The sequence below is a fragment of the Leifsonia sp. YAF41 genome (assembly GCF_052113185.1).
Lineage (GTDB): Bacteria > Actinomycetota > Actinomycetes > Actinomycetales > Microbacteriaceae > Cryobacterium.
This window is the reverse complement of the sequence record NZ_JBFRCS010000011.1, coordinates 57672-114616: the sequence shown is the minus strand read 5'-3', so window position 1 is coordinate 114616 and position 56945 is coordinate 57672. Positions and strand designations below refer to the sequence as shown.

General features: G+C 64.9%; 55 protein-coding genes and 1 tRNA gene (2 of these 56 cut by a window edge). 47 read left to right on the top strand and 9 right to left on the bottom strand.

All coding sequences use genetic code 11. From position 1 onward, the window contains the following. A protein-coding gene (locus tag AB4Y63_RS14160) for an aldo/keto reductase (protein WP_441791704.1) crosses the window boundary here: on the top strand, positions 1–415 show its end. 572 nt of this gene lie to the left of the window's left edge; only the last 415 of its 987 coding nucleotides appear in the window; its start codon lies beyond the left edge, outside the window; the stop codon is at positions 413–415. A 151-nt stretch (positions 416–566) separates the two neighbouring features. On the opposite strand, the gene rpsT is transcribed toward AB4Y63_RS14160, so the two are convergent. The 3 genes from rpsT to AB4Y63_RS14145 form a co-directional block, all read right to left on the bottom strand. Continuing rightward, positions 567–830, bottom strand: coding sequence for a 30S ribosomal protein S20 (gene rpsT / locus AB4Y63_RS14155; RefSeq protein WP_345062029.1), 264 nt, complete (start codon positions 828–830; stop codon positions 567–569). A gap of 226 nt (positions 831–1056) precedes the next feature. Next, the gene (locus AB4Y63_RS14150) at positions 1057–1683 is read right to left on the bottom strand and encodes a response regulator (RefSeq protein ID WP_441791703.1); all 627 of its coding nucleotides are present in this window, start codon (positions 1681–1683) and stop codon (positions 1057–1059) included. Continuing rightward, entirely contained in the window at positions 1680–2927 is a 1248-nt protein-coding gene (locus AB4Y63_RS14145; protein WP_441791702.1) for a sensor histidine kinase, read from the bottom strand. The genes AB4Y63_RS14150 and AB4Y63_RS14145 overlap by 4 nt, the downstream gene beginning before the upstream one ends. Positions 2928–3063: 136 nt before the next feature. Here AB4Y63_RS14145 and AB4Y63_RS14140 point away from each other — a divergent pair, with 136 nt between their 5' ends. The 7 genes from AB4Y63_RS14140 to AB4Y63_RS14110 all read left to right on the top strand — a co-directional run bounded on the left by AB4Y63_RS14140 (position 3064) and on the right by AB4Y63_RS14110 (position 10415). Further along, positions 3064–3762: a hypothetical protein gene (locus AB4Y63_RS14140; protein WP_441791701.1), complete on the top strand. Its 699-nt coding sequence runs from the start codon at positions 3064–3066 to the stop codon at positions 3760–3762. 115 nt (positions 3763–3877) lie between these two features. After that, the gene (locus tag AB4Y63_RS14135) at positions 3878–4411 is read left to right on the top strand and encodes a DUF2087 domain-containing protein (protein WP_441791700.1); all 534 of its coding nucleotides are present in this window, start codon (positions 3878–3880) and stop codon (positions 4409–4411) included. A gap of 248 nt (positions 4412–4659) precedes the next feature. Next, positions 4660–5451 (top strand): putative protein N(5)-glutamine methyltransferase, encoded by a 792-nt coding sequence (locus tag AB4Y63_RS14130; protein WP_441791699.1) that lies wholly within the window; start codon positions 4660–4662, stop codon positions 5449–5451. Between the two features lie 207 nt (positions 5452–5658). After that, entirely contained in the window at positions 5659–7509 is a 1851-nt protein-coding gene (gene lepA, locus AB4Y63_RS14125; RefSeq protein ID WP_441791698.1) for a translation elongation factor 4, read from the top strand. Positions 7510–7513: 4 nt separating this feature from the next. Continuing rightward, positions 7514–8161: a DUF1990 family protein gene (locus tag AB4Y63_RS14120; protein ID WP_441791697.1), complete on the top strand. Its 648-nt coding sequence runs from the start codon at positions 7514–7516 to the stop codon at positions 8159–8161. Positions 8162–8166: 5 nt separating this feature from the next. After that, a complete protein-coding gene (gene hemW / locus AB4Y63_RS14115; RefSeq protein ID WP_441791696.1) occupies positions 8167–9399 on the top strand; it encodes a radical SAM family heme chaperone HemW in 1233 nt (410 codons plus the stop codon). Positions 9400–9608: 209 nt separating this feature from the next. Further along, positions 9609–10415: a histidine phosphatase family protein gene (locus AB4Y63_RS14110; protein ID WP_441791695.1), complete on the top strand. Its 807-nt coding sequence runs from the start codon at positions 9609–9611 to the stop codon at positions 10413–10415. Positions 10416–10514: 99 nt separating this feature from the next. On the opposite strand, the gene AB4Y63_RS14105 is transcribed toward AB4Y63_RS14110, so the two are convergent. Then, complete coding sequence (locus AB4Y63_RS14105; RefSeq protein WP_441791694.1) at positions 10515–10889, bottom strand: DUF4870 domain-containing protein; 375 nt, start codon at positions 10887–10889, stop codon at positions 10515–10517. A gap of 50 nt (positions 10890–10939) precedes the next feature. After that, positions 10940–11377, bottom strand: a complete 438-nt coding sequence (locus AB4Y63_RS14100; RefSeq protein ID WP_441791693.1) for a DUF4870 domain-containing protein — start codon at positions 11375–11377, stop codon at positions 10940–10942. A 153-nt stretch (positions 11378–11530) separates the two neighbouring features. Here AB4Y63_RS14100 and hrcA point away from each other — a divergent pair, with 153 nt between their 5' ends. The 21 genes from hrcA to leuA all read left to right on the top strand — a co-directional run bounded on the left by hrcA (position 11531) and on the right by leuA (position 34659). Then, the gene (hrcA, locus tag AB4Y63_RS14095) at positions 11531–12553 is read left to right on the top strand and encodes a heat-inducible transcriptional repressor HrcA (protein WP_441791692.1); all 1023 of its coding nucleotides are present in this window, start codon (positions 11531–11533) and stop codon (positions 12551–12553) included. 79 nt (positions 12554–12632) lie between these two features. After that, positions 12633–13736 carry a molecular chaperone DnaJ gene (gene dnaJ / locus AB4Y63_RS14090; RefSeq protein ID WP_441791691.1) on the top strand — a complete coding sequence of 368 codons (1104 nt, stop codon included), beginning with the start codon at positions 12633–12635 and terminating at the stop codon, positions 13734–13736. A gap of 9 nt (positions 13737–13745) precedes the next feature. Further along, entirely contained in the window at positions 13746–14522 is a 777-nt protein-coding gene (locus AB4Y63_RS14085; RefSeq protein WP_441791690.1) for a 16S rRNA (uracil(1498)-N(3))-methyltransferase, read from the top strand. 19 nt (positions 14523–14541) lie between these two features. Then, positions 14542–14901, top strand: coding sequence for an HIT domain-containing protein (locus AB4Y63_RS14080; RefSeq protein WP_441791689.1), 360 nt, complete (start codon positions 14542–14544; stop codon positions 14899–14901). A 106-nt stretch (positions 14902–15007) separates the two neighbouring features. Continuing rightward, the gene (locus tag AB4Y63_RS14075; protein ID WP_441791732.1) at positions 15008–16024 is read left to right on the top strand and encodes a PhoH family protein; all 1017 of its coding nucleotides are present in this window, start codon (positions 15008–15010) and stop codon (positions 16022–16024) included. Beyond that, on the top strand, positions 16021–16485 hold the full coding sequence (gene ybeY, locus AB4Y63_RS14070) for an rRNA maturation RNase YbeY (protein ID WP_441791688.1): 465 nt from the start codon (positions 16021–16023) through the stop codon (positions 16483–16485). Before AB4Y63_RS14075 ends, ybeY begins: the two co-directional genes overlap by 4 nt. Further along, positions 16485–17813: a hemolysin family protein gene (locus AB4Y63_RS14065; RefSeq protein WP_441791687.1), complete on the top strand. Its 1329-nt coding sequence runs from the start codon at positions 16485–16487 to the stop codon at positions 17811–17813. Before ybeY ends, AB4Y63_RS14065 begins: the two co-directional genes overlap by 1 nt. Beyond that, positions 17797–18699, top strand: a complete 903-nt coding sequence (gene era / locus AB4Y63_RS14060; RefSeq protein ID WP_441791686.1) for a GTPase Era — start codon at positions 17797–17799, stop codon at positions 18697–18699. Before AB4Y63_RS14065 ends, era begins: the two co-directional genes overlap by 17 nt. Positions 18700–18905: 206 nt before the next feature. After that, complete coding sequence (locus tag AB4Y63_RS14055; protein ID WP_441791685.1) at positions 18906–19631, top strand: GntR family transcriptional regulator; 726 nt, start codon at positions 18906–18908, stop codon at positions 19629–19631. A gap of 71 nt (positions 19632–19702) precedes the next feature. Further along, entirely contained in the window at positions 19703–20443 is a 741-nt protein-coding gene (locus tag AB4Y63_RS14050) for a BtpA/SgcQ family protein (protein ID WP_441791684.1), read from the top strand. Then, positions 20440–21000 carry an ureidoglycolate lyase gene (locus tag AB4Y63_RS14045; protein ID WP_441791683.1) on the top strand — a complete coding sequence of 187 codons (561 nt, stop codon included), beginning with the start codon at positions 20440–20442 and terminating at the stop codon, positions 20998–21000. Before AB4Y63_RS14050 ends, AB4Y63_RS14045 begins: the two co-directional genes overlap by 4 nt. Then, the gene (locus AB4Y63_RS14040) at positions 20997–21974 is read left to right on the top strand and encodes a carbohydrate kinase family protein (protein WP_441791682.1); all 978 of its coding nucleotides are present in this window, start codon (positions 20997–20999) and stop codon (positions 21972–21974) included. The genes AB4Y63_RS14045 and AB4Y63_RS14040 overlap by 4 nt, the downstream gene beginning before the upstream one ends. A 40-nt stretch (positions 21975–22014) precedes the next feature. After that, positions 22015–22923: an ABC transporter substrate-binding protein gene (locus AB4Y63_RS14035; RefSeq protein WP_441791681.1), complete on the top strand. Its 909-nt coding sequence runs from the start codon at positions 22015–22017 to the stop codon at positions 22921–22923. Positions 22924–23129: 206 nt separating this feature from the next. After that, positions 23130–23798, top strand: a complete 669-nt coding sequence (locus AB4Y63_RS14030; RefSeq protein WP_441791680.1) for a lysoplasmalogenase — start codon at positions 23130–23132, stop codon at positions 23796–23798. 101 nt (positions 23799–23899) lie between these two features. Beyond that, positions 23900–25804 (top strand): sensor histidine kinase, encoded by a 1905-nt coding sequence (locus AB4Y63_RS14025; RefSeq protein WP_441791679.1) that lies wholly within the window; start codon positions 23900–23902, stop codon positions 25802–25804. Beyond that, the gene (locus tag AB4Y63_RS14020; RefSeq protein WP_441791678.1) at positions 25801–26484 is read left to right on the top strand and encodes a response regulator; all 684 of its coding nucleotides are present in this window, start codon (positions 25801–25803) and stop codon (positions 26482–26484) included. The genes AB4Y63_RS14025 and AB4Y63_RS14020 overlap by 4 nt, the downstream gene beginning before the upstream one ends. A 105-nt stretch (positions 26485–26589) precedes the next feature. Further along, positions 26590–27351 carry an ABC transporter ATP-binding protein gene (locus tag AB4Y63_RS14015; protein ID WP_441791677.1) on the top strand — a complete coding sequence of 254 codons (762 nt, stop codon included), beginning with the start codon at positions 26590–26592 and terminating at the stop codon, positions 27349–27351. Beyond that, positions 27348–28745 carry an FtsX-like permease family protein gene (locus AB4Y63_RS14010; protein ID WP_441791676.1) on the top strand — a complete coding sequence of 466 codons (1398 nt, stop codon included), beginning with the start codon at positions 27348–27350 and terminating at the stop codon, positions 28743–28745. The genes AB4Y63_RS14015 and AB4Y63_RS14010 overlap by 4 nt, the downstream gene beginning before the upstream one ends. A gap of 177 nt (positions 28746–28922) precedes the next feature. Continuing rightward, positions 28923–30179 (top strand): alpha/beta hydrolase, encoded by a 1257-nt coding sequence (locus AB4Y63_RS14005; protein WP_441791675.1) that lies wholly within the window; start codon positions 28923–28925, stop codon positions 30177–30179. Positions 30180–30192: 13 nt separating this feature from the next. Beyond that, positions 30193–32724: a phosphatidylglycerol lysyltransferase domain-containing protein gene (locus AB4Y63_RS14000; RefSeq protein WP_441791674.1), complete on the top strand. Its 2532-nt coding sequence runs from the start codon at positions 30193–30195 to the stop codon at positions 32722–32724. A 168-nt stretch (positions 32725–32892) separates the two neighbouring features. Further along, a complete protein-coding gene (gene leuA, locus AB4Y63_RS13995; RefSeq protein ID WP_441791673.1) occupies positions 32893–34659 on the top strand; it encodes a 2-isopropylmalate synthase in 1767 nt (588 codons plus the stop codon). 94 nt (positions 34660–34753) lie between these two features. On the opposite strand, the gene AB4Y63_RS13990 is transcribed toward leuA, so the two are convergent. Together AB4Y63_RS13990 and AB4Y63_RS13985 are read right to left on the bottom strand one after the other, a co-directional pair. Continuing rightward, positions 34754–35341: a hypothetical protein gene (locus tag AB4Y63_RS13990; protein WP_441791672.1), complete on the bottom strand. Its 588-nt coding sequence runs from the start codon at positions 35339–35341 to the stop codon at positions 34754–34756. Between the two features lie 180 nt (positions 35342–35521). Beyond that, positions 35522–36181 (bottom strand): trimeric intracellular cation channel family protein, encoded by a 660-nt coding sequence (locus AB4Y63_RS13985; protein WP_441791671.1) that lies wholly within the window; start codon positions 36179–36181, stop codon positions 35522–35524. Positions 36182–36259: 78 nt separating this feature from the next. On the opposite strand from AB4Y63_RS13985, the gene recO reads away from it, so the two are divergent. The 4 genes from recO (at position 36260) to AB4Y63_RS13965 (ending at position 38778) form a co-directional block, all read left to right on the top strand. Continuing rightward, positions 36260–36982 (top strand): DNA repair protein RecO, encoded by a 723-nt coding sequence (recO, locus tag AB4Y63_RS13980; protein WP_441791670.1) that lies wholly within the window; start codon positions 36260–36262, stop codon positions 36980–36982. Then, positions 36979–37809 carry an isoprenyl transferase gene (locus tag AB4Y63_RS13975; protein ID WP_441791669.1) on the top strand — a complete coding sequence of 277 codons (831 nt, stop codon included), beginning with the start codon at positions 36979–36981 and terminating at the stop codon, positions 37807–37809. Before recO ends, AB4Y63_RS13975 begins: the two co-directional genes overlap by 4 nt. A gap of 154 nt (positions 37810–37963) precedes the next feature. Continuing rightward, positions 37964–38647: a DsbA family oxidoreductase gene (locus AB4Y63_RS13970; protein ID WP_441791668.1), complete on the top strand. Its 684-nt coding sequence runs from the start codon at positions 37964–37966 to the stop codon at positions 38645–38647. A gap of 5 nt (positions 38648–38652) precedes the next feature. After that, positions 38653–38778, top strand: coding sequence for a hypothetical protein (locus AB4Y63_RS13965; RefSeq protein WP_441791667.1), 126 nt, complete (start codon positions 38653–38655; stop codon positions 38776–38778). A gap of 98 nt (positions 38779–38876) precedes the next feature. Here the strand turns inward: AB4Y63_RS13965 and AB4Y63_RS13960 are convergent, their stop codons facing one another. Continuing rightward, positions 38877–39395: an aminoacyl-tRNA deacylase gene (locus tag AB4Y63_RS13960; RefSeq protein ID WP_441791666.1), complete on the bottom strand. Its 519-nt coding sequence runs from the start codon at positions 39393–39395 to the stop codon at positions 38877–38879. 34 nt (positions 39396–39429) lie between these two features. Here AB4Y63_RS13960 and dusB point away from each other — a divergent pair, with 34 nt between their 5' ends. The 12 genes from dusB to AB4Y63_RS13900 all read left to right on the top strand — a co-directional run bounded on the left by dusB (position 39430) and on the right by AB4Y63_RS13900 (position 54097). Next, positions 39430–40605: a tRNA dihydrouridine synthase DusB gene (gene dusB / locus AB4Y63_RS13955; RefSeq protein WP_441791665.1), complete on the top strand. Its 1176-nt coding sequence runs from the start codon at positions 39430–39432 to the stop codon at positions 40603–40605. Continuing rightward, positions 40598–41848 (top strand): deoxyguanosinetriphosphate triphosphohydrolase, encoded by a 1251-nt coding sequence (locus AB4Y63_RS13950; protein ID WP_441791664.1) that lies wholly within the window; start codon positions 40598–40600, stop codon positions 41846–41848. Before dusB ends, AB4Y63_RS13950 begins: the two co-directional genes overlap by 8 nt. Before the next feature lie 56 nt (positions 41849–41904). Continuing rightward, the gene (dnaG, locus tag AB4Y63_RS13945; RefSeq protein WP_441791663.1) at positions 41905–43776 is read left to right on the top strand and encodes a DNA primase; all 1872 of its coding nucleotides are present in this window, start codon (positions 41905–41907) and stop codon (positions 43774–43776) included. A gap of 156 nt (positions 43777–43932) precedes the next feature. Further along, complete coding sequence (locus AB4Y63_RS13940; protein WP_441791662.1) at positions 43933–45576, top strand: ABC transporter substrate-binding protein; 1644 nt, start codon at positions 43933–43935, stop codon at positions 45574–45576. Positions 45577–45672: 96 nt separating this feature from the next. Continuing rightward, positions 45673–46764, top strand: a complete 1092-nt coding sequence (locus AB4Y63_RS13935; protein WP_441791661.1) for an ABC transporter permease — start codon at positions 45673–45675, stop codon at positions 46762–46764. Between the two features lie 2 nt (positions 46765–46766). Further along, positions 46767–47861, top strand: a complete 1095-nt coding sequence (locus AB4Y63_RS13930; RefSeq protein ID WP_441791660.1) for an ABC transporter permease — start codon at positions 46767–46769, stop codon at positions 47859–47861. Further along, on the top strand, positions 47858–49546 hold the full coding sequence (locus AB4Y63_RS13925) for a dipeptide ABC transporter ATP-binding protein (protein WP_441791659.1): 1689 nt from the start codon (positions 47858–47860) through the stop codon (positions 49544–49546). The genes AB4Y63_RS13930 and AB4Y63_RS13925 overlap by 4 nt, the downstream gene beginning before the upstream one ends. 4 nt (positions 49547–49550) lie before the next feature. Further along, on the top strand, positions 49551–50417 hold the full coding sequence (locus tag AB4Y63_RS13920) for an ATP-binding cassette domain-containing protein (RefSeq protein WP_441791658.1): 867 nt from the start codon (positions 49551–49553) through the stop codon (positions 50415–50417). Beyond that, positions 50401–50775: a TfoX/Sxy family protein gene (locus tag AB4Y63_RS13915; RefSeq protein ID WP_441791657.1), complete on the top strand. Its 375-nt coding sequence runs from the start codon at positions 50401–50403 to the stop codon at positions 50773–50775. Before AB4Y63_RS13920 ends, AB4Y63_RS13915 begins: the two co-directional genes overlap by 17 nt. Next, entirely contained in the window at positions 50772–51776 is a 1005-nt protein-coding gene (locus AB4Y63_RS13910) for a D-isomer specific 2-hydroxyacid dehydrogenase family protein (RefSeq protein ID WP_441791656.1), read from the top strand. Before AB4Y63_RS13915 ends, AB4Y63_RS13910 begins: the two co-directional genes overlap by 4 nt. Before the next feature lie 77 nt (positions 51777–51853). Then, positions 51854–51926: transfer RNA gene (locus tag AB4Y63_RS13905), tRNA-Asn, on the top strand. 1145 nt (positions 51927–53071) lie between these two features. After that, on the top strand, positions 53072–54097 hold the full coding sequence (locus tag AB4Y63_RS13900) for an acyltransferase family protein (RefSeq protein ID WP_441791655.1): 1026 nt from the start codon (positions 53072–53074) through the stop codon (positions 54095–54097). 102 nt (positions 54098–54199) lie between these two features. Here AB4Y63_RS13900 and AB4Y63_RS13895 read toward each other — a convergent pair whose 3' ends face one another. Beyond that, positions 54200–54475, bottom strand: a complete 276-nt coding sequence (locus AB4Y63_RS13895) for a hypothetical protein (protein ID WP_441791654.1) — start codon at positions 54473–54475, stop codon at positions 54200–54202. Positions 54476–54738: 263 nt separating this feature from the next. Between AB4Y63_RS13895 and AB4Y63_RS13890 the strand changes: the two genes are divergently transcribed. Further along, positions 54739–56550 (top strand): HSP90 family protein, encoded by a 1812-nt coding sequence (locus AB4Y63_RS13890; RefSeq protein ID WP_441791653.1) that lies wholly within the window; start codon positions 54739–54741, stop codon positions 56548–56550. After that, positions 56540–56945, top strand: partial view of a YbjN domain-containing protein gene (locus AB4Y63_RS13885; protein WP_441791652.1) — the beginning only. The gene runs 1193 nt beyond the window's last position; 406 of the gene's 1599 nt are visible here — the first part of the coding sequence; the start codon lies at positions 56540–56542; the stop codon falls past the right edge of the window. Before AB4Y63_RS13890 ends, AB4Y63_RS13885 begins: the two co-directional genes overlap by 11 nt.

Genomic DNA, 56945 nt, shown 5'->3' with positions numbered 1-56945 from the left:
GTTGGCGCAGCTGGGCATCGGTTTCGTGCCGTTCAGCCCGCTGGGCAAGGGGTTCCTCACCGGCACCGTCGACACGTCCACGACCTTCAGCGACGCCGACATCCGCCAAAAGGTCCCGCGCTTCGAGGCGGAAAACCTCGCCGCGAACCAAGCCCTCGTCGACCAGGTCAAAGACCTCGCTAGCCGCACGGACACGACTCCGGGGCAGATCGCGCTGGCCTGGTTACTTGCACAGCAGCCATGGATCGTGCCAATCCCCGGCACCCGCCGCACGGCCCGCATTCAGGAGAACGCCGCCGCGACGACGGTCGCCCTCTCCGCCGACCAATTGGCTGATCTGAACTCCCTCGCCCGCAGGATCGGTGTACGCGGCGACCGCTACAACGCCACCCATATGGCTTACGTCAACCAGTAAGCCTGCGCTGGCTACGATCAACGGGCCGAGTCTGGCGGTTCGAGTCATACCCTCGAGCAGCGAACATCCGCCGGGCAACGCGAAAGGCCCCCACCTCGAGAGGTGGGGGCCTTGTCGTCAGACACGCACGAGGCGCATCCGAGAAGAACGACTAAACGAGTGCGTTGACCGACTTCGAGATTGCGGACTTCTTGTTCGCAGCCTGGTTCTTGTGAATGACACCCTTGCTGACAGCCTTGTCGAGCTTCTTCGAAGCCAGAACGAGGGATGCAGCAGCCTTGTCCTTGTCGCCAGCGATGACGGCGAGGCGCGTGGCGCGGATGGCGCGCTTGAACTCGCTCTTGACCGCCTTGTTGCGCTCCTGAGCCTTCTTGTTGGTGCCAATACGCTTGATCTGCGACTTGATATTTGCCACTTTTATTTGCTTTCGTTAGTTGCTAATTGGATGTGCCGCGCGGCGGTAGAGGGGCGCTTTGCGGCTAGTCGTGTGGGGTGGGACCCAACACGCAAGTCAACAAGCAACGTTATCAGCTTAATCGTCGGGGCGACAATCGACTCAGACATTGCCTGCAGGTGATCGCCTCCGATGTTGCGCTCGCCCCGATTTTGAGAGCCGACTCGAGCACGTCGCCGGTCGTTGATCAGGCTTTTCGGATCGTCCCGAGGTCGCGGGCCTTGGCCACCGCGGCGGTACGCGACGTCACGCCGAGCTTCGTGAAAATGTGCACGAGGTGCGATTTCACGGTTGCCTCGCTGAGAAAGAGGTCCTGACCGATCTCCCGGTTCGAGCGCCCGGCGGCCACCAACCCCAGCACCTCGGCCTCGCGCAGGCTGAGCTGCGTTTCCGGGGCGTGGGTGCGGGTATCGAGTCGGCTGGCCACCGCCGGGGCGAGCGCGCTCTCCCCGGCAGCCGCGGCACGAACCGCGGCGATGAGCTCGGCCGGCGGGGCATCCTTCAACAGGTAGCCACTGGCTCCGGCCTCGATCGCGCCGAGGATATCGGCATCCGTGTCGTAGTTGGTCAGCACAAGCACGCGCGGCGCGCCGGGCCGGGAACGCACCTGACGGGTCGCCTCCGCGCCGTGCAGCACGCCGCCGAACTGCAAGTCCATCAGCACGAGGTCGACATTGCCGGATGCCGCGGCGGCGACGGCCTCCTCGGCTGTCTGGGCTTCGGCGATGACTTCCATGTCTGGTTCGGCCGAGAACAGCGCACGCAGTCCGGCGCGCACGACGGGATGGTCATCGGCCAGCAGCAGTCGAATCATCGGGCCACCTCCTCCAGCGGAAAGGTCACGGCGAGCGCCGTGCCGCCGCCCGGCGCCGATTCCAACACGAATGTACCGCCGAGCTGCTCGACACGCTGACGGATGGCGACAAGCCCGAAGGACTTGTGCTGTTCCCCCGATGCGGCCGGCGTCGGCGTGAAGCCGCGTCCGTTGTCGACGATGTCAAGGGCGACCTCGTCGGTCATGTAGCTGAGGGTGACTTCGGCCCGGGTGGCTCCCGCGTGCTGGGCGACGTTGGCGAGGGAGCCCTGGGCGATGCGCAGGAGCGTCGCCTCCAAGCGCATCGGGAGCGCGACCGGCTCGCCGGTGATGTGGAGGCTCACGACCGTGTGCACATCGGATTGCGCGGCTTCGGCGGTTGCCGTCTCGGCCAGGCGTTGCAGCGCCCCAGGGAGCGTCTGCTCGACGAGCGCCGGCGGGGTGAGCTCGCTGATGAAGCGACGCGTCTCCTGCAGGTTGGCCGCTGCCGTCTCCCTGGCGAGCCGCAGGTGGTCGCGCGCCGTCGCATCCGTCACGGTGCGTTCGGCGGCATGCAACAGCATCTGGATGCTCGACAGCCCCTGCGCGATCGTGTCATGAATCTCGCGGGCCAGACGCTCACGCTCGGCGAGCGTGCCTGCGGCACGTTCGGTGGCGGCGAGCTCTGCGCGCGTGGCGATGAGATCGGCGATGAGGGCTTGCCGTTCGGACGCCTCACGGAGCAACGCCTGGTAGGCCATCCCGATGGCGATGGCGACTCCGGCGCCGATGAGCGGGCCGAGTACGGTGCCGATGCTCAAACCCAGATGGTAGGTGAGCGCCCAGATGGCCAGGAGCACGCTGATCATCACTGCAGGGATGCCCCAGCGCAGCGGAAGAACATGAAGCTCGAGGAAGAACAGGGGGAAGACGAGGTAGGCGGCGTCGGAGGCGAACAGAGTCAATACCAGCCAGAGCGCCATCAGGGTGATCAGCCAGACCGGGATGACCCATGGTGCATGGTGCGTGCGCGCGAGGTTGCCGCCGCCGATGTAGACGCCGAGAAAGAGAGCGGCAAGCGTGACGACGACACCGGGCAACGGCCAGACGCCGAACAGCGCGCGAACGATGACAAGCGCGGTGAGGGCGCCGATCATCACGTGCAAGCCGATCCGAAGCACGGTGAAGACGGGGGTCAGCGCCGAGTGGGGGAGGCGGTCGCCGATGTTGGCGTCGGGCAGTGTGGTGGCGTCGCGGGTTGACATTGCTTTCAGCCTAGCCAGCGCGCTTGGAATCGGGCATCCATCGAAGTGGGGAGGATTTCGCCGGCATCAATGTTGGCGGATGCGGCGCAGCAGTTCGAGTCGGTCACTAGGATCACTGCAACACCAAGGGGGAAACATGGCATCGTTCACTGCGCGCCAACGGACGGCCGCAGCCGTCGCACTGGCTTGCTTCAGTCTGACCGTGATGGCGGGCTGCAGTAGCACCGTCGGAACCGCAACGCCCAGCCCGACGGCGACGGCGACGGCGCCGTTGGCCGTCACCATTCCGATGCCCGACATCGGACCATCGCCGACCGCCCCGCCGTTGTCTCCGGAGGAGAAGGAACGGCAGAGGGTGGCGTCACAGGATGCGCTCTGGGGCACCGTGTTGGCGACCTATCCCACCGCCCAGCGCCCCGAGGTGTCGTTCACCGAATACCTGACCGACGACAACCGGCTCGAGGTGCGCTCGTCCTGCTTCGCGGCAGCCGGGCTGAAGGTGGAGACGGGGTCGAATGCCGATGGCGTCGTCTTGTCGGTGAGTCCGCAACCCACAAACGAGGCAGAGGCCGTGAGCGCCTTCGTCTGCGACGCGGAGCATCCGAACGAACCGTTCCCTCTGCCGAACGACGCAGTGTTGAGCTGGGTCTACGACTATCTCACGCAGTTTCTCGCTCCCTGCTACGCGGCAAACGGGGTCGAGTACCCTGCACCGCCCACGAAGGAGGATTTCGTCGCACAATGGCCGAACCAGAACTGGTTCCCGTCGATACGGGAACAGATCGGAATGGCCCAGGAAGAAGCCATCTACAAGGCGTGCCCCACGGCGAACTAGTGGACTGATCTCATCTTCGGTACGTGGAGATCCTTTCGCTGCGTAAGCACCTATGGAAGGCTGGCCCGATGAGTGGCTCACCGCATCACATCGAGCTCGTGGGGGACAGCGCAGCATGACTCTCGCCTGGAGAAACGTCGTGGCCATGCTGGTCAACCCCGACCTGCGCCGCGCGTATGCCGAGGTCGTGCTGGCCGAGCCAGTGGCCAAGCCGTTGACGGATGTCCAGCGCGGTAAAGCCCTCGGCAAACTGGAGCAGGCCGGTTTCGTTACGCGCGTCGAGGACGGAGCGCTGCGGGTCGCGACAGAGCCCCTGATTGCGCTTCTCGCGGAGGCCCCCGACCGGCCGGCGCGGGAAGGGCCCCAACGGTTTCTGACCGCTGACGGTCAGATCGATCGCTATCCGGCGAATGGGGAGGAACGCCGTCTGTTTCTTGCCTGGATTGCGAGCCAGGCCTTCGAAGCGGGAGAGGTCTTGACCGAGCGCGCCGTGAACGAGCGACTCAGCGTCTTCGGCCCCGACGTCGCCGGGCTGCGTCGCGCTCTCATAGATCAGGGTGTGCTCGAACGCACGCGCAGCGGAAGTTCGTATGCGCTCGCCGCCCAGGCCGGTGCCTCCGCTGAATCCGCCGCATCCGCTGAGTCCTGACCACCACGCTGAATCCCAATCGTCACGTTGTGCGATTGCGCGATGCTCAGGCAGAATTCAGGTTCGGACCTGGTGAGAGCCCAGCCATTCGGCTAGCGTTGCTCTGCTGAGTTCTCGCACACACACCACTTTGAAGGAGGTGAGACCCATCAACGCACGTCAGGTATCGGGCCTCTCCTCCCGCCACCGTGTGACTCACACGGCGTAGGTGACGAGAGCGCCCATCGGTCAGTCCGAAAGGCTCACTCATGTCAGCAACTCCCACAACACTTTCTGAATCAGTCATCGTCACTCGGCTTCGGGCGGCCGGGTGCGTCTTCGCCGAAGACGAGGCGCGCTTGCTTCTCGCGGCGCCGGTATCTCCTACCGAGCTCGCCGAGATGGTCGACCAACGCATTTCGGGGCTGCCGCTCGAGCACATCCTCGGCTGGACCTCCTTCTTCGGGCTCCGCATCGAGGTGGACCCCGGCGTCTTCGTTCCACGCCGACGCAGCGAATTTCTGGTGCACGAGGCGGCGGCGCTCGCCGGGCCAGGAGCGACCGTGCTCGACCTGTGCTGCGGATCGGGTGCCTTAGGGGTTGCCCTCGCCTCGGTTGTCTCCGGCATCGAGTTGCACGCCGCCGACATCGAACCCGCTGCGGTGCTCTGCGCTCGCCGCAACGTCGAGGCACTCGGAGGCCACGTTTACCAGGGCGACCTCTACGCGCCGCTCCCCGCGGCGCTCCGCGGACGCGTCGACATCCTGCTGGCCAACACTCCCTATGTGCCCACGGATGCGATCGGCCTGATGCCACCGGAAGCCCGCTTCCATGAGCCTCACGTCACACTTGACGGGGGAGTCGACGGCCTCGACGTGCAACGTCGGGTGGTGGCATCCGCTTCAGATTGGCTGTCACCAGGCGGACACCTGTTCGTCGAGACCGGCGAAGGCCAGGCGGCGACAACGGCCGAGATCTTTGAGGCCCACGGCCTGAGTGCGCGAATCGCCGCTTCCGACGAGCTCTACGCGACAGTCGTGATCGGCACGCTTCGCACCTAGTCGCCACTGAGCCAGCTGATCGCTTCCCGGCCCCGTCGCGATCCGAGATACTGCCGCGCGTGCGCCCAAATCGTCGCCGAAGGCCAGCCCAAGTGACGATTTGAGCGCACAAGCGGGGGTTTGGCCGCCATCGGGACGCACACGTGACACGACCGAAAGGCAGAAGCGGCGCCCAATGCCGTCCGGTCATGGGAGAATTGCCAGATCATGTCACCGAGAGCTCTCAAGGCGCTTGAACCGGCCGCAACTGCCCCCGCGTTCATCCGTAACTTCTGCATCATTGCCCACATCGACCACGGCAAGTCGACCCTTGCCGACCGGATGCTGCAGATCACCGGCGTCGTCGACGACCGGGCGATGCGCGCCCAGTACCTCGACCGCATGGACATCGAGCGCGAACGTGGCATCACCATCAAGAGCCAGGCCGTGCGCATGCCGTGGGAACTCGACGGTCAGACCTACGCGCTGAACATGATCGACACCCCCGGCCACGTTGACTTCACCTACGAGGTCTCCCGCAGCCTGGCCGCCTGCGAAGGCGCGATCCTTCTCGTCGATGCGGCCCAGGGCATTGAAGCCCAGACCCTCGCGAACCTCTACTTGGCACTTGAGAATGATCTGACGATCATCCCGGTGCTGAACAAGATCGACCTGCCCGCTGCCGACCCCGAGAAGTATGCGAAGGAGCTGGCCAGCCTCATCGGCGGCAGCCCCGACGACGTGCTGCGCGTCTCCGGCAAGACCGGTGTGGGCGTCAGCGAGCTGCTCGACCGCGCCACCCGGCTCATCCCGGCGCCGAAGGGCGACGCGGATGCCCCGGCCCGCGCCATGATCTTCGACTCGGTCTATGACAGCTACCGCGGCGTCGTCACCTATGTGCGCATGATCGACGGTGAGCTGAAGCCGCGCGAGAAAATCCAGATGATGTCGACTCGTGCCATCCACGAGATCCTCGAGATCGGTGTGAGCTCGCCCGAGCCCACCCCGAGCAAGGGACTCGGCGTCGGCGAGGTCGGCTACCTGATCACCGGCGTGAAAGACGTGCGCCTCTCCAAGGTCGGCGACACCGTCACGACGGCGGCGAAGCCCGCCACCGTGGCACTGCCCGGCTACACCGAGCCGCAGCCGATGGTCTTCTCCGGTCTCTACCCGATCGATGGCACCGACTTCCCGGTGTTGCGCGAGGCGCTCGACAAGCTCAAGCTCTCGGATGCCTCACTCGTCTACGAGCCCGAGACCTCCGTCGCCCTCGGCTTCGGTTTCCGTTGCGGCTTCCTCGGCCTGCTGCACCTCGAAATCATCACCGAGCGTCTTGAGCGCGAGTTCAACCTCGACTTGATCGCCACGGCGCCGAGCGTGCCCTACGAGGTCACCACCGACGACAAGCGCACGGTCACCGTCACCAACCCGAGCGAATTCCCGAGCGGCAAGATCTCCAAGGTCGAGGAGCCGATCGTCAAGGCAGCGATTCTCGCGCCGAAGGACTACGTCGGCGTCATCATGGAACTCTGCCAGAGTCGCCGCGGCATTCTGCTCGGCATGGAGTTCCTCGGTGAAGACCGCGTCGAGATCCGCTACACGATGCCGCTCGGTGAGATCGTCTTCGACTTCTTCGACAATCTGAAGAGCCGCACCGCCGGTTACGCCTCGCTCGACTATGAGCCCATCGGTGAAGCGGAAGCCGACCTGGTCAAGGTCGACATCCTGTTGCAGGGTGAGCAGGTCGACGCGTTCAGCGCCATCGTGCACCGCGACAAGGCGTATGCCTATGGCGTGCTGATGACCACGCGTCTGCGCGAGCTCATCCCGCGTCAGCAGTTCGAGGTGCCCATCCAGGCTGCGATCGGCGCCCGCATCATCGCGCGGGAGAGCATCCGCGCCATCCGCAAGGACGTTCTGGCCAAGTGCTACGGCGGTGACATCAGCCGCAAGCGCAAGCTCCTCGAGAAGCAGAAGGAGGGCAAGAAGCGTATGAAGATGGTCGGTCGGGTCGAGGTTCCGCAGGAAGCATTTGTCGCTGCGCTCACGGGGGACACGGAGAAGAAGAAGGAAAAATAGTCGGATGCGTCGCGCCACCTTCACCGATGCCTCAGTGACCTACGGGGCCATCGGGGGCACACTTGCCCCCGACCTGATGATCTACCCGCCGAAGGGGCACCGCCCGGCCGAACACACCGTGCGCCTCGGCAGCGGCGAAGAACGTTTTCGCGTCGCGACTGACTTGCTGATGTCGTGGGGCGTTCAGCGCGGAAGCGGCATGGACGTCACCGAGGTCGAGGCCGGAACCGGCATGCAGTACGCCGGGATCATCTTCGACGACGACGGCACTCCGTCGGCCGATCAGTCCCACCCGGTCAACGAAGCGACATTCGCCGAAGACGGCACGCCGTTCATCGCCAACGGAATGACCGCGAAACTCAAGATTCAAGTGGGTCCGATCAGTGTGCTCGCCCCGGTTCGGGTCGTCTATGTGATCGACGAGCCCAACCGCATCGGCTTTGCCTACGGCACCATGGTCGGGCATCCGGAGAGCGGCGAGGAATCGTTTGTCGTCGACAAACGCGACGACGACTCCGTCTGGCTCACCATTCGTTCGTTCTCTCGTCCGAGCACCTGGAAGTACCGGCTTGCCGGCCCGTACCTGCGCTTTCAGCAGGCGAAGATCACCAAGAAATACCTGCACGCCCTCCACCCGTCGGCCGGAGCGTAACGACGATGCCCAGCGCACTCCCCCTCGGTGATCCCGCCCCGCTCGACGGCATGCTGCCCGAATCAGTGACCGTCGGCGCCGACGCGCGTGACTTCGGCGTCTACCTGCACGTGCCCTTCTGCCGGGTACGCTGCGGCTACTGCGACTTCAACACCTACACCGCCACCGAACTGCGCGGCGTCAAGCAGAGCGACTATGCCAGCCAGGCGATCATCGAGATCGAAGCCGGCGGTCGCATCCTCGCCGGAACCGGACTCCCGGCCCGGTCCGCGAAAACGGTGTTCTTCGGTGGCGGAACGCCTACCCTGCTTCCGGCCGAGAACTTGGTCAGGATGCTCGAGGCCGTGCGAGCGACCTTCGGCATCGAGCCGGGGGCCGAGGTCACCACTGAGGCGAATCCCGACTCGGTCGACGCCGCGTACCTGCAGACCCTGGCCGACGCGGGCTTCACCCGGGTCTCGTTCGGCATGCAGTCTGCGGTGCCGCACGTCTTGGCGACGCTCGAGCGCACTCACGACCCCGCCCGCGTTCCGCTGGTCGTCGGGTGGGCCCGCGACGCCGGCCTCGACGTGAGTCTCGACCTGATCTACGGAACCCCGGGGGAGAGCGTCGAAGACTGGCGCACCAGCCTCGAGTACGCGATCGGGCAGAAGCCCGACCACATCAGCGCCTATTCGCTGATCGTCGAAGAAGGAACGAAACTCGCCCGGCAGATCAAACGTGGCGAGGTTGCGCACGTTGATGAAGACCACCAGGCGGACCTCTACGAACTGGCCGACGAACTACTCGCCGCCGCCGGCTACGGCTGGTACGAGGTCAGCAACTGGTCGACCGACGAAGCCCACCGATCACGCCACAACCTCGCCTACTGGACCGGCCAGGACTGGTGGGGCGTCGGCCCCGGCGCGCACAGCCACGTCGGAGGCGTGCGCTGGTGGAACGTGAAGCACCCGGCAGCGTATGCCGACCGTGTGCTCGCCGGTCACTCGCCGGCCGCCGGCCGGGAAACCCTCGATGCCGAGACGCGCGAGGTCGAACGAGTGTTGCTGCGTTCGCGCATCCGTGAGGGCATTCCGGTCAACTCGCTCACCGCACAGGGCCGCCACGCGGTGGCCGGCCTCATCGCCGACGAGCTCATCGACCCGAAGGCCGCCTTCGCCGGCAGCGTCGAGTTGACCCTGCGTGGCCGTCTGCTCGCGGATGCCGTCGTGCGCCGACTCCTCGCCGACGCCGAATAGGAGCGTTTCGTTCGGCCCCTGCTCGAGTGGGGACGCCAAGCAACCACCTTCGTCTGTGTGACGAAGGTGGTTTTTTGCGCATCGAAGTCAGCAGGCGATGCGAAACGTTTCGATGCCATTACGAAGCCCGAATTAAATACCACACGATGCTCGGGTTTCAGATATGCTCCTGGGAATCTACTACCCGATTCCTTGAAAGGACCCAGACAATGAAGTCTCGTCGTACACTCCGCGTCGCGATCGCCGGCATCGCCGCCGCCGCCATGCTCTTCTCGTTCTCCGCGTTCTCGGCCCCGATCGCCGAATCTGCCAAGGCCACCATCACCAGGGCGGGAAACGAAAACAACGGCAAGAACGCCGAAGTCGACATCTACCTCACCCGTCACGGCAAGACCTGGCTGAACGAGACCGGCCGCATGCAGGGCTGGTCTGACTCGCCACTCACCGAGAGCGGTGTGCTCGACGCCGAGCACCTGGGCCGCGGCCTCGCCAAGGCCGACGTGAAGTTCAAGTCGGCGTACTCGGCCGACATGCTGCGTCACTTCCAGACGATCTCGCTCGCTCTCGGTGAGCTCGGCTACAAAGATGAGGCCGTGCGTGACGAGCGCCTGCGTGAGGTCTCCTTCGGGAAGTTCGAGGGTGCCACCCAGGCTGAAGTACTCACTGCAGTCAAGCCCTACCTCACCGGCGGCGACCCCAAGGCGTTCCTCGCGGCGATCGTCAAGGCCAACGGAACCAGCGCATTGCCTGCCGAGACGTACCAGCAGGTCGGCGCACGTGCCACCGCTGCGCTGAACGACATCGCGGCCGCTCAGGCCAAGAAGGGCGGCGGCAATGTGCTTGTCGTCTCGAGTGGCATCACGATCATGGCGGTCCTCGACACGCTGGGCGCCGACACCAGCTCACTCACCGCCGGCATCGAAAATGCTGCGGTCAGCAAGCTTGTCTACAAGAACGGCACCTGGACCGTGGTTTCGATGAACGACAAGAGCTACGTCGAAGCCGGAGCCGAATAACCCCCTCACCGAGACAAAAAGAATGCGCCTTCATCGAATCGATGAAGGCGCATTCTGTGTTTCCCCTCAACTCGACGGGAGGAGGCGGAGAGGGTCGGGCTAGCTCACGAACTTGATCGCGAGCGGGTAGACATACGCTTCGCCCCGGTTGGCGGCCAGCGCGGCGATGATCCCGAAGATGATGCTGAGCGCCCACGCGGCGAACAGAATCACGAAACCGATGAGGAAGAAGATGGTCAGCCCACCGACCACGTAGGCGATCAACAACGTGATCTGAAAGTTCAACGCCGTTGCGCAGTGCCCGCGAATGAAAGGTCCGCGATCCTTCAGAATCAGGTACCCGATCAGTGCCGGCAGGAATCCGAAGAGGATGCCTCCGATCTGGATGAGGGTCGCCCAGAGCCGCTCGTCGGCCGGGTTCATCGGAACCTGCGCCTGATAGGGGTTGTTCGGGGGAGGAGGCATATCGGTCATGAATAACTCTTTCCTCTGCGCCGCGAACGGCGGATGTCTCGGTTGATTGCTTACTTGATCAGACGCGCATTGAACGGGTAGAGGTACGGGTGGCCGTCTTTTGCCTGCATGAAGCCAAGGATCGAGAAGATCACGCTGACAATCCAGACTACCCAGACCAGCAGGCCGAACACCGACCCCAGGCCGAACGTGACGACGGCAAGAAAAGCGGTGACGACCCAAATGGCGACATAACCGATCAGAAGCGTGATCTGAAAGTTCAGTGCTTCCTTGGCTTGAACGGCCGTGAACGGACCGCGGTCTTTGAAGACGAGCCAGATGATCAGGGCAGGAAGAAAGCTGAAGATGCCGCCCAGATGAGCGAACGAGGCCCACTGGCGGTCTTCCGCTTGAGAGAGTGGCCGGGCCGGAGCGGGGGAGTAGGACGGGTCAGGTGGGCGCTGGCCGAAGTTTGGGTCGTCGGGGAGCGGAGCCTGTGGATCACTCATCATCGTGCCTTTCAGCGAGGAGGGAAGTGCCCTGTGTGTTCACGCTACTGCTGTGATTCCTGCGGGGCAATGGGCGACGTTCAGCGTGGCGCGATATGATTGGCACTCAGTCATTGCGAGTGCTAACGATGGGCAGAGGAGGCGATCTCACACATGGTTTCTGATCGCAGTCTCGAAGTTCTCCGCGTGATCGTTCAGGACTACGTGGCATCGAGGGAGCCAGTCGGCTCCAAATCGATCGTCGAACGGCACTCCTTCGGGGTGTCAGCGGCCACGATCCGCAACGATATGGCTCTGCTTGAAGAAGAAGAGCTGATCGCCGCCCCGCACACCTCGTCCGGCCGTATCCCGACAGACAAGGGCTACCGGGTCTTCGTCGATCATCTCGCCGACCTGCGCCCGCTGTCGCCGGCGCAGCGCCAAGCCATCGAGACTTTTCTCGGCCAGTCAGCCGATCTCGACGAGGTTCTCGCTCGCAGCGTCCGGCTCCTCTCGCAGTTGACCCAGCAGGTCGCCCTCGTGCAGTACCCGTCGCTGTCCCGTGCCACCGTGCGCCACGTCGAGTTGGTGCCGCTCAGCGACACCAAACTGCTCTCCGTGCTGATCACCGACTCCGGTCGGGTCGAGCAGCGCGTGATCGAGCTGCCCTATCTCGTCGGGGACGAGACCTTGAGTGAAGTGCGGTCCCGGCTAAACGCAGCGGTGAGCGGACGCAGCATGATCGAGGCGGCGGCATCCCTCAAGACGATGGTGTGGCCCGGCCCGCACGAGTTGCAGCCGGTCATCGACCTGATCGCGACGACTCTTATCGATCAGATCGGCGCCAACCGTCACGACAAGCTCGTGATGGCCGGGGCGGCGAACCTGGTGCGCACCGAAGAAGACTTCACCGGCAGCGTCTCGCCGGTGCTCGACGCCATCGAAGAACAGGTCGTGCTGCTGCGACTGTTCGGCGAAATGGCAACCGACCTGCACGGTGTGGCCGTGAGCATTGGCCGCGAGAACGCGCAATTCGGTCTCGGTGAGACATCGGTTCTGACCAGTGGATACACCGCGTCCGGCGGCGACTTGGCTCGCCTCGGCGTGCTCGGCCCGACTCGCATGGACTACTCGAACAATATGGCGGCGGTTCGCGCTGTCGCCCGCTACCTCTCTCGCCTGCTCGGCGAGAACTGACCGGGCTGCCCCCTCGGCGCGCCGATCACCCTGACCGAAAACATCCGAAACATCCCCAGAACAACAAGGAGAGCCACCTTTGGCTGACCACTACGAAGTACTCGGTGTCGCACGCGACGCCAGCGTCGACGAGATCAAGAAGGCGTACCGCAAGAAGGCGCGTCAGCTGCACCCCGACGTCAACCCCGGCGCGGATGCCTCTGAGCAGTTCAAGCTCGTCACCCACGCCTACGACGTGCTGAGCAACCCCCAGCAGCGCCAGAAGTATGACATGGGCGATCAGGGCGGCGGATTCGACGGAGGCAACTTCGGAAACTTCGGCGACATCTTCGAGACCTTCTTCGGTGGCGGCGGCCAGAGCAGTCGCGGCCCGCGTTCACGCCGCGAGCGTGGTCAAGACGCACTGCTGCGCGTCGAGCTTGATCTTGAAGAGGTCATCTTCGGCACCCACCGCGAGATCGAGGTCGACACGGCCATCGTCTGTGAGACCTGCTCCGGCACCTGCTGCCAGCCCGGCACCTCGCCCGTCACGTGCGACATCTGCCACGGCACCGGCAACATCCAGCGCGCCGTGCGCTCGCTGCTCGGCAACGTGATGACGTCGAGCCCCTGCGGCAGCTGCCGCGGCTACGGCACCATCATCGCCACCCCGTGCGTGACCTGCCAGGGTCAGGGCCGCGTTCGCGCGCGCCGCACCGTGGCCGTTGACATCCCGGCCGGCGTCGAGACCGGCCTGCGCCTGCAGATGCCCGGCAGCGGAGAGGCCGGCCCGGCCGGCGGACCGAACGGCGATCTCTACCTTGAGATGAAGGTGCGTCACCACGACGTGTTCAGCCGCGACGGCGACGATCTGCTCTGCACCATCGAGGTGCCGATGACCGACGCCATCCTGGGTCGCACGACGACGATCAAGGCCCTCGACGGCGACATCGACGTCGTGCTGAAGCCGGGCGTGCAGAGCGCCGAAGTCATCACGATCAAGGATCGCGGTGTCACGCGGCTGCGTGGCAGCGGCCGTGGCGACCTCAAGATCGGCGTGCACGTGGTCACCCCGACCAAGCTCGACCACAAAGAGCGTGAGCTCATCGAACAGTTCGCCGCTCGACACAAGGCACCGGCCCCGTCGCTCAGCCACTTCCAGCAGGGCCTGTTCGCCAAGCTCCGCGATCGGTTCATCGGCTAGGAGAGCACCATGGCTCATTTCTTTCTCGACGCGACGCTGACTCCCGAGCTCTGCCCGCCCGGCGCGACAGTGCGCATCGGTGGCAGCGAGGCGAAGCATGCCGTCACCGTCAGCCGTATCCGCCCGGGCGAGGAACTGTTCCTCGGCAACGGCGCTGGACTCATGCTGCACGGTGTCGTCGTCGACGCGTCGCCGACCGAGCTGAGCCTGCAGGTCACGACGAGCACGGTGACCCCGGCGCCGCTGCCGCGCATCGTGCTCGTGCAGGCGCTGGCCAAGGGCGACAGAGATGAAATGGCCGTGCAAGCGGCAACGGAGTTGGGCGTGGACGGGGTCATCCCGTGGACTGCCGCCCGCTCGATCTCCCGTTGGGAAGGCGCAAAGATCGCCAAGGGCCGCGAACGCTGGGCGAGCATCGTGCGCGAGGCGAGCAAGCAGTCAATCAGGCCGTGGCTTCCCACTGTCGCCGATCTGGTGAGCACCAAGCAGCTGGCGAAACTCGCCGGCAGCACCCGTATGTTGCTGCTCGAACCGAGTGCGACCCGTCGTCTGACCGAGTTCGAGTCGGACGCTGTGTGGCCGGGGACTGCGCCGGGTGAATCGGTTGACACCGAGCTCGACATCGTTCTCGTGGTCGGCCCGGAGGGCGGTATCGCACCGAGTGAGCTGGAGGCGCTTGAAACCGCCGGCGCCCAGCGCGTGAAGTTGGGCGACACGGTGCTTCGCACCTCGACGGCCGGGCCATCGGCCCTCGCCATCCTGAATGCGAAGCTTGGGCGCTGGTAGCGCCGCTTAAGATAGCTGTATGACTTCTTCGGGTTCCGCACCGTCAATCTTCAGCCGTATCGTCGCGCGTGAAATTCCGGCGACGATTGTTGCGGAGACCGACCTCATCATTGCGTTCGAGGACATTGCCCCGCAGGCGCCGGTGCACATCGTCGTGACGACGAAGACCGAGGAGTACCGCAACGTCGTCGAGTTGGCCGCCGGCGACCCCGCCCTGTTGGCCGAGCTGGTGCGTGTGGCTCAGCTCATTGCCGACGAACGCACGGGAGGCGAGTTTCGCCTGGTTTTCAATACCGGAGCGTCCGTTGGTCAAACCGTTTTCCACGTTCACGCCCACGTTCTGGGCGGGCAGCTGAAAGAGGGAACTCTTGGTGCCTGACGACACAAGCGGCGACTCCACCCGCAACCGGGCGAACACCGGCAACGATTCCGGTCCCGACCTGAGCAACACCGTTCAGGTGCATGTGCACGTTGACGGCATCGCGATGGTGCGACTGCTCGGCCCGCAGGATCGTTTTCTCAGCACCATCGAGAAGCAGTACCCGCGGGTCACTGTGCACGTGCGCGGCAATGAGATCACCCTCACCGGATCAGCGGCCGATACCGAAGCGGTGCGTCGGCTGATCGAAGAGCTGCAGCTGATGATTCGCAACGGCCAGTACTTCGGCGAAGCCGACGTAACGACCTCGGCACGGATGCTCGGCATCGACAGCACGCAGAGCCCGTCAGAGCTGCTCGGGCAGGCCATTTTGACTTCGCGTGGTAAGAGCATCCGCCCGAAAACGCTCGGCCAGAAGGAATACGTCGACGCGATCGATGAGAACACCATTGTGTTCGGCATCGGTCCCGCCGGTACCGGAAAAACCTACCTCGCCATGGCGAAGGCCGTGCAGGCGTTGCAGCGCAAGGAGGTTGAGCGGATCATTCTGACCCGCCCGGCCGTCGAGGCGGGGGAGCGGCTCGGGTTCTTGCCCGGCACGCTCACCGACAAGATCGATCCCTACCTGCGCCCGCTCTACGACGCCCTCAACGAGATGATGGACCCGGAGTTGGTTCCGAAGCTCCTGGCTTCGGGCGTGATCGAGGTCGCTCCGCTCGCCTACATGCGCGGTCGCACCCTCAACTCGTCGTTCGTGGTGCTTGACGAAGCGCAGAACTCCACGCCGGAGCAGATGAAGATGTTTCTCACCAGGCTCGGTTTCGGCTCGCGGATGGTCGTGACCGGAGATATAACGCAGGTGGACCTGCCCGCCGGAGCGAGCGGTCTGCGACTCGTCACCCGCGTGCTCGACAACATCGAAGACATCCATTTTTCACGACTGACCAGTGCCGACGTCGTGCGTCACTCACTCGTCGGTCGCATCGTCGACGCGTACACCGAGTACGACGCCCAGAAACAAGCCCAACGTTACGAAAGCGAACAAGCCCGAGAGTTCGCGAATCGTGCAGAGCGCCGAAACGGCGGCCACAAAGGTCGCCCCCTGAAACGGAGATCAAGTTGAGCATTGAGATCAACAATGAGTCAGAAATTCCTGTCGACGAAGAGGCGATCCTGCGCCTTGCCGCGTTCGCTCTCGACGCCATGCACGTGAACGCCGACGCCGAACTGGCCATCGTGCTGGTCGACGAGGGCGCGATGGAACAGCTTCACGTGCAGTGGATGGACGAGCCGGGCCCGACCGATGTGCTCAGCTTCCCGATGGATGAGCTGCGCCCCGGCACGGCCGAGCAGGAAACCCCGGCCGGACTGCTCGGCGACATTGTGCTCTGCCCGCAGGTGGCTCAGGGGCAGGCGGAGACGGCCGGCCACTCGACGCTGGACGAACTGCTGCTGTTGACCACGCATGGCGTGCTGCACCTGCTCGGCTTCGACCACGCAGAACCCGATGAAGAAAAAGAGATGTTCGGCATTCAGCGCGAGATCCTGATGGGCTTCGCGATGCAGGAACGACGCCGCGACTGATGTTTCTGGGCTGGTTTCTCGCTGCAGCAATCATGTTGGTCGCCTTCGGCGGCCTCATGGCCGCTGTCGACTCCGCGGTGACTTCGCTGTCCCGCGCCGACATTGCGGAACTCGCCGACTCATCCCGCTCGAGCCGCTCCCTGCAGGCGATCGCCAACGACACCGGTGCTCATCTCAACGCCATCAACTTCGTGCGAATCATCGCCGAAACGACGGCCGCCGTGCTCGTGACCCTCGTCTTCGCGACGTATATCGCCGAACTCTGGATCGCGTTGCTGCTCTCGGCACTGATCATGACGGCCGTGTCGTTCGTGCTCGTCGGGGCCAGTCCGCGCAGCGTCGGTCGGGCGCATCCGCGTCAGCTTCTCGGCCTCACCGCGCCGCTCGTGCACTTTCTACGCTTCGTGCTCGGCCCCATTGCCAACGCCCTGGTGGCGCTCGGCAACCGGGTCACGCCGGGTCGGGCAGGCCTCAACACGTTCACCTCAGAAGACCAACTGCTCAGCATGGTCGATGAGGCGACCGCGCAGGATGTGCTCGAAGAAGACGATCGCGAGTTGATCCACTCGATTTTCGAGTTCAACGACACCGTGGTGCGCGAGGTCATGGTTCCCCGCACCGATATGGTCACCATCGATGCCAGCGCCACGATCGGCGCGGCGATGGGGTTGTTCCTCAGCAAGGGAAACTCGCGCGTGCCCGTTTTGGCCGGCGAGGTCGACGATGTGGTGGGAATCCTGTACCTGCGCGACGTTGCCAAGCTGGTCTACGAGCGCCCGATCAACGCCGACTCGCTGACCGTCGGTGAGCTGGCGCGTCCGGCCCAATTCGTTCCGGAATCCAAGAAGGCCGACGCGCTCTTGCGTCAGATGCAAGCAGAATCGAACCATCTGGCCATGGTCGTCGACGAATACGGCGGCATCGCCGGGTTGGTCACGCTGGAAGACCTGATCGAAGAACTCGTCGGCGATATTTCCGACGAGTATGACAAGGACGTCGTCGAGGTCGAAGACCTCGGTGACGGACGGTTCCGGGTGAACGCGCGGCTTCCGGTCGACGAACTCGGTGAACTTTTCGATCTTGACCTGGACGACGACGACGTCGACTCGGTCGGTGGCTTGCTCGCTAAAACGCTCGGGCGCTTGCCCGACGCCGGCTCTGTCGCGTTCACGAGTGGGCTCATCCTCACCGCCGAGCGCACCGAGGGCCGACGCAAGAGAATCAGCACCGTTCTGGTGCAACGAGACCAAGCGCTAATTGATGCGCAGACCGCATTCCTCGGAATGTCGGATGATGAAGGAGTAGACGGCCATGGCCACAACAGATGAATACCGAGCGGGCTTTGTCTCGTTCGTCGGCCGACCGAACGTAGGCAAATCAACCCTGACCAACGCGCTCGTCGGTCAGAAAGTGGCGATCACCTCGTCGAAGCCGCAGACCACCCGGCGCGCCATTCGCGGCATCGTGCACCAGCCGAACGGCCAGCTGATCCTGGTCGACACCCCCGGCATCCACCGCCCGCGCACCCTTCTCGGTGAGCGCCTGAACTCGCTCGTCACCTCCACCCTCGGCGACGTCGACGTGATCGGCCTGTGCATTCCGGCCAACGAGCCGATCGGCCCGGGAGACAAGTTCATCAACGAGCAGCTTGATGCGTTCCCGCGCGCCAAGAAGGTGGCCATCGTCACGAAGATCGACGCCTCGTCGAAGACAAGTGTCGCCAACCAGCTTCTTGCGGTGTCGACGCTACGTGACTGGGAGGCGATCGTGCCGATCTCTGCTACCAGCCACATCCAGCTCGACACGTTGACCACCGAGCTGCTGCGCTTGCTTCCGACCTCTGAGGCCCCGCTCTACCCGGCGGATGCCGTCACAGACGAGAGCCTGGAATCGCGCATCGCCGAGTACATTCGTGAGGCGGCTCTCGAGGGAGTCACCGACGAGCTGCCCCACTCGATCGCCGTCACCATCGACGACATCATCGAGCGCGACGACCAGGAGCTCGTTGAGATCTACGCCAACCTCTTCGTGGAGCGCGACAGCCAGAAGGGCATCATTATCGGCCACGCCGGCAGTCGGCTGAAAGATGTCGGCGTTCAGGCCCGCAAGCAGATCGAGCCGCTGATCGGCAAGCGGGTCTTCCTCTCGCTGCGCGTGAAGGTCGCCAAGGAATGGCAGCGCGACCCGAAGCAGCTCGGGCGTCTCGGCTTCTAGCCCGCGCCGAGTTTGAGACTTGCGGTCGAGTTTGCCTGGCGCATTCGGGCACGTCGACCGCAACGGGCAAACTCAGCGAAGTAGTTCGGCAGCTCAACTGCGGGACAGCGTGACAGTTCGGCCCCACCACAAGGTGGGGCCGAACTCTTTTCTTCTCGAATTCGAAGTTGTATAGTCGTCTATACAAGTTCCGGGAGAGGAATCCAATGGCTGCACCACACCTCCTGCCGCTCTATGCGCAGATCAGCAGGCACGTGCGCTCGCTCATTCTCGATGGCGACCTCCACGACGGTGACGTGATTCCGTCGGAGCCGACGCTGATGGAACAGTTCGACACCACGCGCGGAACCGTCCGTCAGGCCATCGGCCAACTCGTCACCGAAGGTCTCGTCGAGCGAGTTCAGGGCAAGGGCACCTATGTGCGCTTCCGCCCGATGACACACAGCCTGTGGAACTTCGGTGGTTTCAGCGACAGTGTGAAGGGCCGCTCCGGCGACCCCGTCTCACGCGTCGTCGAGCACGAGGTCTACGAGCAGAACGGTGAACGTTTCTTGCGCCTCGTGCGTTTGCGCGGTGTGAATGTGGCCGGAGAGCAGAAGATCTTCTCGCTCGACACCTCGCACTTGCCGCTCGCCTACTTTCCGGGCATGGACACCGTCGATTTCGAAAACGCGTCGCTCTACGACACCATGCGGTCGCGCTACGAGGTGTACCCGCGCCGCACCGAGGTCGCGCTCTCTACCGTGATTCCCGACGAGACAGCGCGCGAGTTGCTCGGTGAGGCCGCCGGTTCACACGCACTGGTTCGTTTGCGCGGGCATGCCTTCGATGCCGACGACCGGCAGATCGAACAGATCGAGATCGTCTACGCGTCCTCGGTGGAGTTCAACATCTCGACGACGATTCCCGACCCGCGGCTCAGCTCTTCGTGACCTCGGCCCCTCCTGCATCCGCTCACGAGCGCGCCCAGATTTTTGATTCATCTCTTGACGAAGGAACCACGATGACCAGCAAACGCGCAGCATTTCTCGATCTTTTGGCCACCGGCAAGCCGGTTCTCGGCATGGTGCACCTGACCGGTGCCGACCGCGCCGAGAAGCTCTCGATCGCTCAGCGTGAGATCGACGTGCTCTACGCCAACGGCGTCGACGCCGTCATCATCGAGAACTACTTCGGCACCCCCGACGATGTCGAGAACGTGCTCGGTTGGCTCGCCGCCACCCACCCGACCGCCACCTACGGCGTCAATGTGCTCGACGACGACGAGCGCGGGTTTGCCCTCGCCGGTGAATTCGGCGCCAGCTTCGTTCAGCTCGACTCCGTCGCCGGACACCTCACCCCGGAAGACGAGCCGGCTTTCGCCGAACGACTCGCTGAGATGCGCACCGCAACCGATGCGGCACTGCTCGGCGGCGTGCGGTTCAAGTACCAGCCCTACCTGAGCGGCAACTCGCTCGAGACCGACCTGCGTCTCGGCATGGAGCGCGCCGACGCGATCGTCGTGACCGGCTCAGGGACCGGCATCGAGACGAGCCTCGACAGCATCACAGAGTTCCGGGGCATCCTCGGTGACTTCCCCCTGGTTGTGGGGGCCGGTATCACGGCTGCCAACTGTGCCGAACAGTTCGCACTCGTCAACGCGGCCATCATCGGAAGCGCCTTCAAAGACACGCGCAAAGATTCCGGCGCCGTGCTGGGCGCCCACGTTGTCGAGATCACCTCGCTGGTCAAGGGACTGCGATGACCACCACCCCCCACCGCCGCATTCTGGCACGTCGCGTCACCGCGGCCGAGTTTTCCGGGTTCGGCCGGGCCATCGAGCTACTCGCCGGTGGCACGGATGTCGTCACCACGCACGGCGCCGGCTGGAGCGATCACCGCTCCCTCGAGTCCGTGCTCGGCACTCCCGGCCATCTCGGTCTGACGATCGGCTCGGCTGAACCGCTGCTCGTGACGGCAATGGAACGGCATCTGCACACCAAGGAAGCGCTCTTCTGCGCCGGTGCCCCCGTCGTCGTGGCCGTCGCTGACACGGTGGGCGAGCATCCCCACGCCGACGATGTGCGTGCCTTCGTCATCGAACCCGGCGACGTCGTCGTCCTCGACGAAGGGATCTGGCACTCGGCCTGTCACGGACTCGGCAGCCCCACCCCCTACTACTGGCTGGCCACCGCCGACGATTCAATCGCCGACGTCTGGGCACCGGTGATCGAAGGCCCAATCGAGGTCGACGTGGACTTCGCACACCCCGCGAATCCCGACATCCTGACGCCGGCGGCACGAGAGGGGCGGTCACTGTGAGCTCCCGTACCGCCACGGTCTTCATCGGAGACGTCGCACTCGATGAGTATTTCAGCGCCCCGGTCTGGCCGGGCGTCGGCGACAAGGCCTGGGTCAGCACCGAGACGGCAGAAGTCGGCGGAATGATTGCGAACGCGGCGAGCGTACATGCCGCACTCGGCGCAGACGTGCGGTTTCTCACGACGATGAATGACTCGGCGGTGAGCAGGCGCCTGCTCGCCGATCTCGTCGACCAGGGCATCGATACCGGTCTCTGCCGGGTCGACCCACGCTTGGCCGACTCCCGCTGCCTGATCTTTCTGGTGGGCGACCAGCATGTGGTGATCACCCCGGAGATCGGCGACCAGCGCTTCGAACTCGACGAGTCAACGCTCGCCGAGCTCGCCGGTTCCCGCAGCGTGTACAGCTCGATCGGCGACCTCAGACGGTTGCGCCACGGCCAACTCGCTCCGGCCCAGATCCTGTCGAGAATCCGGCAGGGCGGCGCCCGCATCGTGCTCGACCTCGATGTCGGCGACCTTGCCGACGGTGATGCCGAGATCATCGGATGCGTCGACGTCTGCATTGTGAATCGCATCGGATTCGAGCGCCTCGCCGCCGGACGCACCGTTCAGCAGACCGTCTCCGCCCTGCTGGAGGCCGGCATGACCCACCTCGTCGTGACCCAGGACGAAGACGGCGCCACGGTCTACTCGACCGGGGGAGCCGACGTTGTTCCGGGTATCCGAGCGGCAGTTGTCGACGTCACCGGTGCCGGCGACACCTTCTGCAGCGCCTTTCTCTTCGCTCTCGATCGCACCGATGACCCGGCACTCGCCGCCCGATTCGCCAATGGCGCCGGGGCGCGTGCAACCGAGCGTCACGGCGCGCGAGCCGGCGTCGCATCCGTGACCGAGATCGTGGCGTACCTCGCCGCGGCCGGGCACGACATCTCGGCCCTCGAGGCCGCCCTCCTCCCCGCTGACCTTTCCTGATTCCCCTGCCCCACCCCACCCCCACCCGCAAGGAGCTCCGATGAACACCCGCAACACCGCAGCCCGGCTGATGATTGGCGCAACCGCCGCGCTCATCGCTCTCAGCCTGACCGGATGCGTCAACAACGCACCGACCACCGCCCTGCCCTCCGCAACCGCCACCTCGAAGGTCGCCGCTGACGATGCCGTCACCGCGCTCGTGCCGAAAGAGATTGCGTCAAGCGGAACGCTCAACGTGGGCGTCAACCTCACCTACTCGCCCAACGAGTTCAAGACGCCCGAAGGTGCGCCAACGGGCTGGGCGGTCGAGCTGATGGACGCGATCACCGCGAAGATGGGTCTGACCCCGACCTACCAGGCAGCGGCGTTCGACAACATCCTCCCCGGCGTGATCGGCGGCAAGTACGACCTCGGCCAGGGCTCGTTCACCGACACCCTCGAACGCGAGAAGGTCGTCGACTTCGTCAACTACTACTCGGCGGGAACGCGCTGGGCCGCTCAGGCCGGCAGCACTCTCAACCCCGAGGATGCCTGTGGCAAGATCATCGCGGCCGGCGCCACCACCTACCAGGAGACCGACGACCTCCCGGCGCGTTCCGCGGCGTGCGTCGCCGCCGGCAAGGCGCCGATCGAGATCCTGAAGCTCGACACCCAGGACGACATCACCAACTCGGTGGTTCTCGGCCGGGCAGCCGGGTTCGCCGCGGACTCACCCGTGACCTCCTACGCCGTTGCCGCTACGAAGGGCAAGCTGGAGATGGTCGGCGACCAGTACGACTCCGCTCCGTTCGGCTTCGCCATCGCCAAAGACAACGGAACCCTGGCACAGGCAGTGCAGGCTGCCGTGCAGTCACTGATCGACGACGGCACCTACCTCGAAATCTTGAAGACGTGGGGCGTTGAAGACGGCGCCGTCACCGAGTCGACGATCAACGGAGCGCTGTTCTAGAAACGTCGTTGCGGCCACGTCATACTCCGGTGTGGTCGATCACATGCTGTGCCGTCTCGGGTGACCGAGGCGGCACAGCCGCGTGTGAAGGAATCAACTCGCTAGGGTGGGCACATACCCCGGCCGTGCGTTCAACCGCACGCTCAACCCCGCGTTCAAACCCCGCGTTCAAACCCCGCGTTCAACCCACAGTGAAGTGAGTCGTTGTGTCACGTTCTACCCTGCTCCGCGTGGTGCCGTTCAGTCCGTTTCTTGTCGCCGGCATCCTGCATCTGATCGGTCAGCTTGCCGGAAACGAAGCGCTGATCACGGCGACGAAGCCGCTGCTGATTCCGAGCCTTGCGCTCGCCCTGGTCTGGAGTGTGGGAGGGCGGCTGACCGCCCCCGTCGTCGGTGCCCTGATCGCACTCTTCTTCGGATGGCTCGGCGACCTGGCACTGATGATCGACGGTTCGCTCTGGTTTCTCGCCGGCCTGGGCGCATTCCTCCTCGCCCACGTCGCGTACATTGTGCTCTTCCTCCGCCACCTCGGACGCGGGAGGCTCCCACGCTCCGCCCTGCTCTACCTGGTCTGGTTCGCACTCCTCGGAGTTTTGCTCTGGCCCCACCTCGGCACCATGCTCGTGCCCGCGCTGATCTACTCCGTCGTGATCACCACGATGGCGATCGTCGCCACCCGGTGCGCCCCCATCGTGGCCGCTGGCGCCACGCTGTTTCTGCTGTCGGACTCGATGCTCGCGGTGGACCGGTTTGTGCCGGACGTCGGGATCTGGCAGGCCGGATTCCTGATCATGCTCACGTACCTCGCCGCACAGTGCCTCATCATCGTTGGCGTCGTGAATTTCGTGCGCGCCCGGGCAGAATGGCGGGCGTGAGGCTCGCACCGGCTACATCGGCAGGATGATTTCGGTCGACCTGCGGGGGACATCGCCGGGCTGAGGGGGTGCGGCGACACGCCGAGGCTTACGCTTGAAGGATGGCAGAGTTGACCGAGGCAGACCAGGGTAAAGCCCCCTGGGCGGTTCCCGCTGCAGTGATGCGCTATCGCTGGGCGTTCGAACCTCTCCTGGCGGTTCTCTTTCTCGGAGTCTGGACTATCGCGGCCGTCTGGTCGGGCCGCGTGCTCGACCTGGGCGGGGTCTTGCTCCTCGCGGTCGCCATCGCCTTCTCTCGGATCAGCCCGATCGGCGCTCTGGCAGCGGGGTTCTTCGCGCTCGGATTCGGGGTCACGGGCGCCGGTTCGACGCCGCAGGCCTGGGCCTACTGTTTTGCGGGCGTCGTCGTCTGCTTCGGTGCGGCAGCACACGGAACCAAGGTGGTGCGCTGGATCGGCCTCGCCGGAGCGATCGTTCTGGCGGGCGTCATCGGCGTCATCGAATTGTCAGACGCGTTCAGTCAGGCCAACCACGGATTCGACGGGATCTGGAGCGCGTTGGCCGTTCTCTTCTCGTTTCTGATGGCCGTGCTCATCCAGGTCAGCCTCGTGCTCGGGGCGTGGGCGGTTGGGCTGGCCCTGAACGCGCGCGCGCACCAGGAGAGTCGACCCCCGGTGAATTCGGCGGATGTGTCGTCGACCGGCCCCCGAGAATGGACGGGTCTCGAAGCGGCGGTGATGGATCGCGACCGACAGAGCTCGACACCAGTGGTTCGGGCCTCCCTGCTCTTTCGCACCATGACCTACCGTCAGCTCTCGGCCGATATCGCCATCGCGCTCGTCTTTCTGTTCGTCATGCTCTCCTCAGGGTTCGGCGCGCCGGTCGAGACCGTCGTCTCCGTCGGATTCGCTGCGGCCCTCGCCTTCCGCCGGGTTTCTCCGGCCATCGCGCTCGCGATCGCGTGGGTCAGCGCGCTGGTGCAGGTGTCATTCGGCTTGCCGATCCTGACGGCCAACTTCGCCGTGCTTGCCGTTCTCTATGCCACGGCCGCCTACGGAGGGCGGGTGGTGAAATGGTCGGGCCTTGCTTCGGTGGGCGTCGGCGCGCTGATCGCCGGACTCTACCTGTCTGGAGTCCTTCAGGGGTCGTACAGCGCGGAAATCGCCGATGTCGCGGGGATGTTCTTTCGGCTCGCAGGGGTGTTCATCGCCTCGGTCGGTGTGCTCGGATTGTCGTGGACGCTGGGCCTGCTCATTCGCACCTGGCAGAACGCCAGGCTCAGTCGCCGCCAGGAGGTGCGCGCCGTCGAGGAGCAGCGCATCGCCCAGCGCACCGTCGTCGTCGAGCAAGAACGCAACCGCATCGCCCGTGACATGCACGATGTCGTGGCTCATTCCCTGGCCGTGGTCATCGCCCAAGCGGATGGCGCCCGCTACGCCAGAGCTAGCGACCCGACGGCCGTCGACTCGGCTCTCACCACCATCTCGGCGACGGCCAGGGACGCCTTGGCGGATGTGCGCATCCTGCTCACCCAATTGCGTCAACAAGAGGCGCAGGGTCCGCAACCGGTGCTCGCCGACCTCGATCGTCTGATCGAGCAGATGCGGGGAACCGGGCTGGCCATTGTCTGGACGACGGCGGGCGCGCCGCAGCACCTCGGTTCCGGCGCCCAGATGGCGCTCTACCGGATCATCCAGGAGGCGTTGACCAACGCGCTGCGTCACGGCGACCCCGATCACCGGGTGCATCTCGCGATCCAGTGGGACCAGAGCAGTGTGACCGCGGTGGTCACCAACGCGGTTCGACCGGATCGCTCATTCGACGAACGCGCCGGTGTGGGTCATGGGCTTCCCGGCATGCGGGAACGCGCGCTGCTTGCGGGCGGAACGCTCGAGACCGCGCTCGTCGATCGCCGGTTCACCGTCACCGCCGCGCTCCCCATTCTGGCCGGCACCGCGCCGGTGATCGTCGACAGCTCCCTCCCGAAAGTGAATGTGACACCATGACCGAGACCACACCGATTCGAGTGGCGCTCGTTGACGACCAATCACTGTTTCGTGCCGGCATCCGTATGCTTATCTCCTCCCAGCCCGACCTCGAGTTCGTCGGGGAGGCCGGCAACGGGGTCGATGGTGTGCAGATGGCAGCCGCGGTGCGTCCCGACGTCATCCTGATGGACATCCGGATGCCGGTGATGGATGGCATCGAGGCGACGGAGCAGATCTTGCGGGCAGCGGACGCCCGCGGCGAGCAGCCGCCGCGCATCGTGGTTCTGACGACCTTCGACCTCGACGAGAGCGCGACCAGGGCCATCCGGGGCGGAGCCAGCGGGTTTCTACTGAAGGATGCGGACCCCGAGTTCTTGCTGGCGTCGATTCGCACGGTGCACGCCGGCAGCTCGGTCATTGCCGCGGCAGCGACGCGCGAACTCTTCGAGCATTTTGACCGCCGGGTTGCCGCACGCGAGGCGACCCCGGAATCGTTCGGCACCCTCACCAGCCGGGAGCGGGACATCTTTCTGCTCGCCGCCCGGGGGCTCAGCAACTCGGAGATCGCCGCGGGGGAGTACCTGTCGGAGGCGACGGTCAAGACGCACATCAGCCGTATCCTGGCCAAACTCGCCCTGCGGGACCGGGTGCAGCTCGTGGTGTTCGCCTTTCAGCACCGGTTGACCGAGGGCGACTGACCGAGGCGACTGGCCGTCAGTCTCACGTTCGGTCATCCTCCTGAGTGAGGGCACATACACCGCCAGCCCGATTCGGGATTCGCGCTCGATTCGTAGCGTTGAAGCATGGAAATCATCCCCTCAGACCTCGGCCTCGTTGCCCGGGTTGCCGCGCTGTCGAAGTCGTACGGCACCGCCGCCAACACAGTCACCGCCCTCAATGATGTGTCGATCGGAATCCGTCGCGGTGAGTTCACCGCGATCATGGGGCCGAGCGGCTCCGGCAAATCGACACTCATGCACATCATGGCGGGGCTGGATGCCCCGACCAGCGGCCGCGTCTGGCTGGGCGACACCGAAATCAGCGGGCTCGGCGACTCCGCGCTGACCGTGCTGCGGCGCCGACGTGTCGGGTTCGTCTTTCAAGCCTTCAACCTGGTGCCGACCCTTGACGTGGGCGGCAACATCCTGCTGCCGTTCGAGCTCGACGGCCGCCGGCCGACCAACGCGGAGCAGGAGTGGATCGACAATCTCATTGATGTGCTCGGGTTGCGCCCTCGGCTCACCCACCGGCCCCACGAGCTGTCGGGCGGGCAGCAGCAGCGTGTGGCGATCGCCCGCGCGCTGGCGACCCGACCCGACCTCGTCTTCGCCGATGAGCCGACCGGAAACCTCGATTCCCGCACCGGCCGGGAGGTGCTCTCCCTGCTCGCCGCGGCCAGCGTCGACTACGGCCAGAGCATCGCCATGGTCACCCACGACCCGGTTGCGGCAAGCTACGCCGACCGGATCCTGTTCCTGGCCGATGGGCGTCTGACCTTGGAGCGCGGGCGCTCGACGGCCGAAGAGATCTCGCGGATCATGCTGGGTATGGAACAGCCGGCATGAGCGCCCACCTGAAAAGTCGGGACCACCGGGCCAGCGTTCTCGTTGCGGCGCTGAGTGCCGCCTTCGGCGTGCTGCTGATCCAGGTGACCGGTGCGTTGACCGCCATGATCGGCGGCGAGGATGTCGCCCAGTACGCGACGGTGCGGATCGTGCTCGTCATCGTCGCTTTCGTCTTCATTGTGATCGCGGTCTATGTCGGGTCGATCGTGACGGTCAACACCGTCGCGACGGTCATCGCCGGCCGCGTCAGGACCATTGCCCTGATGCGCCTGATCGGGTCAAGCGCCCGGTCCGAACGCCGTCGGGTGGCCGGCGAGGGATTCCGGAGCGGACTGGTCGGGGCCGTCATCGGAGGCCTGCTCGGCCTCGGTGTCGCGTTCGCCGTCGTTCAGATCGCGGTGGCCAACTCGGTGATTCCGCCTGGTGACTATCCGCCGTTCGACCCGCTGAGCGCCGTGCCAGTGGCAATCGTCATCGTCGCCACCGGCGTAGCGTCGTGGGTGGGGTCGCGCCGGGTATTGACGGTGAGTCCGATGCAGGCGATCGGGGCCGCGACCGAGCGTTCGACCGACGAGGGCCGACAGAACCGCGGGCGCACGGCATCCGCGATCACGCTGATGGCCACCGGCACACTGCTGCTGCTCGCCGGCGTCGCGCTGGGGCTGGTCAGCCCGCTCGGGGTGCTCGTCGGCCTGGTCGGCGGTCTGCTCTCGTTCACGGGGCTCATGCTGGGAGCCCACCTGGTGATGCCGCCGATCCTTGCCCTCGCCGGCCGGCTGCTCGGCTCGTCGGCGCCCGCCACGCTCGCGGCAGCGAATGCGCGCCGCTACCCGGAGCGGAGCTCCCGCAACACCATCGGCCTCGTGATCGGCGTCACCTTGATCACCATGTTCGCGGTCGCCGGCCAGAGCTATCAGGACATGATGACGCGGGCGCAAGCGGCCCGGCCCGAGCTGTATGGCGGGGTCGACCAGATCGTCACCGTCACCGTCGCGATCTTCTCGGTGCTGATCGGGTTCAGCGCTCTGATCGCTGCGGTCGGCATGGTGAACAATCTGGCGCTCGGCGTGCTGCAGCGCACGCGCGAACTCGGGCTCCTGCGCGCACTCGGTTTCACCGCGGGCCAGGTGCGACGGATGATCCTGGCCGAGAGTCTGCAGATGACGATCGCGGCCGTCGGGTTCGGCCTGGTTCTCGGGACTTTCTACGGCTGGGCGGGAGCGGTTGCCCTGCTCGGTGCACAAGAGGGCGTCGGGCTGATCGCCCCGTCGATTCCCTGGCCATTGCTGGTCGGCTGTGTTGTCGGAGCGGCACTGCTCACACTCGGCGCGTCGCTGTCACCGGTTCGGCGTGCCACCTCGGTGTCACCGATGGTGGCTCTCGCCGCAGAGTGAGCGTCGGGCCGCGGTGTGCCGAGCGGGTGGGGCTGCCGGCTGGCCGCTCGCGATGAACCGGCGACTCCACTGGGTGTTGCCTGCACAGCGGCCCGAATTCTCTGAAGTCTCATTCAGAACTCCCGAAAGCGACTGCGAGGGCGGCCGCGGAGTGTGAGAGTTGCTGGTGGAGGCACCATGAACAGCCCGCTGGGCGAAGTAAGCATCGTCGGCGGTCCGATCCTGATCGGGTTGTATCTGCTGGCGGCCGCATTCTTCGTCATTCTGCTCGTGCGTCGACCGCTCCGACGATGCCTGATCGTCGCCGTTGTCGCCGTGATCTGCGGGGCGATAATCGGCTGGGCGGTGGCCTGGTTGGTCAGCGACATCTGGGATCTCTACGGCATTTCGTTCTCCCTGGTCACGCGGGTCTGGATCTCGGCGTTCTTCGCCGCCGCAGCGCTCGCGATCGTCAGCCTCCCTGAATCCGGCTGGGTACGAAAAGGCGTGGCGATTCTGGCGATCCCCGTCTTTCTACTCACCGCGGCAGCCGGGATCAACGCCGATTTCGGCGCGTTCACCACACTCGACAGCGCGCTCGGCATCGGAGAATTCTCGCCTCTCGATCCGGCGCCGGTGCGGGGCGGCGTCCCCCCGGCCGGCACCGTCGGCAGCGTCACGATCCCTGCGACGGTGTCGGGGTTCGCCGCTCGCCCTGCCCTGGTCTATCTGCCACCGGCGGCCCGCACCGCTCATCCGTCTGCCCTTCCCGTTGTCATCATGCTCTCCGGTCAACCCGGGAGCCCGGACGATGTGTTCAGTGCGGGTCGGCTGGCCCAGATCTTCGACGCATACGCGGCGTCCCACAACGGCTACGCACCGATCGTCGTGGTGCCCGACCAGCTCGGTGCGCCCGACGACAACCCGATGTGCGTCGACTCGGCTCTCGGCAATGCCGCAACCTATCTGACCGTCGACGTGCCGACCTGGATTCGTTCGCATCTTCACGTCATGGCCGGCCCCGCCGGTTGGGCACTCGCCGGCTTCTCTCAAGGGGCGACCTGCACGATGCAACTGGGACCGGCCAATCCGCAGCTGTTCGGAACCCTCTTCGCGATCTCCAGCGAACTCGTTCCGCAGCAGGGCAGTATTGAAAACACCATCAACGTTGGATTCGGCGGAAGCTCGAAGGCATTTCTCGCTGCGACTCCGTCGGTGATTCTCGCCGCACATGCGCCCTATGCCAGGATGAACGCCATCTTTGCCGTTGGCGGCAATGACGAGCGGTACCTGCCGTGGTCAAAGACTCTGAACGCGGATGCCGCACGGGCCGGAATTAAGACCGAATTGCTGATCTCACCCGGCACGGCGCACGATTGGCATACGGTGATCGGGGCCTGGACGACCGCCCTGCCGCAGATTTCCATCGACCTCGGATTGCCGGGTTCAGAGTGACGGGGGACTGGCGATGAGGGCGCTGTGGCGTCTGGCCGAGAAGCAGCCGTTCGCGATCGGTTACGCACTCCTCCTGCTCGTGTTGGCGACGTTCACCGGGCTGCTACGGGGTCCGCACCGCGACCTGCGGCTGCAATTCGGCACCGGCTATGAGTCGGTCGTCGACCTGGGCCACTGGTGGTCGCTGATCAGCTATGTGTTCTTCGCCAACGGTCTGATCGCCCTGGTGGTCTCGATTCTGGCCGCGGTGATTGTGCTGGGCTACGCGGAACGCCTGCTGGGAACGGGGCGCACCATCATCGTGTTCACCGTCACTGCGGTGCTGGGCGCGCTTTTCGGCATTCTGATGCAGGGGTTCGGTGTCGCAAGCGGCGAGTTGTGGTCGCAACATGTCAGCGAGTTGTGGGCGCTGGATCCGTTCGCCCCGATTGCCGGTTGCATCATGGCCGCGAGCTGTTTCGCCGGGCCGCTCTGGCGCCGGCGTATCCGGGTTCTGACGCTCGCGGGCATCCTGGTCTTGCTGCTCTATTCCGGTCAGCCGTCCGACCTGTACCGGGTGTTCGCCGCGTTGGCCGGACTCGGGATGGGACTGGCGTTCCGGCCTGAGCCCGCCGACTTCACCTGGCGCCGCAGTTCCCACCACGAAACACGCACCCTGCTCGCCGCGGTTGTCGGTGTTGTCGCAGTCGGGCCGCTGGTGACGAGTTTTTCCGGTGGGCGGTACGGCATCCTGGCGCCGCTCGGCTTGCTGTTCAGCCCCGACGTTCCGTCGGCCGGAGACGCCATTGATCGCTGCCTGCTCGGCAACATCACCCGGCAGTGCGTGCACGAGTTGACCCTGGAACGGTTGGGTGGCGGCGGGCCGATTCTGGTCAGCCTGCTGCCGTTGCTCGTTCTGCTCGTCGCGGCGTTCGGGCTGGCTCGCGGTCGTCGCTTCGCCGCATGGGTCGCCATCGTCGTCAACCTTGCCCTGGCGGCGCTCGGCGCGTGGTACTACGGACTGCTCCCCAGCTCGGGTGCACCGTTCGTGTGGCGGCCGCACGCCTCGCACTACTGGGAGATCGCGGTCGTGCTCGTGGTATCGGTGCTCGCACCGGCCACGGTTGCGCTGGTGCTGCTGGTGAATCTGCGACGGTTCCCGGTGCGGAGCAGACCGGGCGGACCCCGCACGTTCATCATCGCGACGGTGGCGAGCGGCCTCGGTCTCGCGGCACTGTACCTCGGCGTCGGCTGGCTGCTGCGCACCAGTTTCCGCCCATCGGTGACCTTTCTCGACCTGCTCGCCGACGTGCCGGAGCGGTTCATCCCGGTCGGCTTTCTGCGCATTGAGCGCGTGAGCTTTCTTCCCGGCGACTGGGCATCGTCCGCGCTGTATCACTGGATCGGTCCGCTCTTCTGGATCGTCGTCATCGTTGGCGTCATTCTCTGCCTGCGGAGCGCACCGGGCCGGGTCGACCAGCACGGCGCCGAGCGGCTCCGTGCTTTGCTCCTCGCCGGAGGCGGCGGTTCGCTCGCCTTCATGGCGACCTGGGAAGGCAATTCGAACTGGTTCACGCGGTCGGGCACCACGGCGATCGCCTACCGGGTGGTCAACGGGGTGGCGATCACGACGAGCGAGCCGATCGGACCGGCCGCGGATGGCCCGGCGGCCGTCGCTGAGTTCGCCACATTCTGCGACGACCACGGCTGGATTCCCGTCTTCTACAGCCTGCACGACCACTGGCAGGCAACCTTTGACGCGATGGGCTGGGCGACCATGGGTGTGGGCGAGGAAACAGTTCTGCGCCCTCGCACCTGGGACACGACCGGCAAGAAATGGCAGGACATCCGCTCGTCGATCAACCGGGCCGACCGTGCCGGGGTGCGGGCCGAGTGGACGAGTTATCGCGCGCTGCCCGTCTTGCTCAGCCTGCAGATCGCTGAGATCAGCGAGCAATGGGTGCAGGAAAAAGAACTGCCGGAGCTCGGCTTCACCCTCGGTGGTCTCGACGAACTGCATGATCCGGCCGTACGGCTCATGCTCGCCGTCGACGCCGAGGGCCAGGTGCAGGCCGTGACGAGCTGGATGCCGAGTTACCGCGACGGCGTCGTCATCGGCTGGACGCTCGACTTCATGCGCCGTCGGCCCGAGAGCATGAACGGTGTGATGGAGTTTCTGATCGCCCAGACCGCGCGCAGGATGAGCGAGCAACCCGAGATCGAATTTCTGAGTCTGTCTGCCGCCCCGCTGGCGACGAGCCCGGGTGCGGGCGCGGCGGGGGAGTCCGCCGACCTGCCCGCGCGCATGCTCGATTTTCTGGGTCGGGTGCTGGAACCGGTCTACGGATTTCGTTCGTTGTTCGCCTTCAAACGCAAGTTCCAGCCCGAGCTCCAGCCGCTGATCATGGCCTACCCGGATGCCGTCGCCCTGCCGGCGATCGGCCTCGCATTGGCCAGGGCCTACCTGCCGTCGCTGTCGGTGCGAGAGGCGCTGCTCTTTGCGCGCGGGCTCGGCGAATCTTCGTCAGGGGCGGCATCCGCACCCGCATCAGCACCCACCTCGTGAGCCCGTTCTGAGAACCCCGGTGTTCAGACCGCGTGCAAACGGTGCTACCCTAGATTCGTGTTGTTTGGTGCGCTCCTCCTTAGCTGCCGCGACGAGTCCTAATCTGAGGCCTCCCTCGTCGCGGAGTTTGTCGTTGGCATCCCAACTTTTGCGAGGAGATCACGGATCATGAAAAACAACCAATCAGCTTCGGCCATGCCGGTGCACAAGTACCGTCCGTACCACGAGCAGTTCCGCGTGAACCTGCCGGACCGCACCTGGCCCGACAAGCAGATCACCGCCGCGCCGCGCTGGTGCGCGGTCGACCTGCGTGACGGCAACCAGGCTCTGATCGACCCGATGAGCCCCGAGCGCAAGCGGATCATGTTCGATCTGCTGGTGCGCATGGGCTACAAGGAGATCGAGGTCGGCTTCCCGTCGGCCAGCCAGACCGACTTCGACTTCGTGCGCAGCCTGATCGAAGAGGGCGCGATCCCCGACGACGTCACCATCCAGGTGCTGACCCAGGCGCGTGAGCACCTCATCCGTCGCACCTACGAGTCGATCGTCGGCGCCAAGCAGGCCATCGTTCACCTCTACAACTCGACGAGCGTTCTGCAGCGCGACGTCGTCTTCCGCCAGGACAAGCAGGGCATCATCGATATCGCCCTGACCGGTGCGCGCCTGTGCCGCGAGTTGGAATCCCTCGCTCCCGGCACCGACATTTACTACGAGTACTCGCCCGAGAGCTACACCGGCACCGAGCTCGAATTCGCCGTCGACATCTGCAACCAGGTCGTCGAGATTTTTGAGCCGACGCCCGAGCGCAAGGTCATCCTGAACCTGCCGTCGACGGTCGAAATGTCGACGCCGAACATCTACGCCGACTCGATCGAGTGGATGGGCCGCAACCTGGCCCAGCGCGAGAACATCATCATCTCGCTGCACCCGCACAACGACCGCGGCACGGCCGTCGCCGCCGCCGAACTCGGCTACCTGGCCGGCGCCGACCGCATCGAAGGCTGCCTGTTCGGCAACGGTGAGCGCACCGGCAACGTCGACCTGGTCGCCCTCGGCATCAACCTGTTCACGCAGGGCATCGACCCGCAGATCGACTTCAGCAACATCGACGAGGTCAAGCGCACTGCCGAGCACTGCAACCAGCTGCCCGTTCCCGAGCGCAGCCCGTGGGCCGGCGACCTGGTGTTCACCGCCTTCAGCGGCTCGCACCAAGACGCCATCAAGAAGGGCTTCGAGGCCATGGCCGCGGAGGCCGAAGAGCAGGGCGTCGGGGTCGACGACCTGGTCTGGGCTGTTCCCTACCTGCCGATCGACCCGAAAGACCTGGGACGCAGCTACGAAGCCGTCATCCGGGTCAACTCGCAGTCCGGCAAGGGTGGCGTCGCCTACCTGCTGAAGACCGACCACGCCCTCGACCTGCCGCGCAAGCTGCAGATCGAGTTCTCCGGTGTCGTGCAGGCGAAGACGGATGCCGAGGGCGGCGAAGTCTCGAGCGACCAGATCTGGGACATCTTCAACGACGAGTACCTGCCGACGAAGCACTCCGACCCCGACGCGAAGTGGGGCCGGTTCGAGCTGATGTCGACTCGCACCGCCAGCGACCTCGCCGGTTCGGTCGACCTGACCGTCGACCTGCGCGACGGCGACGAGGTTTCCACGGCCACTGGCTCCGGCAACGGGCCCGTCGCCGCCTTCCTCGGCGTGATGGCCGAGCGCGGCATCGAGATCACGCTCTACGACTACGTCGAGCACGCGATGTCGGCCGGCGGTGACGCCCTGGCGGCCGCCTACGTCGAACTCGACGTGAACGGCAAGCGCTACTGGGGTGTCGGAATCGACGCCGACATTTCGACTGCATCGCTCAAGGCAGTCGTCTCCGCGGTCAACCGGGGTGTGCGTGTCGAGTCGGGCGATCGCGCTCTGGCAACCGTTTAGTAGTTCCGCGCGACTCGCGAGAGTCGCCCTACATGCCGAGAGTCGCCGCTACTGCGGCGACTCTCGGTCGTTCGGGGGATTCTCGGCGCGCAGTTCAGACGCGCGTGTGCACGTTCGCGGGCTGCACAACCGGAGTCGCGAGGATTGCGGCGCAGTCATCAATCGCCGCGGAGAGCAGCCTGTTGAGGCGGCCATCCGTGTCGGAGTCGCAGGCCTCTGCGATGCCTTGCACCGCGGTGCGCACGATCGAGTCGGCGGTGCGCGAGGTGAACTTGGTGCGCGCAAATGTTCCGGCGTCGGCGATGAAGCGATGGGCCCACGGCTCGGTGTCCGGGGCGAGGTCGAATGCCGCCCGAATCTGTTCCGGCACACCGGGAAGCGGCCGACCTTCCATCTGGAGCAGCGCGTGCTCGCAGGTCAGAATGCCAACGGCCAATGCCCGCTGCCGTTCCATGTTCGCCACCGGGAGCGCGCTCGTCGCAGCCCGCAACGCCACGACCAGCGCGACGCGTGGGTCGTCGCCGTTCAGGCCGATCACCGAGGGAATCAGCACCGCCAACTTCGACCGTGCGGCGTCAGAGGTGCAGTCGTTGGTCATGCGTGCCAACGAGGCCAACTGAGGGTGCGTGCAAGCCGGATGATCACTCCACGATTCACCGGCGAGGTAGGACGCGAACTCCATGAAGCATCCACCGCCCCGGGGAGTCCTGTGTTTTCCGCGCGACAGCACCGGCATGAAGTCGGGCGTTGTGACGGCGTGTGGCGACATCTGAAACCTCCCTGCACGGGGACAAGATGGTTCCAGTCTGCTCCCGGCCGGAGCGAAACGCTAGGGTGTTTCGACTGATCTTCAGCGGAGGGATCAGCGACGGCGCCAGCGCGGCCAGCTGCCGATCGCGCGCTGCTGCGGCAGACTCCAGCCATAGCGGGCCGCGAGAATGCGGATGGCGGTCGTCACGACGACGCAGATAATCGCGGCAATCGTGATCGGAACCTGGAGCATGACCAGGATGATGAGCAGCCCGCAGCCGACCCCGGCCGCCACGGCGTAGAGCGAACCGACGTGCATGATGGCGATGGGAACGTTGAGCATCATGTCCCGGATGATCGACCCGCCGACCGCCGAGACGACTCCGACGAACAGCGACGGAATTTCGGGGAGCCCCTGAGACAGCGCCTTGGTCGTACCGATCGCTCCGAACAAGCCGATGGTCACGGCGTCGAGCCCGACGATCAGCGGATTGAGGCGATGGAACAACCGTTGCAGCAGCATCCCGAGTAAGGCGAATCCGGTCGCGATGGGCAAATACCAGTTGCTCTGCAGGGCCGCGGGAACGCCGCCGAGCAGGATGTCACGCAGAAGACCGCCGCCGAGCCCGACGACGATTCCGATCAGCGCGATCCCCAGCAGATCGAAGCGGCGATCGGTGAACCGGCCGGCGAACATGGCGCCCTGGATGGCGCCGATGGCGACCGCCGTCAGGTCGATCGCGAGGGGGATGGTGAAGAGGGTCGCTGCCACTCACTATTGGTACCACGAAAGACGCCCCGAACCCGCCGCTTTGCGCGTGATCGCAGGGGGAAGTGGGAGAATTGGGTTGTGCCTGTTTACCGTGATGAAGCCGTCGTGCTGCGAACCCAAAAATTGGGTGAGGCCGATCGCATTGTCACGCTGCTCACCCGGCAGCACGGCAAGGTGCGCGCCGTCGCGAAAGGGGTGCGCCGGACCGGGTCAAAATTCGGTGCCCGGCTCGAACCGTTCATGGTCGCCGACCTGCAGCTCTACGAGGGCCGCAGCCTCGACGTCATCACTCAGGCCGAGTCGATTAGCTCGTATGGCGCTGTGATCACCGCCGACTACTCGAGCTACACCGCGGCCAGTGCCATGGTCGAGACGGCCGACAAGCTCACCGAATCCGAGGGGTCGCTCCAGCAGTACCTCTTGCTGGTCGGGGCGCTCCGCTCGCTGTCGCGGCACGAGCACGGCGCGAGCCTGACTCTTGACTCCTATCTCTTGCGCGCGCTGTCGATGGCCGGCTGGGCGCCCAGTTTTCAAGATTGTTCCCGTTGCGGCGCGCGCGGCCCGCACTCGGCCGTCGTCGTTCAACTCGGCGGTGTCGTCTGCGACACCTGTGCGCCTCCTGGCTCACCGCGCCTCACCGCCGACACCATCACCCTGCTCGGTGCCCTGCTCACCGGCGACTGGGACTACGTCAAGCAGTCAGCCGAACAGACCAAAGCCCAGGCCAACGGGGTCGTCGCCGCGTACACGCAGTGGCACCTCGAACGCGGCCTCCGATCCCTGGAGCACGTCAGTCGATGAGCCGTAACCCCTTCTCCACGAGGTCCACCCCTGCTCCGTTCACTCACAAAGATGCGGTTGCGTTCAAGCCCCTCGACTGGACCGGCATCTATCCGCCGACGATTCCGGCCAAGGCCGTGCCCGACCACGTCGCCGTGGTGATGGACGGCAACGGTCGCTGGGCCAACGGCCGCGGCCTGACCCGCATCGAAGGGCACAAAGCGGGGGAAGCGGCGCTGCTCGACGTCGTCGCCGGCGCCATCCAGATCGGGGTCAAGCACCTCAGCGTCTATGCGTTCTCGACCGAGAACTGGAAGCGGTCGCCCGACGAGGTGCGCTTCCTGATGGGCTTCAACCGCGACGTGCTGCACCGGCGCCGCGATCAGCTGAACGAGTGGGGGGTGCGCGTGCGGTGGGCCGGGCGCAAGCCGCGCCTGTGGGCATCCGTCATCAACGAACTCCAGTACGCCGAAAAGCTGACCGCACACAACAACGTGCTCACGCTCACCATGTGCGTCAACTACGGAGGCCGCACCGAGATCACGGATGCCGTGCGCCAGCTGGCCGAAGACGTGGCGGCCGGCAAGCTCAAGCCGTCGGGAATCACTGAGAAAGCCATTCAGCGGCACCTCTATGCCGGCGATCTGCCGGATGTGGATCTCTTCGTGCGCAGCTCGGGAGAGCAGCGCACCAGCAACTTCATGCTCTGGCAGAGCGCGTATGCCGAGATGGTGTTTCTCGACACGCTGTGGCCGGATTTCACCCGGGTCGACCTGTGGCGGGCGATCGAGCTCTATGCCGCGCGCAACCGTCGCTACGGTGGCGCGATCGACGCGCCGACGGCCTAGCCCGCCCCGTCGCCTACCCTCATGCGAATACGCCGGCTGTGAGGGGGCGCAAATCGACCTTCCGGGACCCAATGAAGGTCGATTTGCGACCCCTCACGGAGCAGGTCCGACACGGGTGGGAATAACTTCGAGAGCCGGCGGTGTTGGGCCCAGAGTGAGTGAAACTATCAAAGTAGACATCTGGTCAGACATTCAGTGCCCGTGGTGCTATATCGGCAAGCGCAAATTCGAAGCGGGCGCCGCCCAGTTCGGCGGTGACGTCGAGGTTGAGTACCACAGCTTCGAACTGGCTCCCGATACGCCTGTCGACTTCGACGGCAGCCCGGCCGATTACCTCAGCCAGCGCAAGGGCCTGCCGCTTCCGCAGGTCGAGCAGATGCTCCAGAACGTCACCGACATCGCCCAGAGCGTCGGCCTCGAGTACGACTACGACTCGGTCCACCAGACCAACACGGTCAAGGCGCACGAGCTGATCCACTACGCCAAGTCGAAGGGGCGTCAGCTCGAGATGAAGGAACGCCTGCTCAAGGCCTACTTCGTCGAGGGCGGGCACGTCGGACGCATCGAAGACCTCGCCGACATGGCGGCAGAGATCGGCTTCGACCGCGCCGACGTCGTGCGCGCGCTCACCGAGAACGAGTTTCTCGCCGATGTGAAGTCGGATGTCGCCCTGGCCCAGGAATACGGCATCCAGGGGGTTCCGTTCTTCGTCATCGACGGCAAGTACGGCGTCTCCGGCGCGCAGGACGCGGCGACCTTCGCACAGGTGCTGGAACAAGTACGATCAGAGAAGGCAGAGTCGGCTGTAGCGACTCCCCACGAATCGACCAAGGAGTAGTCCGCATGAGCGAAACCACCACCACCATCACCGAAGACGTCGTCGTCGAAGCTGAAGGCCGCCCCACGATCGAACTCGTCGGCCAGGCCGACGCAGGCGGATGCTGTGGCGGAGGCGCCTGCGGCGTCTAAGTGACGAACCGGTCTCACTGACCAACTGGATGACTCGCGGTCTGCTTCGGCACACCGCGGGTTTTTCTTTTCGGCGAGAGCGGATGCCGCGCTCTGCGCTACTCCGGATCCGTCAGGTCTGCGACCGTCGCGTCGAACGCCCGGATCAGCGCATCCGCGTCGACGAACGCACTGTAGCCGTGCTCGCCGGCGCCCATCGCCACCTCCTGGCCCTGCAGCGTCACATCCGCGTACACCGGCCACGCCTGCGTGCTGCCGAGCGGAGTGATGGTGCCGCGCTCATAGCCGGTTGCTTCGAGGGCGAGCGCGGCATCGGGCAGCTGCAGCTTGTTCACCCCGACGAGCGCGCGCAGTTTCGGCCAGGAGATCTTGCGGCCGCCCGGCACCAGCGCGAACAGGAAGTCACCGCTCGAGCGCTTCACCACGAGCGTCTTCACGATGCCCGACGGCTCGATCCCGAGCAGTGAAGCAGCCTCGTGCAGACTGCGCGCGGCGGGCCGTTCGATGATCCGCACCTCAAGGTTTCGGGCCGCGGCATCCTGCAGCACCCGCTCGCGGCCGACCACCCGAGCATCTGAATCTGCACCGGATTCTGCACCGGAGGATGGGTTCTGCATGAGCGGCCCGCGCTTTCTGGGAGAATTGGAGGTGATGATCACTACCACACCCACGATAAGCCAAGCGGCCCCCCTTCGAATCGGTCCGCTCGAGCTCGACGTACCCGTCGTGCTGGCGCCGATGGCGGGCATCACCAACACCGCGTACCGCCGCCTCTGCCGCGAGTTCGGCGCCGGACTGTACGTGAGCGAGATGATCACCTCGCGCGCGCTCGTCGAACGCACGCCAGAGTCGATGCGCCTGATCACGCACCACGAGAGCGAGAAGACGCGGTCGATCCAGCTCTATGGCGTCGACCCGAAGACGGTGGCGGATGCCGTCACGTTGCTGGTCGCCGAGGACCGCGCCGACCACATCGACCTGAACTTCGGCTGCCCGGTGCCCAAGGTCACTCGCAAGGGCGGCGGCTCTGCCCTGCCCTGGAAGAGCACCCTGTTCCGCCAGATCGTCGAAGCCGCGGTCAAGGCCGCCGGCCCTCTGCCGTTGACGGTGAAGATGCGCAAGGGCATCGACTCCGACCACCTCACCTACCTCGAAGCCGGTAAAGCCGCAGAGGGCGCCGGCGTTGCCGCCATTGCCCTGCACGGCCGCACCGCCGCCGAGTTCTACTCCGGCCAGGCCGACTGGGGAGCCATCGAAAAACTGAAGAGCTCGATCACCTCGGTGCCCGTGCTCGGCAACGGCGACATTTGGTCGGCCGACGATGCCCTCCGCATGATGAGCGAAACCGGATGCGACGGCGTCGTCGTCGGTCGCGGCTGCCTGGGGCGCCCGTGGCTGTTCGGTGACCTCGCCGCCGCGTTCAACCCGGAAGCCCACCCCGGCGAGGGCCTGATCCAGCCGAACCTCGGCCAGGTCGCCGCGACGTTCCGTCGGCACGCCGAGCTGCTCACCGAGTTCTTCGAGAGCGAAGAGCGCGGCTGCCGCGACATCCGCAAGCACGTCGCCTGGTACTTCAAGGGCTATCCGGTCGGCGGCGACCTGCGCGCCAGCATGGCGACTGTGCAGTCGCTGGCCCAGCTCGACGACCTGCTCGGCCAGCTCGACGCCGACCAGGCCTACCCTGGCGTCGGCGCAGAGGGCCCCCGCGGCCGCGCCGGAACGCCGAAAAAGCCGGCCCTGCCGGAGAATTGGCTCAACTCGCGCGAGCTTGACGGCGTGCAGCGAGAGAATCTGACCGAAGGCGAAGGGGACACAAGCGGTGGCTAACCCAACGGGCTACAGCGCACACGACGAGGCACGCTGGCTGCCCGAGAAGCATGGTTCGAAGCGCAGCGATTTCGCACGTGACCGGGCCAGACTGCTTCACTCGAGTGCACTGCGGCGCCTGGCCGCCAAGACCCAGGTGCTCAGCCCGTCGGCCGGTCTCGACTTTGCACGCAACCGGCTCACTCACTCGCTCGAGGTCGCCCAGATCGGCCGGGAGCTCGCCTCCCGCCTCGCCCTCGACCCCGATATCGTCGACTCGGCCTGCCTGGCCCACGACATCGGTCACCCGCCCTTCGGACACAACGGTGAGAAGGCGCTCAACACCTGGGCGGCCGACATCGGCGGCTTCGAGGGCAACGCGCAGACCCTGCGCCTGCTCACGCGGCTTGAGCCGAAGGTCTTCGGCGCCGACGGCCGCAGCTACGGACTCAACCTCACCCGGGCCAGTCTCGACGCGAGCTGCAAGTACCCGTGGCCGACCGACTCCTCGGTCGACGACCCGAGCGGTCGGGCCAAGTTCGGCTTCTATCCCGACGATGTCGACGCGTTCACCTGGCTGCGCGAGGGCGCGCCGGCCCGGCAGCTCTGCATCGAAGCCCAGGTGATGGACCTCTCCGATGACGTGGCCTATTCGGTGCACGATTTCGAGGATGCGATTTTCAACGGCTACGTGGATGTCGCGGCGCTCGGCGACCGAGTCAATCACGACGAGCTGGTCTCGTCGATGTACGAGTGGATCGGCGGCGAGATTCCGCACGACGAGCTGATTGCCGCATTCGACCGCCTCGATTCGCTCGACGACTGGTTGGTGGGATGGTCGGGAAGCCGACAGGACCAAGGCAAGTTGAAGAATCTGACCAGCCAGCTGATCGGGCGGTTCTCCGGTGCCGCGGTTCACGCCACGCGGGATGCTTACCCGGTGACGAGCCTCATCCGCTTCAACGGCGCCGTCGTCGTGCCGCGTGAGATTCAAGCCGAGATCGCCGTGCTCAAGGGCATCGTCGCCACGTTCGTGATGTCGACGACGACGCGCAAGCCGATCTACCAGCGGCAGCGTCAGGTTCTGACCAACCTGGCCGACACGCTCTACGCGTCGGGTGGCGCGGCGCTCGACCCGGGGTTCACAGAGGATTGGCGGGCTGCCGACGATGATGCGGCACGCAAGCGCGTTGTCGTCGACCAGGTCGCCAGCCTGACCGACCAATCGGCGCTCGCCTGGCACCAGCGCTTGATCGGCGACTAGCGGGCGTCTCCTCGATCTCGCGGCCGTGAAGCATGCGCTCAACTAGAATCGGGAGTATGGCCGGCCTCATCAAACAAAGCGACATCGAAGAGGTCAAGGCACGTACGAACATTGCCGACGTGATCGGCGACTACGTGAGCTTGAAATCGGCCGGCGTCGGTTCCATGAAAGGGCTCTGCCCCTTCCACGACGAGCGCAGCCCCAGCTTTCATGTGCGCCCCCAGGTCGGTTTCTACCACTGCTTCGGCTGCGGTGAATCGGGCGATGTCTACTCGTTCCTGCAGAAGATGGACCACGTCAGCTTCAGCGAAGCCGTGGAACGCTTGGCGGCCCGCGTCGGCCTGCAGTTGCACTACGAAGACGGCCAGGGCGCCGCTCCAGACCACACCAACCGGGCACGCCTGCTGGCCGCGAACCAGGCTGCCGCGGACTTCTTCGTCGAACAGCTCGGCAGCCCCGGCGCCGAAGTCGGCCGCCAGTTTCTCGGCGAACGCGGCTTCGACGCGGCTGCGGCCGAACGGTTCGGCATCGGCTTCGCCCCGAAAAGCTGGGACGAGCTGACCAATCACCTGCGGTCGAAGGGCTTCAGCACCGAGGAGATCACCCTCGCCGGACTCGTCTCCAGCCGCGAAGGGGGAAGCGGCGTCTACGACCGGTTCAGAGGCCGCCTCGTCTGGCCGATTCGCGACATCACCGGGCAGACCATCGGCTTCGGCGCGCGCAAGCTGCTCGACGACGACAAGGGCCCCAAATACCTCAATACCCCGGAAACGCCGGTCTATCACAAGGCTCAGGTGCTCTACGGGCTCGACTTGGCCAAGCGTGACATCTCCCGCAGCCACCAAGTCGTGGTCGTCGAGGGCTATACCGACGTGATGGCCTGCCACCTGGCCGGGATCACGACCGCCGTCGCCACCTGTGGCACCTCGTTCGGCGTCGACCACATCAAGGTGCTGCGCCGCGTGCTCGGCGACGACAGCGGCATCGGCGAGGTCGTGTTCACCTTTGACCCGGATGCGGCCGGCCAGAAGGCCGCGGTGCGCGCGTTCGGTGAGGAACAGCGTTTCGCCGCACAGACCTTCGTTGCCGTCGCGCCAGAGGGCCTCGATCCCTGCGACTTGCGGCTCAAGCGCGGCGATGACGCCGTGCGCCGCTTGATCGACAGCAAGAAGCCGATGTTCGAGTTCATGATCCGGCAGGTGCTGAGCCAGTACAACCTCGACACCGTCGAGGGGCGCATCTCGGCGCTGCGCGCCGCGGCGCCAGTGGTCGGCGGCATCCGTGACCCCTCGCTCCGTCCCGGCTACGTGCGTGAACTCGCCCGCATGCTCGGCGTCGACATGAGCGAGGTCAGCCGCGCCGTGTCGTCGGCGATTTCGCATCCGAAGGCCGAGGCCCGCGAGACGCCGCGGCGCTACGACGACCAGCCGGCCGAGCCGCAACCGGAGAAGCAATTCTCTCTCGTCGAGTTGCCCTCTGACCCGGCCACACGACTGGAGCGGGACGCCCTGATGGCGATGCTGCAGCATCCGACCCAGATCGGCGTCGACGCGATCGGGCGCGCCGTGCACACGAATTTCGTTCACCCGTCGCTCGCGATCGTTCGCGACGCGATCGCCGTCACCGTTGCCTCCGCCGCCGAACCGGGCTGGCTCGACCGGGTGATCGCCGAGGTGCCGGATTCCTTGACCAAACTCGTCACGGAGCTGGCGCTCGCACCGCTGCCGGAGCGCACAGAACGCGACCTGACGCGCTACGTGAAAGACATCGCTGTGGCACTGATCGACCGTGATCTGCTGCGCCAGAAGGCCGAACTGCTCGGGCGGCTGCAACGCACCGATACGAGCGATCGCGAGGTCTACGTGGCCGTTCAGCGCGAGCTCGTGCGCGTCGAGGCAGAGCGCCGCAACCTGCGCGAACAGTCGTAAATTCGGCCGTCGGCCAACGTTGCAGCTTCGTAAAGACTTCTACCTTTTCTCCGACTGACCCGTTTTCTGTGCTAGTTCTATCCCTACAGCAATGTCGCCGTAACCCCTTTTTTCGGCGACACCGCATGAGATAAACGACAGGAAGAGGTTACGGATATGACATCCGCACCCACGAACGGTAAACGCGTTTTCGCGGTCGCAGCAACAGCAGCTGCGGCCGCTCTCGTTCTCGCTGGTTGTTCAGCCGGCGGATCGTCTGGAGGCTCCACGGACGCCGCCGGCGGCGGAACGATCATCATCGGCACGACTGACCTGGTCACCGTGCTCGACCCGGCAGGTTCGTACGACAACGGCTCGTTCGCCGTGATGAACCAGGTGTTCCCCTTCTTGCTGAACACGCCGTACGGCAGCCCGGATGTCGAGCCCGACATCGCGGCGACGGCCGAGTTCACCGCGCCGACGGAGTACACGGTCACGCTGAAGCCCGACCTCAAGTTCGTCAACGGCAACCCGCTCACCTCGTCGGACGTGAAGTTCACCTTCGACCGTCAGCTTAAGATCAACGACGCCAACGGTCCGGCATCGCTGCTCTACAACCTCGACAGCGTTGAGGCGAAAGACGACACGACCGTCGTCTTCCACCTCAAGCAGGCCGACGACCAGATCTTCCCGCAGATTCTGTCGAGCCCGGCCGGCCCGATCGTCGACGAAGACGTCTTCTCGGCCGACGCGATCACCACCGACAAGGAGATCGTCGACGGTCACGCGTTCGCCGGCCAGTACGACATCACGAGCTACGACTTCAACAACCTCATCGCGTACAAGGCAAACCCCGACTACAAGGGTCTGCTCGGTCCGGCGAAGAACGACGTCGTCAACGTGAAGTACTACACCGACGCGTCGAACCTGAAGCTCGAAGTGCAGAAGGGTGACATCGACGTCGCCTGGCGCAGCCTGTCGGCCACCGACATCGACAGCCTTCGCAGCGACAAGAACGTCAAGGTTGTCGACGGCCCCGGTGGAGAGACGCGCTACATCGTCTTCAACTTCAACACCCAGCCGTACGGCGCGACCACGGCAGAAGCCGACCCGGCCAAGGCCTTGGCTGTGCGCGCTGCAGCCGCAGACCTCGTCGACCGTGCTGAGATCGCCAAGCAGGTCTACAAGGACACCTACACCCCGCTCTACTCCTACGTTCCGGCCGGTTTGACCGGTGCGACAGAGTCGTTGAAGCCGCTTTACGGCGACGGCAACGGTGGGCCGGATGCCGACAAGGCGAAGGCGACACTGGAGGCAGCGGGCGTGACCACCCCGGTCGTGCTGAACCTGCAGTACAGCAACGACCACTACGGCCCCTCCTCGGGTGACGAGTACGCGCTGATCAAGTCCCAACTGGAATCAACCGGTTTGTTCACGGTCAACCTGCAGACGACAGAGTGGGTGCAGTACTCAAAGGACCGCTCCAGCGACGTCTACCCGGCTTACCAGCTCGGCTGGTTCCCCGACTACTCCGACGCCGACAACTACCTCACGCCGTTCTTCCTCAAGGAGAACTTCCTGAAGAACCACTACGACAACCCGGAGGTGAACGACCTGATCCTGCAGCAGGCCGTCACGCCCGACGCGACGGAGCGCACCGGACTGATCGAACAGATCCAGGACAAGGTAGCGGGCGACCTGTCGACCCTGCCGCTGCTCCAGGGCGCCCAGGTGGCCGTGACCGGCGCCGACGTGACGGGAACCTCCGACACGCTCGACCCGTCGTTCAAGTTCCGTTACGCCGCACTCTCGAAAGGCTAGTCAGATCCACCGTTAGGTTCGCCCTAGCTTGAAATGACGGGGGCATCCAGTCGTACCGGCTGGATGTCCCCGTCGCCTTGAAATCGTAAGGACAGCATGACCACTGTGGCAACGGCGCCGGCAGCATCATCACACGCTCCAGCCGGGCGCAAACGAACTTCATCGGGCGGGGGGATCGGGCGCTACATCCTGATTCGTTTTCTGCTCATTTTCCCGACTATCTTCATCCTGGTCTCCATGGTGTTCTGGCTGATGCGCACCACCGGAGACCCGATCACCGCAGCACTCGGCGGCCGGCTCAGCGCCGACCAGCTCGCCGAGCGCATCCACGCGGCCGGCTACGACCGACCGATCCTGATCCAGTACGTCGAGTATCTCGGCCAGATTTTCACTGGAAACTTCGGCACGACGATCAGCACCAACCGCCCCGTCGTCGAGGTGCTCACCACCTACGGCACGGCGACGGCCGAGCTGGCGTTCTACTCGCTCCTCGTCGCGTTCATCGTGGGTATTCCGCTCGGAATGGTCGCGGCGTACTGGCGTGACCGGGGCCAGGATGCCTCCCTGCGCGTCTTCGCAATCCTCTGCTACGCCACACCGGTGTTCTTCTCCGGTCTGCTGTTCAAACTCGTCTTCGCCGTCTGGCTCGACGTGCTGCCGGTCTCCGGGCGGGCCTCAACGCGGGCCGAGCTTCAAATGCAGATGCTGCCGAACAAAACCGGCTTCTACACGATCGACGCGATCCAAACCGGAAACCCCGCGGTGTTGGCGGATGTCCTTCAACACGCCGTGCTTCCCTCGCTCGCACTCGGGCTCCTCACCGCCGGCGTCTTCTTGCGCCTCGTGCGCGCCAACGTGATCGGCACGCTCGGCACCGACTACGTCGACGCCGCGCGATCCCGCGGGGTCAGCGAGTTCCGCCTCGTGAGCAAGCACGCCTACCGGCCGGCGCTCATCCCGATCATCACCGTGATCGGACTGCAGATCGCGCTTCTGCTCGGCGGGGCCGTGCTGACCGAGACGACGTTCGAGTGGAAGGGCCTCGGCTTCATGCTCTCCGAGTTCTTGAAAGCGCGGGACTTCGTCGCGGTGCAGGGCATTGTCGCCCTGCTCGCCGTCATCGTTGCGCTGTCGAACTTCATCGTCGACATCATTGCCGCGATCATCGACCCGAGGGTGAGGTACTAGCCATGACCGAACTCATCGACACCCCGATTGCCGACATCCGTCGCCCGTCGCTGTGGCAACGCCTTCCCGTCGTGCATCAGGTGCGGCAGAGCGTGGGACTGCAGCGCGGGATGCTCCTGGCCGGCCTCACGATCACCGGCTTGTTCATCTTCACCGCAATCTTCGCGCCACTGCTCGCGCCATATGGCTACGACCAGCTGCGCGACGCGAGCGGAGTCTTCGGAGCGCAGCAACCGCCCGGAGGGGCCCATCTGCTGGGCACGACGGTCGGTGGCTATGACGTGCTGTCCCGGGTGATCTGGGGAGCGCAGACCGCGATCTTCGTGATCGTCGTCGCCGTCACACTGTCGCTGTTCGCGGGGGTGGCATTGGGACTCGTTTCCGGCTACTTCGGCGGCTGGCTCGACCGCGTGCTCGTCGTCGTCTGCGATGCCGTCTACGCTTTCCCTTCGCTGCTGCTCGCCATCGTCATGTCGATCGTGATCTCGGGCGGAAAGTCCGACCTCGTCGGCGGTGTGCTCGCCGCGGCGATCTCGATCACCGTGGTGTTCATTCCGCAGTACTTCCGGGTGATCCGGGCGGAGACCGTGCGGATCAAATCCGAGGCCTATGTCGAATCGGCGCGAGTTCTCGGCGCCAGCAACAGCCGGATTATGTTCCGTCACGTTCTGCGCAACGCCACCCGCACCCTGCCCCTGATCTTCACCCTGAATGCGTCGGAGGCGATCCTCACGCTCGCCGGCCTCGGCTTCCTCGGCTTCGGTATTGAACCGTCGTCGGCCGCGGAGTGGGGTTACGACCTGAACAAGGCGCTCTCAGATGTCACGAGCGGCATCTGGTGGACCGCACTGTTCCCCGGCCTGGCCATTGTGCTTGCCGTGCTCGGCATCACGCTCGTCGGAGAGAGCCTCAACGACCTCGCCGACCCGCGCCTGCGCGGCCGGCGCCGGGTCGGCCAAGACTCAGGTCTGGTGGCCGAAACCTCGGTGGTTCCCGGTGGCTCGCTCGACTCGGTGCCCGGTATTTCCGGCATCGAACCCAGCGGAATGCCCGATTACAGACGGCCTGAAGACGACGGATTCGAGGGACGACCATGAACGACATCGTGACAATCACCAACCTGGGGGTGTCCTTCTCGACCGACGCCGGAGCGGTGAAGGCCGTCGACGGGGTCAGCCTCACCGTCGCGCCGGGGGAAGTGCTCGCCATCGTCGGCGAGAGCGGCAGCGGCAAAACCGTCACCGCGAAGACGCTTCTCGGCCTCCTCCCGGAAACGGCGACCACCAACGGTGTCGTGATCCTGCGGAGCAAGGACGGTTCCGACCAGAACGACGTGCTCTCGGTCAGCAAGAGCCGGTTGCGCTCGCTGCGCGGCACCGACGTGTCGATGGTGTTCCAGGAGCCCTCCACGGCTCTGAACCCCGTCTACACCGTCGGCTGGCAGATCGCCGAAGGCATCATGGCGCACGGCAAGTTCTCCAAGGCCGAAGCGCGGGCGAAGGCGATCGACATCCTGGGCCGGGTCGGCATTCCCGAGCCTGAGGTGCGCGTCAACTATTACCCGCACCAGTTCTCGGGCGGTCAGAAACAGCGAGTCGTCATTGCGATGGCTTTGGTGCTCGACCCCGGCCTGATCGTCGCCGACGAGCCGACCACGGCACTGGATGTGACGGTGCAGGCTGAGATCCTCGACCTGTTGCGTCGCTGCCGTGACGAGTTCGGTACCGCGATCGTGCTGATCACCCACAACATGGGAGTCGTCGCCGATCTGGCCGACCGGGTCGCGGTGATGTACCAGGGTAAATTGGTCGAGGAAGCCGATGCCCAGACGCTGTTCAGCAACCCGCAGGCCGACTACACCAAGCGCCTGCTGGCCGCGGTGCCGCACGTCGGGCAGGGCATCGCGTATGCCCGCGCTCGCGCGGAAGCGCGTACTCCGGAGTGGGAAGCGCAAGCTCCGGTCGTCGTCGCCGACAATCTGCGCATCGACTATCCGGGACGGTTCGGCCGGGCCGCATTCACCGCCGTCGACGGGATCAGTTTTTCGATCAGACCGGGCGAGGTTCTGGGCCTGGTGGGGGAGAGCGGATCCGGAAAGACCACGACCGGGCGAGCGATCGCCGGCCTGACGCGGGTCACCGGCGGATCGCTGCAGGTGCTCGGTCACGAGATGAACGGGGTCAAGGAGCGTCGCTTCAAGAAGATCCGGAACAACATCGGATTCGTCTTTCAGGATCCGGCCTCGAGCTTCAACCCGCTCTTGACCATCGCCGATTGTGTGGCAGAGCCGCTCATCGTTCACGGGAGGTTCTCGAACCCCGCAACAGCGAGAAAGCGCGTCGACGAACTGCTCGAGGCGGTGCAGCTACCGCGTGCCTACGGTGATCGGTATCCGCACGAGTTGAGCGGCGGGCAGCGACAGCGCGCCAGCCTGGCCAGGGCACTCGCTCTGGAACCTGCGCTGTTGATCGCCGACGAACCGACCTCCGCACTCGACGTCTCGGTTCAGGCGCGTGTGCTCGAGCTGTTCGCCGAGCTGCAGCGCGAGTTCGGATTCGCCGCACTGTTCATCAGCCACGACCTGGCCGTCGTCGACATTCTGGCCGACCGGATTGCCGTGCTCTACCGCGGCAAACTCGTGGAGGAGGGAACCGGCGCTGAGGTGCTCGGCGCGCCGCAGGATCTCTACACGCAACGGCTCCTCGCCAGCTTGCCGGTGCCGGATCCGGCTGAGCAAGCACTGCGGAGGGAAGGGCTTCGACGTCTGCGTGCGGCAGGATAGGAACATGACCAGCGGCAAAGTCTCAGCCTTTCCGATCTCGACGAGCGATCTGACGATTGAGTACCCGCCACACGGCGCCAGCGCGGCGTTCGTCGCGGTGCACGGTCTCACCCTGCGTCTCGCCCCCGGGGAGGTGCTCGGTCTGCTGGGCGAGAGCGGATCGGGCAAGAGCACCGTCGCGCGCATCCTCTCCGGCGCGGCGCTCAGGAGTGACTACGGCGATGTGCGCCCGGTGATCACCGGGGGAGAGGCGAGCGTACTCGGTCACAAGCTGCGGCGAATCGGTCGTCGGGCGCTCAACCAGGTCACCTTCGGGGTGGGCATGCTGGCTCAGGATGCCGCCGAAACGCTGCCGGCCACGATGACGGTTTCCGAGATCGTTGCGGAGCCGGTGCTCGACCGGGATCGCCGGTTCAACAACGTCGCGCTGGCGAACCGGGTGGCCACGATGATCGACGCGGTACGGCTTCCGCTGGCGGTTCTCGACAAGTTTCCCTACGAGCTCAGCAGCGGTCAACGCCAGCGTGTTGCATTGGCCCGTGCGCTCGTGTTCGGGCCGGAGCTGCTGATCGCCGACGAGCCGACCGCCGGGGTCGATGCGACGGTGCGCAATGCGGTGATCGACCTGATCGGTGAGTTGCAACGCGAGCGCGAGTTCTCCGCCCTGGTGATCAGCCACGACCTGGCCGTGCTGCGCCGGGTGGCGAACCGGATTGCTGTCATGCACCAGGGTGTTCTGGTCGGGCTCGGAACCATCGACGATGTCTTCACCGACCCCTGGCATCCGTATGTGGCCGAGATGGCGAAGGCGTTGACGATCACATCAGTCGATCATCACGAGAAGGCCAACAACCATGTCGACAAGCCCTGACACCGTTGCATTCATCGAAGATCAGCTCGGCGGGTTGAACGTTCGCACACGGGCGATGTTCGGCGAATTCGGCTTGTACTGCGATGAGAAGATCGTTGCGCTGATCTGCGATGACTCCCTGTTTCTGAAACCCAGCGCCATCGATCAGGGACTGCTCGAACGCACCGCGCTCGCGCCGCCGTATCCGGGGGCGAAGAACTACCACCGGGTGCCGGGCGACGCCCTGGAAGACCGGGACTGGCTGGGCGAGGTGGTGCAGGCCACCGCCGACGCGTTGCCGCTGCCGAAGCCGCGCGCGCCGAAGGCTCGCACCTCGAAATCAGCGTCGGGCCCGTCTTCGTCGGATAACCCGCGATGACCTCGTCGGGCGCTCCACGCCACCGTGCGATTCTGGCCACCGAAGTTCTCCCGCTCCCCGTCCCGCAGCGCCCGGTTCCCGGCCCGATCGCGGTGCTGCCGACTGCCGAAAAGTTGTTCACCGACGCGGTGACGGATGCCGGTGGCACGCTGGCCCCGCTCTCAAGCGAGACGCGAGGCCTCGTCTGGCTCTCCTACTCTCGTTCCGACGAGCTGGGGGAGATTCTCGCGGCGCATCCGCAGCTCGGCTGGGTGCAGCTTCCCTGGGCCGGTGTAGACGCGTTCAGCGCCATTCTGGCGGCTCACGACCGCCCCGGACTGCTCTGGACAAGTGCGAAGGGTGCCTACGCACAGCCCGTTGCCGAGCACGCGCTCGCCCTGACGCTCGCGCAGCTTCGCGTGCTGCACACCCGCGCGCGGGCGACGGCGTGGGATTCGGTGCCGGCCGGTCGCTCACTCTATGGCCGCAACGTCGTCATCATCGGCGCGGGCGGCATCGCACTCGAACTGATCAGCCTGCTCGCCCCATTCGGTGCACACGTCACGGTCGTGCGACGGAGCGAGGCCCCGGTGCCCAGCGCCGACCGTACGGTGCCCACCGGTGACCTGCTGCAGGTACTGCCGGAAGCCGACGTGGTGGTGGTGGCAGCCGCGCTCACCGGCGACACCCGCCACCTGATCGGCGCGGCCGAGCTGGCCGCCATGAAACCGGAGGCGGTTCTCGTGAACATTGCCCGGGGCGGTCTCGTCGACACCGCTGCTCTCGTGCAGGCTCTGGCGACGGGAGTGATCGCTGGAGCGGCGCTCGACGTCACCGATCCGGAGCCGCTGCCCGATGGGCATCCGCTCTGGAGCGAGCCGCGATGCCTGATTACCCCGCATATGGCCGACACGCCCGAGATGACTTCGCCGCTGCTCGCCGAGCGAATTCGTCTCAATGTGCGTGCGTTCCTTGAAGATTCAAGGTTCGTAGGCGTCGTCGACCCTGCCCGGGGCTACTGAACGGGCGGCTGAGGAGGCCTGCTGGATTTGGTGATGCGGCAACCTTTGATAAAGTAGCAACGCTGCTTCGGCAGTATTCCTCGATAGCTCAATTGGCAGAGCAGCCGGCTGTTAACCGGCAGGTTGTTGGTTCGAGTCCAACTCGGGGAGCGAAAGGCCACCAAGGGCTCCACCCCTGGTGGTCTTTTTTGCTTTAAGACCCTCGAAGAACTTGTTGACTGGAATGTCGAGGAAGCTCGCGAACATCGCGAGATCGCTGGCGCTGCATTCGACGTCGCCAGACGTGCGGCGTGAGACATAGACGTTCGTCAATCCGAGAGCCGTTGCGGCCTTGCGGTCGGACCATCGTTGGCGCGTGAGTTCCGCGCTGAGGTTCGCTGCAACGAGCTGGGCGGTTGAGTCCCGTTCGGTGTTTCGTCGTTGCTTCCTTCACTGGCGGTACTCGTGCCCCAGGCGATTCGCTGGCTTTGGGCCTGGTGAGCGGCGGCAACAAGACCATGATCGCGGCTGGCGTCGACATCCTGAATACCTACGTTTACGGTGAGAACGCGGCTACTGGTGAATGGATGCGAAGCGTTGACGGCGTTGCGTGGAGTTCGCTGGGCGGACAATTGTTCAGGACTTCGGTTCAGGAAGACGCGCCATTGATCTTGTTTTCGGTGGCGGGTACAAGTACGCGCTGATTTCGCCGACCGACCTTGACGGGTGGGCGATCCCTGACACCATGCAAGCGATCTATCGCGCTCCAGTAGGCGTGTGGGACTCGTGGACCAACGTGACGCCTTCAGGGTTGCCCGCGGGCACGGTTGGTCGGCCATCGAACTTGGTCCACAACGGCACATATCTATTCCACGGGAATTACGGCTACTACGCCACCGACACCCCGTGCACCATCCGCAGGAGTGCCGACAACGGGATCAACTGCCCCCACGCCGTATTCCTGCCGAACACGGAACGCACGGGCGGGCACCTGCGCTGTAAACGAAGATCTGTTCTACATTTCGACCGCCGAGAACGGTGCGATGGGCACCCGGTACGGGATATGGATTGCCCGCGCCAACCCCTGGCGCGCCGTGCTCCTCGAGGAACTGCCTGGACCGTGGAACGCGCCCCTATCAAGGATCGGTAGAACCTTCCGGGTGGGCACGTTCCTGCTGAATACGCGTTCACGGATCACCATTCCCACGCTGACGTAGCTCCGCCGGCCTTAAGCGTCGGATAGCGTTAGCGGAATGGGGGAACACACACAACAAATCACTATCTCGCCAGCCCGGTCTGATGAGACTGGAAACCGCGTGACCCGTCGAACAATCGGCGGGTCACTTGGCGGACGGGACAACGCACTCAACTTCCTCAGGCTCCTTCTGGCTGCGGCCGTCATTGTCTCGCACTCGGGTGTGCTTGGCGGATTCCAGCCAATAGAGAACAAGGCCTTCGGGCCAATCGGCGGATACGCGGTCTATGCGTTCTTCGCGATTTCTGGGTACCTCATCGCCGGCTCCCGTATGCGACTCCCGTTCGTCGCGTACTTGTGGCATCGAGCTCTACGAATAATGCCTGCGTTCTGGGTCTGCCTGATCATCACTGCTTTCGTGTTCGCCCCCATCGCCGCAACCGTTGCGGGCGAGGACTGGTCGCCCATCTCATCGCTGGGATACCTCATCAAGAACTCTGCGCTCCTGATGACACAGGACGGCATCCTCAACACGCTGCAGTCAGTCCCCAATCCGCCCAATTGGAATGGGTCAGTATGGACCCTCATCTGGGAGTTCGCCTGCTACATCGGTGCCGCGGCCCTTCTCTCAATTCCTTTCGCACGCAAACACCCCGTGCCCACACTTGCCGTGCTGCTCGTCACGTCGGGGATTATCGTCGCCATCTCCGCTGACCGCCTGGACTGGCTGCGCCTCGGCAGCTTCTTCATTGCCGGCATGCTCTTCTACTTCCTCCGCGACCGCATCCCGGTGAACGCGTGGATCGCGGTCACCTGCGCGGTCGTGTTCGCTGGCTTCTTCGTCCTTGGCATCGCCCCGTACTTCGGACAAATCCCATTCGCCTACATGGTGTTCTGGGTGGCATCTGTTCTGCCGATCCGCATCGGCTCGAAGAACGACATCTCTTACGGGGTGTACATCTACGGTTGGCCGGTGCAGCAGGTGATCGCCGTGTTGGGGGGATCCRTACTCGGTCATCTCGGCCACTCACTCGTTTCGTTCGCTCTTGCAGCCGCACTCGGGTGGCTGTCTTGGAAGCTGGTCGAGAAACCCGCGCTCACCCTAAAGAACGCGCTTGATCCGAAGGGCGCGTCAAGTTTGAAGTAGCCACCTGGTCGCATTCTGGTTTCGTCCCAACGTTGTCAGCAGCACCAAGCACGGTCCTAGCCCCGCTCGCCATCTCCGGATGGCGGGCGGGGCGTTTCGTTGTTAGCCCTGCGCCCCGTGCGCGAGGTGGATATTCGGCGGCAACCTCTGCTCACTCTGGACCACGTCGTACAGCACCATGTCGTTCGCCTTCTCCAGGGAGTCGTGCACGCCCATCAGTACCCGTTTGGCACGGTCGATGTCCCACTTGATGAGCAGGTAGCGTTCGGCGCCGTCCTTGTCGCGCAGACGCTGGATGCCGGCCTTCGGGATGACGGGTCGTTGCGCATGACAAGCCCAGTTGTCGACGTCGACGCGGATCGGTTTCGGGAAGGGCACGGCAATACGGTACGGCCTTGGATTGGCTAGAAACCAAGGCAAGCTGGAAACCGGCAGGTTGTTGGTTCGAGTCCAACTCGGGGAGCGAAAGGCCACCAAGGGCTCCACCCCTGGTGGTCTTTTTGCTTTAAGCTCCCATCGCATCGATCGGAGTTATCGGCAAGAACGTGTGGATAGCGTCGGGTGTCATGCTCGGCCTTGCTCAAAACCCCACATCAGCGACGGCGATTCAGCGTTTTCTTTCAAGCCGTAGAATTCTCGTCATGAGAAGTGAGAGCACCCCCACCGTTCAGCGCTTTCAAGTAGACCTGTCCGGCATGGTCGATCTCTTGTCCCGACACCTCTACTCCGGGCCGCAGGTATATGTGCGGGAGTTGCTACAGAACGGTGTTGATGCAATCACAGCGCGTCGGAAGTTCGACCCGGACGCACCTGCACGGATAACGATCACATTGTCCGAAGGACTGATCGAGGTGCATGACACCGGCGCTGGGTTGACCATTGCTGAGGCGAGAGAGTTGCTCGCAACTATCGGCCGTTCCTCAAAAAGAGATCCGATGCTCGGATTGGGCCGGTCGGAGTACATCGGTCAGTTCGGGATTGGCATGCTCGCGGCGTTCATGATCGCCTCGCGAATCGAGGTTACGTCTCGTTCAATGGGTGTCGGCGCTGCTCCGATCCGGTGGGTCGGTCACGATGACGGCACGTTCGAGGTTGAAGAGATCGCCGATTCGGATGCGCCCGAATCAGGCACAACGGTTCGACTTGTCGCCCGGGCGGACATGGCTGAATGGGTTTCGCTCGAGACCGTCTCCACGCTTGCAAAGGAATACGGTTCGTTTCTGCCATTCCCGGTAGTGATCGAGGCGCCCGACCACGCTCCGGTGTCAATTTCACGACCTGAACTGCCGTGGAAGGTGACATACGCCTCACCTGCCGCGCGTGTTGCGGCGCTGCGCGCTTACTGTGAGGAAGAGCTGGGATTTACTCCGCTTGCACACATCGATCTGGAGGTTCCGCTGGCCGGGGTTTCCGGCGTGGCTTTCATCCTCCCGCAGTCGGTCACCACCGGGTCGCATGCCCACCGAGTTTATGTGAAGCGGATCCTGCTGAACGCCCGCACAGAGGGCCTGCTGCCTGAGTGGGCGTTCTTTGTCCGCGTCGTGGCCGATACCGGGCTCAGCCCGACCGCCTCACGCGAAGCCCTCCATGACGACGAAATCCTCGAGGCCACGCGCGAGCAGCTTGGCGCACAGTTGCGCGCCTGGGCCCGACGCACGCTCACGAATGGCTCGGACACGGCCCGGAAGTTCATTTCCACTCACCACCTCGCGTTGCGATCGCTCGCGGTGAGCGATGAGGAGATGCTGGAACTGGTCGCACAGATCCTGCCGTACGAGACGACCGATGGTTCTTTGACTCTCGCCGACGTCTCCCGTCACGGTGAGCTGCTGTACACCACCACAACCGAGGCATACCGCCGGGTTGCGACCGTTGCCCGTGCCCAGGGCCTGATCGTGGTCAATGYCGGGTACGTCTACGACGCGGAAATCATCCACAAGCTCGGGCTCAGCGGCTGGGCGGTGCGAGAGCTCGGCTCAGGAGACCTTGTCCAAGCGCTGGGGGAGCTCGACCCGTCCCGCACTGCCGAAGTCGCCGAAGCTACCGAGATCGCTCGACGAGTACTCTCGAGCGAAGACTGCGACGTGATCGTTCGGGAGTTCGAACCCCGCGGGGTGCCTTCAATCCTGCTGCGAGACCGGGGCGGCGACTTCCAGCGTGGTCTCACTTCCGAGCGCGGGATGCATGGCGGCGCCTGGGGCGATTTGCTCGGATCGCTTGCGGAACCCGAAGCGGGGCCGACACGCACACTGGTCTTGAACGACTCCGCCCCCGTCGCCCGTCAACTTCTCGATGCCACCGGTGAAGTATTCGACGCGGGCCTGAAGAGCTTGTATCTGTCCGCAGTGATGCTCGCCGGGGAAGGGCTCCGTCCCAGCGAGATCGACGCCATGAATAACGCGCTCAGCGTTTTGCTGAGTGCCAGCTTGAGGGGAAGCAACAATGAACAATGACGAAGCACGAAGCGAATTGGACGAGGTGTATAGCTTGCCCGACGGGCTAGCCCGCAACGCCCGCGCCGAGGATCTCGCCCGGCGGATCGAGAACGAAGGGCCCGCCGATTTCCTCGCGGAGGCCTTGCTCGATCTCATCGACGCATACACCTCGAGCGATGAGGCGTACAAGTCGTTCCCTGTGATGGCCAGGCTGTTGAGATTGTGGGACGAGCGCCCCGACCTTTTCGACAAGTCCGATGAGTTCTCGCTGTTTTGGCAGTTCAAATGGGTCGCCGGTCACCTCTCGGCGTGGTTGCAAGTATCCCGCCCGCAGGGTCTCGCCGTGCTTGAGGATATGCAACGCCGCTACGATCTCGCCGGCCATGGAGCGAGCGGGTACCTGGCCGCCCGGT

Bases quoted from the DNA above. Each gene is read 5' to 3' on its own strand.
- AB4Y63_RS14150 (WP_441791703.1), bottom strand. From the start codon at position 1,683: ATGATTCGACTGCTGCTGGCCGATGACCATCCCGTCGTGCGCGCCGGA.
- AB4Y63_RS14145 (WP_441791702.1), bottom strand. From the start codon at position 2,927: ATGTCAACCCGCGACGCCACCACACTGCCCGACGCCAACATCGGCGAC.
- AB4Y63_RS14140 (WP_441791701.1), top strand. From the start codon at position 3,064: ATGGCATCGTTCACTGCGCGCCAACGGACGGCCGCAGCCGTCGCACTG.
- AB4Y63_RS14135 (WP_441791700.1), top strand. From the start codon at position 3,878: ATGACTCTCGCCTGGAGAAACGTCGTGGCCATGCTGGTCAACCCCGAC.
- AB4Y63_RS14130 (WP_441791699.1), top strand. From the start codon at position 4,660: ATGTCAGCAACTCCCACAACACTTTCTGAATCAGTCATCGTCACTCGG.
- lepA (WP_441791698.1), top strand. From the start codon at position 5,659: ATGTCACCGAGAGCTCTCAAGGCGCTTGAACCGGCCGCAACTGCCCCC.
- AB4Y63_RS14120 (WP_441791697.1), top strand. From the start codon at position 7,514: ATGCGTCGCGCCACCTTCACCGATGCCTCAGTGACCTACGGGGCCATC.
- hemW (WP_441791696.1), top strand. From the start codon at position 8,167: ATGCCCAGCGCACTCCCCCTCGGTGATCCCGCCCCGCTCGACGGCATG.
- AB4Y63_RS14110 (WP_441791695.1), top strand. From the start codon at position 9,609: ATGAAGTCTCGTCGTACACTCCGCGTCGCGATCGCCGGCATCGCCGCC.
- AB4Y63_RS14105 (WP_441791694.1), bottom strand. From the start codon at position 10,889: ATGACCGATATGCCTCCTCCCCCGAACAACCCCTATCAGGCGCAGGTT.
- AB4Y63_RS14100 (WP_441791693.1), bottom strand. From the start codon at position 11,377: ATGAGTGATCCACAGGCTCCGCTCCCCGACGACCCAAACTTCGGCCAG.
- hrcA (WP_441791692.1), top strand. From the start codon at position 11,531: ATGGTTTCTGATCGCAGTCTCGAAGTTCTCCGCGTGATCGTTCAGGAC.
- AB4Y63_RS14085 (WP_441791690.1), top strand. From the start codon at position 13,746: ATGGCTCATTTCTTTCTCGACGCGACGCTGACTCCCGAGCTCTGCCCG.
- AB4Y63_RS14080 (WP_441791689.1), top strand. From the start codon at position 14,542: ATGACTTCTTCGGGTTCCGCACCGTCAATCTTCAGCCGTATCGTCGCG.
- AB4Y63_RS14075 (WP_441791732.1), top strand. From the start codon at position 15,008: ATGGTGCGACTGCTCGGCCCGCAGGATCGTTTTCTCAGCACCATCGAG.
- AB4Y63_RS14065 (WP_441791687.1), top strand. From the start codon at position 16,485: ATGTTTCTGGGCTGGTTTCTCGCTGCAGCAATCATGTTGGTCGCCTTC.
- era (WP_441791686.1), top strand. From the start codon at position 17,797: ATGGCCACAACAGATGAATACCGAGCGGGCTTTGTCTCGTTCGTCGGC.
- AB4Y63_RS14055 (WP_441791685.1), top strand. From the start codon at position 18,906: ATGGCTGCACCACACCTCCTGCCGCTCTATGCGCAGATCAGCAGGCAC.
- AB4Y63_RS14050 (WP_441791684.1), top strand. From the start codon at position 19,703: ATGACCAGCAAACGCGCAGCATTTCTCGATCTTTTGGCCACCGGCAAG.
- AB4Y63_RS14045 (WP_441791683.1), top strand. From the start codon at position 20,440: ATGACCACCACCCCCCACCGCCGCATTCTGGCACGTCGCGTCACCGCG.
- AB4Y63_RS14035 (WP_441791681.1), top strand. From the start codon at position 22,015: ATGAACACCCGCAACACCGCAGCCCGGCTGATGATTGGCGCAACCGCC.
- AB4Y63_RS14025 (WP_441791679.1), top strand. From the start codon at position 23,900: ATGGCAGAGTTGACCGAGGCAGACCAGGGTAAAGCCCCCTGGGCGGTT.
- AB4Y63_RS14020 (WP_441791678.1), top strand. From the start codon at position 25,801: ATGACCGAGACCACACCGATTCGAGTGGCGCTCGTTGACGACCAATCA.
- AB4Y63_RS14015 (WP_441791677.1), top strand. From the start codon at position 26,590: ATGGAAATCATCCCCTCAGACCTCGGCCTCGTTGCCCGGGTTGCCGCG.
- AB4Y63_RS14010 (WP_441791676.1), top strand. From the start codon at position 27,348: ATGAGCGCCCACCTGAAAAGTCGGGACCACCGGGCCAGCGTTCTCGTT.
- AB4Y63_RS14005 (WP_441791675.1), top strand. From the start codon at position 28,923: ATGAACAGCCCGCTGGGCGAAGTAAGCATCGTCGGCGGTCCGATCCTG.
- AB4Y63_RS14000 (WP_441791674.1), top strand. From the start codon at position 30,193: ATGAGGGCGCTGTGGCGTCTGGCCGAGAAGCAGCCGTTCGCGATCGGT.
- leuA (WP_441791673.1), top strand. From the start codon at position 32,893: ATGAAAAACAACCAATCAGCTTCGGCCATGCCGGTGCACAAGTACCGT.
- AB4Y63_RS13990 (WP_441791672.1), bottom strand. From the start codon at position 35,341: ATGGAGTTCGCGTCCTACCTCGCCGGTGAATCGTGGAGTGATCATCCG.
- AB4Y63_RS13975 (WP_441791669.1), top strand. From the start codon at position 36,979: ATGAGCCGTAACCCCTTCTCCACGAGGTCCACCCCTGCTCCGTTCACT.
- AB4Y63_RS13965 (WP_441791667.1), top strand. From the start codon at position 38,653: ATGAGCGAAACCACCACCACCATCACCGAAGACGTCGTCGTCGAAGCT.
- AB4Y63_RS13960 (WP_441791666.1), bottom strand. From the start codon at position 39,395: ATGCAGAACCCATCCTCCGGTGCAGAATCCGGTGCAGATTCAGATGCT.
- dusB (WP_441791665.1), top strand. From the start codon at position 39,430: ATGATCACTACCACACCCACGATAAGCCAAGCGGCCCCCCTTCGAATC.
- dnaG (WP_441791663.1), top strand. From the start codon at position 41,905: ATGGCCGGCCTCATCAAACAAAGCGACATCGAAGAGGTCAAGGCACGT.
- AB4Y63_RS13940 (WP_441791662.1), top strand. From the start codon at position 43,933: ATGACATCCGCACCCACGAACGGTAAACGCGTTTTCGCGGTCGCAGCA.
- AB4Y63_RS13935 (WP_441791661.1), top strand. From the start codon at position 45,673: ATGACCACTGTGGCAACGGCGCCGGCAGCATCATCACACGCTCCAGCC.
- AB4Y63_RS13930 (WP_441791660.1), top strand. From the start codon at position 46,767: ATGACCGAACTCATCGACACCCCGATTGCCGACATCCGTCGCCCGTCG.
- AB4Y63_RS13925 (WP_441791659.1), top strand. From the start codon at position 47,858: ATGAACGACATCGTGACAATCACCAACCTGGGGGTGTCCTTCTCGACC.
- AB4Y63_RS13920 (WP_441791658.1), top strand. From the start codon at position 49,551: ATGACCAGCGGCAAAGTCTCAGCCTTTCCGATCTCGACGAGCGATCTG.
- AB4Y63_RS13915 (WP_441791657.1), top strand. From the start codon at position 50,401: ATGTCGACAAGCCCTGACACCGTTGCATTCATCGAAGATCAGCTCGGC.
- AB4Y63_RS13910 (WP_441791656.1), top strand. From the start codon at position 50,772: ATGACCTCGTCGGGCGCTCCACGCCACCGTGCGATTCTGGCCACCGAA.